The sequence below is a fragment of the Stenotrophomonas sp. YJH_SMC_40 genome, from assembly GCF_059368615.1.
In genome coordinates this window covers 169,928-225,915 of the sequence record NZ_JCAFRX010000005.1, presented here as the reverse complement: position 1 = coordinate 225,915, position 55,988 = coordinate 169,928, and the positions used below count along the sequence as shown (strand labels likewise).

Genomic DNA, 55,988 nt, shown 5'->3' with positions numbered 1-55,988 from the left:
TGAACAACCGCAGGACCTGGATCATTGCCGCAATCGTTGCGCTTCTTGCAGGCGGCACCGGCTGGTGGCTGTTCGCCGAAAGTGATGATGCCGCGCTGATCACGGCCCCGGCAAGGGTGGCGGACCTGGAAAAGACCGTGCAGGCCGTTGGCCGGGTCAACCCCAAGGAACTGGTGGCGGTGGGTGCGCAGGTATCGGGCCAGGTCAAGCGCCTGCATGTGGTGTTGGGCCAGCGTGTGCACGCTGGTGATCTGATTGCCGAAGTGGATTCGCAGCCGCAGCGCATCGCCCTGCGCAGCGCCGAAGCGGCTGCCAATGCGCTGCGTGCCCAGCATGCCGCCAGCCTGGCGCGCTACGCCCAGGCCATCCGCGTGCATGAGCGCCAGTCGCAGCTGGTGGCGTCTCGGCTGGTCTCGCAGGAAGGTTTCGAGTCCGCGCGGGTGGCGCGCGAAGCGGCGCGCTCTGACGTCGCAGCGCTGCAGGCCCAGATCGAGCAGGCGCTGACCCAGGTGGAAACGGCGCGGATCAACCTGGGCTACACCCGCATCGTCTCACCTTCCGATGGCTACATCGTGGCCATCGTCACCAAGGCCGGGCAGACGCTGAACTCGATGCAGACCACGCCGACCATCGTAATGCTGGCACAGATGGACACGATGACGGTTCGCACCGAGATCGCGGAGGCCGACGTGGAGCTGATCGCGCCTGGCCAACCCCTGTGGTTCTCTACGCTGGGGCCGGGCGGACGCCGCTACGAATCGCATCTGCAGCAGCTTGAACCTGCGCCATCGTCGATTGCCGATGTGGCCACTGGCAACACGGGTGGATCGGCGCAGACGCCGAAGGCGGTGTACTACGCCGGGCTGTTTGACGTACCCAATCCAGGCCTGAAACTGAAGCCGTCGATGACGGTGAAGGTGACGATCCAGCTGGCGCGCGCCGCCAATGCGCTGCAGGTGCCGTTGACGGCAGTTTCCGAGAGCGACGACAAGGCGGGCAACCGCGCGACCGTACAGGTGGTCGATGCCAAGGGCCGTGTCCACGAGCGCGCGGTGACGACCGGCCTGCGCACCGCTACTGCGGTGCAGATCCTGTCCGGCCTCAAGGCGGGCGAGAACGTGGTGGTCGGGCAGGCGCCCAGCGGCGCGGAAGCCGAGCCCACCAGCCTGCTGGGGATGTGAGCATGGCTGACGCGCTGCTGGAACTGCATGGCGTATCGCGCGCCTACCGCTCGGCCGCTGGCGAGGTGGTGGTGTTGAAGGACGTGTCGCTGCGCATCGCGGCGGGCGAGTTCATCGCCATCATCGGCCCGTCCGGTTCGGGAAAATCCACGCTGATGAACATCCTGGGCTGCCTCGACCGGCCAACCGAAGGCAGCTACCGCGTGCACGGCGCCGCAACCGAGCAGATGTCGCCCGATGAACTGGCGCACCTGCGTCGCGAGCATTTCGGCTTCATCTTCCAGCGCTACAACCTGATGGAGAACCTGAGCGCTACCGAGAACGTGGCCCTGCCCGCCGTCTATGCCGGGGTGGAGGCCGATGCGCGCACCACGCGTGCCCGCCTGCTGCTGGAAACGCTTGGCCTGGGCGAGCGGACCGCGAACCGGCCCAGCCAGCTGTCCGGCGGCCAGCAGCAGCGCGTTTCCATTGCGCGTTCGCTGATGAACGGCGGCGCCATCGTGCTGGCCGACGAGCCGACCGGTGCGCTGGATCATGCCAGCGGCAGGCAGGTGATGGTCGAACTCAAGCGCCTGCATGCGCAAGGCCATACCGTGATCCTGGTGACCCATGATGCGGCGATTGCCGCGCACGCTTCACGCGTGATCGAGATCGCAGACGGCCGGGTCGTATCCGACCGTGGTACGGGTGATCCTGCGGTCGCACGCAAGGCCGTCGCGCCCGAGCGCAGCACGGAACCGGGCGCCGAGCGCCGCGCGCGCCTGGATGCGACCAGGGAAGCGGCACGGATGGCGGTACGTTCGATGCTGGCCCATCGCCTGCGCACCTTGCTGACCATGCTGGGCATCATCATCGGCGTGGCTGCGGTGGTGACCGTGGTTGCGTTGGGCAAGGGCGCACAGGCGCAGGTCGAGTCACAGATCAACGAACTGGGTGCCAGTACGCTGGAGATCTTCCCGGGTGCGGATTTCGGCGACCCGCGCTCGGCCGAGATCGAATCGCTGGTCGTGGACGATGCCGATCACCTGGCCGCATTGAGTTACGTAGACAGCGTAAGCCCCAACCTGAGCAGCTCGGTGGCCGCTCTGCAGGGCAACCGGCGCGCCAATACACAGGTCCTTGGCGTGGGCGCTGATCTACCCCGAGTGCGCGGGCTGCGCCTGAAGGCGGGCCGGTTCTTCACCGATGCCGAGGTGGAGGCGCATCGCGCAGTGGGCGTGGTCGACCAGAAGGCGGCCAAGGCATTGTTCAACGGCAATCCGATCGGCGGCACGCTGCTGCTGGGCGGCATGCCGGTGGACGTGATCGGGGTGGTGGGTGCCAGTGCATTCGCAGGCGGCGCGACGCCCACGGTCTACGTGCCTTACACCTCGGCGGCCTCGCGCCTGCTTGGCAGCCAGCGGCTGGAGAGCATCACCGTACGCGTGCGCGATGACGTACCAACCCGTGCAGCTGAGTCCTCGCTGGGTGCGGAACTGCAGCGGCTGCATGGGCGCCGCGATTTCTTCATCTACAACTCGGACCAGATCCGCAAGGCGGTGATGAAGTCCAGCCAGACGATGGCGGCACTGGTTTCGGCGATTGCGGCGGTGGCGCTGGTGGTCGGCGGCGTGGGCGTGATGAACATCATGCTGGTGTCGGTGAAGGAGCGCGTGCGCGAGATCGGTGTGCGGTTGGCGGTGGGGGCTCGGCAGGGCGACATCCTGCGCCAGTTCCTGATCGAGGCCGTATTGATCTGCCTGTTCGGTGGGGTGCTGGGCGTGTTGTCCGCGTTGGGCGTAGGGGCCTTGTCCAGTCTGCTGTCACTGGGCGTGCCGTTCCTGTTCACGCCTGGGCCGGTGCTCGCCGCGCTGGCATGTTCGTCTGCAATCGGGCTGGGTTTCGGCTACTTCCCGGCCCGCAATGCCGCACAGCTGGACCCGATCCAGGCATTGGCGGCGGAGTAGGCTCGCCTGCTATGGCACGTGTAAAGCCGAGCCCACGCTCGGCTACTCTCCGTTCAGACCGCGCTGCGCCCTGCGCCGCGCGCAGCGAGCCGAGCATGGGTTCGGCGCTACAGCGACTCAGCGCGCCTTGCCTTTGATCGCCACGCTTCCTGGCAGCTGCGAATAGCCGCTGTCGCCCCAGTGTCGGGTGATGCGCTGGAAGAACAACGAGTTGGGCACGCGCAGCAGGCAACCGCGCGCACCTTCGCCACGATCACTCAGCGTGGTGTAGATCAGGTTGATGTCCACCACCTGACCACACAGGCCCGGCTTGTCCACGCTTTCCAGCACTTCGATGGTGTCATTGATGCGGAACGGGCGCGTGGCGACGATCAGGAACGAACAGAACAGATTGGACAACACGCTCCATGCGGCGAAGAACGCCACCGCACCGACCGCCATGAACCCGGTCAGCGCGGTCCACAGCACCGAGCGCGAAACGCCCAACCGCTCCAGTATCAGCAGCGCGGCCGCCAGATACAGCAGCAAGGCACCGCCGCGGCGCAGGCCCACATGAAGCTCTGGAGCCAGCCTGCCGCGCTGCCGGGCCTGCACCAGCAGCCACGCCAGCGCACGCACCATCACCCATGCGACGCCGAGAATGGCCAGCACCTCCGCCACCGGCACAACCACGGTCAGCCAGTCCTCGATCCAGGCAGGCAATCCGGTCATGGAGGCTACAGCGTCGCCGCGCCGCCAGAAATGGTCAGCAGTGCACCAGAGGTATAACTGGCACTGTCCGAAGCCAGCATCACATAGGCCGATGCCAGTTCGGCTGGCTGCCCGGGGCGGCCGAACGGCGTCTGCGAGCCGAACTGCTCGACCTCCTCGGCGGCCATGCCTGCCGGAATGAACGGCGTCCAGATCGGGCCGGGCAGCACCGCATTGACGCGGATCTGATGCTCGGCCAGCAGGCCCGCCAGCCCCAGCGTCAGGTTGGCCACCGCGCCCTTGGTCGCCGAGTACGGAAGGATGTTCGGGGTCGGCCGCTTGGAATTGACCGATGCGGTGTTGATGATCGCGCCGCCACCGCGCAGGTGCGGGACGCACAACCGGGTCAGATTGAACACGGCATGGACATTGGTATCGAACGTCCGCTTCCAGTCATCCAGGGTGATGTCATCGAAGTGCTCGTAGTAGCGCTGGTAGGCCGCGTTGTTGACCAGGATGTCGAGGCCGTCCAGTTCGCTGGCCACGCGGTCCACGAGCGAGCGCGCCTGTGCCGGGTCGCTGATGTCACAAGGCACCAGCACGGCCTTGCGCCCGGCCTGTTCGATCTGCTGCTGCACATGGCGGGCATCGTCCTGCTCACCATCGAGGAACGCGATGGCAACGTCGGCGCCTTCGCGCGCAAAGGCGATGGCCACGGCTGCGCCGATGCCGCTGTCACCGCCGGTGATCAGTGCCTTCTTGCCCTGCAGCAAGCCATGGCCGCGATAGCTGTTCTCGCCGTGGTCCGGCCGCGGCTGCATCTGCGCGGTCTTGCCGGGGAAGGATTGCTGTTGGGCGGGGAAGGGCGGGCGTGGGTAGTCGGGCAGGGCCATCGTCACTCTCCGTAAGGAAACCGGCGCCAGTCTCCCCCTATACGGGTAAACGGCCGGAGGGCGCGGTGTCGTTGCAGCGTGGACGCCTGCGCGGAGGACTTCACAACGGATGGGCGATCGTGGTCATGATGCTGTTGGCCGGTTGCCGTGAATCCAGCCGCGTGTGCTGCACGATGATCGGCTGGTCGGATTCAACGAGGGTGGCAAAGCCGGTGCCGCGCGGCACCGGCGCCGGATCCTGCAGGTCGTTGAAGCGCAGGTGACAGGTGCGTCGCGCCGGCACGGTGACCCGGTAGGGGCCCACCGGATCACGGTCTTCGAAGTACAGGGTGAGCGTGACATGCGCGGGCTCGTCGCCGGCATTGAGTACGCAGCAGGTTTCGTGACTCTGCATCTCCGGTGACGGGCCGTTGCTCCAGGCTGGAATGTAGCCCTCGGCGATAGCCCAGCGTCGATGCCCGATGCAGGAAGCGTTCGTTTCCATGACGCCGTTTTAGCTGGAGGGGTGTTGCCATCGTGTCCAGTCCCCGCACGGAATCCGTGATGACCATCGGCTACCACGCATCGCATGAGCAGTTCCCGCCCGCCACCTTGCTGGGCCTGGCGCTGCGCGCCGAACAGGCGGGATTCGAGGCCGTGATGTGCTCGGACCATTTCCACCCATGGACGACTGCGCAAGGGCAGTCCGGCCACAGCTGGGTGTGGGCCGGCGCGCTGGCGGTGCATAGCGCATTGACCCTGGGCATGGTGACCTGCCCGATGCTGCGCCAGCACCCGGCATTGGTGGCACAGGCAGCGGCGACGCTGGAGCAGCTGGCGCCGGGACGGATCTGGCTGGCGCTGGGTACCGGCGAGGCCCTGAACGAGCGCATCACCGGCCAGCCGTGGCCAGCCAAGCGGGAGCGGCAGAAGGCACTGCGCGATGCGGCCGAGGTGATGCGGCGGCTGTGGGGTGGCGAGCAGGTCGACCACGACGGTGGCTTCCAGGTGCGCAAGGCACGCCTGTACAGCCGACCGGCGCTTCCCCTGCCGCTGCTGGGGGCGGCCGTCACCGAGGAAACCGCACGCTGGATGGGGGGCTGGGCCGATGGCCTGATCACCATCAGCCAACCGCTGGCGCAGTTGCGGCGTGTGGTTGCGGCGTTCGAGGAAGGCGGTGGCAGGGGCAAGCCGATGTACCTGCAGGCCAAGCTCTCCTACGCGCGCGCCGAACAGGCGGCGCTGGAAGGTGCGATGGAGCAGTGGAGTGCCAATGTGCTGTCGCCGGAACTGGCCGAAGGCCTGGACCAGCCCGAACAGTTCGAAGCACAGGCCCGATCGGTCAGCGCCGAGATGGTGCGCCAGCACGTGCATGTCTCGGCAGACCTGGGCCAGCTTCGGGCCTGGCTGCAGGAGCTGCAGGGAATGGGGTTCGATCGCATCTACCTGCACAACGTGAACCGCGAGCAGGAACGCTTCATCGATGACTTCGCCGAACACGTGCTGCCCGCGCTGCGCACTCAGGCACCTTCGGCAGCCAGCCACGTATAGCCGTGGCCCTCCAGGTAACAGCGGCGACCCTGCAACTTGGCGCCGTGGCCCACCAGCGTGTTCAGCGGACCGCGCAGGGGTACGTCCACCTCGACCGGCTCGTCGCCGAAGTTGATCAGTGCCAGTGCCTGATGGGGTGCCTCACCGTAGCGGAGCATCAGCAGCGCAGGTGAGGGCGGGTCGAGCGTGTGAGGACCCTGCTGCAGCACGGGATGTGCATTGCGCTGCTGCAGCAGCTCGCGCACCCGCAGCAGCAGTGAACCTGGCGTCGCGCGTTGCGCCTCGACGTTCACCGTGCGGTAACCGTAGGGGCCGTCTGCCGGTGGCGCGCGCCAGGCATGCCGCGGTTCGTCGGTGAACCCAGCCCCTGGGCCATTATGCCAGTGCATCGGCATGCGCACGGCATTGCGTTCGGGCAGTTCCAGGCAATCACCGAGGCCGATCTCTTCGCCATAGCGGATCACCGGCACCTGGCCCAGCGACAGCAGCGCCGCCCAGGCCATGGCCTGCCATGCGATGTCGCCCTCCAGCATCGGTGCCAGCCGGCGGCGGATGCCACGGCCATAGATGCGCATGCCACGCTCAGGGGCGAAGCGTTCCATCACCGCTTCGCGCTCATCCGGCTCCAACTGCTCAAGGTCCAGTTCATCATTGTTGCGCAGCCAGGCAATGCGTGTGTCCGGCGGCGCGTGCGGGCCGTACTCGGCCATGACCCGCGCCACTTCGCTGGCATCGCCACGTGCCAGTGCCAGGAAGAAATGATTGTTGAGGTGGAAATCCAGCAGGTGCGAAAGCCGCCGCCCGTGGCACAGGAAGTCACCGTAGTGGGACGCGCGGACATCCGCTTCGCCGATCAGTGGCAGCCCTGGTTGCTGCGCGTCTGCCGTGGCGCGCATCGCCTCCAGCAGCCACAGCCCACCGTCGCGCGGGTCGGCGTGGCGGGCGCGCTCGACCATGTACGGAACGGCGTCCACGCGGAAGCCGGCCACGCCGCGCTGCAGCCAGAACGTCATTACCCGCAGCAGTTCCACGCGTACCGGCGCATGGGCCAGGTCGAGGTCTGGCTCGTGCCGGTAGAACATGTGCCGGTTGAACGCGCCGGCCGTGGCATCCCATGTCCAGACAGAGGCCTCGATCGGCGGGAACATCGGCTGCAGGCCGTCGTCAGGCATGTGGTCGCTCCACAGGTACCAGCGGCGCCAGGCCGGGTCGCCCTGCTGTGCGGCGACGAACCACGGGTGCGCGCTGGCGGTGTGCTGCATCACCAGTTCGACGATGATGCCGATGCCGCGCGCGTCGGCCGCATCGACCAGGCGCTGGAAGGCGGTCTCGTCGCCCAGGCGTGGATCGATGCGGTAGTGATCGGTGACATCGTAGCCGCCATCACGGCCGGCGTTGCAGTAGAACGGCAGCAGCCACACATGGCTGATGCCGAGCCACTGCAGGTAGTCCAGCTTTTCGGTGATGCCATCCAGGGTGCCCCAGCCGCGGCCTTGGCTGTCGCGGAACAGATACGGGTCGACCTGGTAGATCGCGCGCAGCGGACGCACCGCCATGGGGCTTCTCCGGCACTGTTCACGGGTGACCAGCCTGCTGTGCGCCGTGGCAGCGGTTCGTGAACCGAATGGCACCGCATCATGACGTGGCATCCACGGCCCATGCATGCCCGGGCGCGCAGAGTGAATGCTCGTCCCGCTGCGCCGAGGAGCCTTTATCCATGCCCCGCCGCAAAACGCTTCGTATTGCGACGTTCAACGTCAACGGCATCGGCACGCGCCTGCCGCAGTTGCTGGACTGGCTGCACAGGGAATCGCCGGACGTGGTTGCCCTGCAGGAACTGAAGGCCACCGACGCCGCGTTTCCCGCTGCGGCATTGGAAGAGGCCGGCTACGGTGCGCTCTGGCAGGGTGAGGCGCGCTGGAACGGCGTGGCGCTGCTGGCTCGGGGAACCATGCCGGTCGAGAGCCGCCGCCGATTGCCGGGCGAACCCAAGGATACGCAGAGTCGCTACCTGGAGGCGGCGGTGCACGGCGTCATCGTGGGTGCCCTCTACCTGCCCAACGGCAACCCGCAGCCCGGGCCCAAGTTCGACTACAAGCTGCGCTGGATGGAACGCCTGATCCGGCATGCACACAGCCTGGTCGAGCTGCCGCACCCGGCGCTGCTGCTGGGTGATTTCAACGTGATTCCCACAGACGCCGATGTCTATGATCCCAAGGCCTGGCGGCGCGATGCATTGTTCCAGCCAGAGGTGCGCGAAGCCTTTGAACGACTGCTGGCGCAGGGCTGGACCGATGCGCTGCGGAAGGTGCACGGCGATGCCACGATCTATACCTTCTGGGACTATTTCCGCCAGCACGCCGAGCGCGACCGTGGGCTGCGCATCGATCATCTGCTGTTGAATCCCGTACTGGCGCAGCGACTGAAGGATGCTGGCGTCGACCGTTGGGTGCGGCTGCAGGAAAAGGCCAGCGACCACGCGCCGGCTTGGGTGGCGGTACGGGCGTGATCAACGCGCGGCAGGGTCTTCGCGTCGCTCCCGACGCACGCGCGCGCGGGTTCGGTACAGGCGGCTGTCCGCCTTCTGGATGGTGTCGGCCACGGGCTCACCGGCCGTGTTGATGGCCGCACCCATCGAGAACGCGCTGGGCGAAAGCGCGGCGTGGTCCTGGTACCAGTGCTCGAGTTCGCTCAGGCGGCCATTCGCTGGCGCGACCAGCACTACCATGAACTCGTCGCCACCCAGCCGTACCACGGTCTCGTCCTTGCCCAGCGGCGAGCGCAGGAAGGTGGCGAACTCGACCAGCACGGCATCGCCACGGCGGTGGCCCTGGGTGTCGTTGATGTGCTTGAAATGGTCCAGATCGAACATCACGCAGGCCCAGCGCTCGTCAATCAGTTCATCCAGCCGGTGCAGGTAACGCCGGTTGTAGCACTGCGTGAGCGGATCCTTGAAGGACATGTCGCGCAGCTGCTGCTCCTGCATCCTCAGCGCGGTGACGTCCTGTGCATGCCCCAGCACGTAGGGCGGGCTGGCTTCGTTGTCGAGCACGTTGTGGTACGCCCAGTAGTGGCGCGTACCATCGGCGGCAATCAGCTCGATCACGCCAGCGTCGGTGTGGTTTGCCTGGATCCGGGCGAGGTAGGCCCTGAAACCTTCGCGTTTTTCCGGCGGCATCAAGTCACACAGGCTGCGCCCGATCATCTGGCTTTCCTCGAAGCCCAGCGACTGCACCGCCGCCGGATTCACCGAGGTCAATGTGCCGTCCAGCGTGTGGGTGCAGATCAGGCCCAGGCTGTAGTGGAACAGCCGACGGTAGCGGGTTTCGCTCGCTTCCAACGCGTCCAGCGCGGCTCGTTCGTCCGTAATGTCCTGGATTGCCCCGACCAGGCGCGGATGGCCGTCGACCTGTTGCCGGCTGCCGACCACCCGGGTCCAGATCGCGCGCCCGTCGGCCGTGGTCATCGGCAGCTGCACTTCCCACGATGTCCCCTCGTCGATGCAGCGCTGTACCGCCGCCTGGATGATATTGCGGCTGTCCTCGCGATAGAACGAGAGTGCGGTCTCCAACGTGGGCGTGAAGTTGCTGCGTACGCCATGCAACTGCTTGGTTTCCCGTGTCCAGCGCACCTCGTTGGTCAGCAGGTCCATCTCCCAGCCGCCTACCCGTGCGGCACGGTTGGTACGCTCCAGGAAGTCCTCACTGCGTTTCAGCTCGCGATGCAGCGCCTTGGCCTGGCCAACCTGCGCCATGAGGGTGCTGCGCTGTTCCAGCACCTGGGTAGTGACCCGAGCCAGATGCACCATCAGTTCACGCTGGGAGGGTGACAGCACACCGGGCATCGGGTCGAGCAGGCACAGCGTGCCGATGCGTGCGCCGTGCGTCGACCCCAGGGGAATGCCGGCGTAGTGGCGGATGCGCGGCCCACCGGTGACCAGCGGATTGGTGGAAAAGCGTGGGTCCTGGCGCGCATCGGGAATCTCGAACAGCTCGTCCTGGCGTATGGCATGGGTGCAGAAGGAAATCTCGCGGGCGGTCTCGCTGACGCCCTCCAGGCCGATGTTGGCCTTGAACCATTGGCGGTCTTCGGCCACCACGGTGATCAGGCCCATGGTCAGTCCGGTCGCGGCGCGGGCCGCGGCGACGATGGCATCGAACACCGGCTCCGGTGGCGTATCCAACAGGTGCAGTCGTTCGATTTCGAGCAGTCGTTCGGCTTCGTCCATGGCGCGTTTCAGGGCTGGGTGGCGAGGGCGGTTGCGGCGGCTGGCTGGCGCTACGCTAGTGTGGGCGCCGTTATGTATCGCCACGGCGGGGTGATGCCGATGTGAGGTGGGCGCGCCGGCTCAGTGCTGTTGGAGCGATGCCTGCAAGGCGGTGGCCAGTGCAGCGTCTCCGGATACCAGGTCCTGCCAGCGCAGTGTGATGCCCTTGCGTCGCCCCTTCTCAACCAGCTTGAGGCCCTCAGGCGCCACGGTGAGAGTGTAGGGTTGGCCGTCGATGTGCAGTTCGCGGCGCAGTGGCTTGTCGAGCGGGGTCATCATCGTTTCCTCGCTGGGGCGGAAGCGCGACGTGGCTGGATCGATACGTGACGATGATCACGGATGTGCCAACGCCAGGGGAAATCAACAGCGCGGGTGATGCCGATGCGGGGCCCGACCACTGGATCCTCCGGCGGCGGCACGCCGTCGCTGGCGATGACAATGCCGTGGTTGCCGGTCACCAGATCAGCGCCGTCGAAGCTGCGGTCCAGCCCGAAGGCCTGCGAGAGCTTGCCGGGCCCGCTGGCCAGATCGTGGTCGCGGCGCGCGGCGGGACGCAGTTCGCGCATGCGCTCCAGGCCCACCAGCGGCTCGATGGCCCGCAGCAGCACCGCCACGCCTTCACCCACTTCGCCGCAGACAACGTTGCTGCCCCAGTGCATGCCGTAAGTGAAGTAGACATAGAGGTGGCCGGCCTCGCCGAACATGCTGGCCGTGCGCGGCGTCTGCCCGCGATAGGAGTGCGCCGCCGGATCGACGCTGCCCGCGTACGCTTCGACTTCAACGATGCGACCCGTTCGGCCATCGTCACGGACCAGGAGTTTGTTGAGCAGCTCGGGCGCAACCTCGACGGGCGGGCGCCGGTAGAAGCTGCGGGGGAGGATCTGAAGAGAGGCGGGCAACCAATCCGGCACGGTAGAGGCAGGCTCGGGAAAACGGTGATGGCACTGTGGCACCAGACAGGTGAAACGGGCGCAGACGCAGTGTCATTCCTGCGCAGGCGGAACGGCCAGTGCCGCGCGGCGGGAGGCATAGACCTCGGGTGTCTGCGGCTTGATGAACAGTGCCACCAGTTCCGGATACTCGCGCTTCACGGCTGATTCGATGCGGGTGATGCACGCCTCGATCTGCGGTGTCTTCCGGTCATCCTCGAACTCGGCGCTGAGCATGGCCACGACCTGTTCGGGGCCCATCTGCATGGTGGTCACGCCATTTGCGCGGCGCAGGTCGGGATCGGTTTCCGCCACGGCCATGATCCGCTCGGCCACGGCCGGGTGGGCCGGCTCACCCACCAGCAGTCCCTTGGTTTCGCGTGCGAGAAGAAAGGCGGTGGCGGCAAGCACGCCGGCGATGCACAGCGACGCCACACCATCAAGCACCGGCATGTCCAGGGCCTGGGCGGCCACGAGCCCGATCAGTGCGAAACCCAGGCCGAGCAGGGCCGCGCTATCCTCCAGCAGCACGGTGAAGGTGGACGGATCCTTGCTGCGACGGAAGGCTTCGAAGTAGCCCAGTTTGCCCTTGGTACGCCGGAACTCCCGTAGCGCGACCCACCATGAAGCCCCCTCGAACAGGATGGAGATGCCCAGCACGCTGTAGCTCAACGCGTGGTTGGTGGCCGGCTCCGGCCGGCGGATGTGCTGGATGCCCTCGTAGGCCGACACACCGGCGCCGGCGGCGAACACCAGCAGGGCGACGATGAAGCTCCAGAAGTACAGCTCGCGGCCGTAGCCGAACGGATGCACGGGGTCTGGCGCCTTGCCGGCGCGGCGCAGGCCGTACAAGAGCAGGAGTTCATTCAATGTGTCGACCAGCGAATGCACGCCCTCACTGAGCATGGCCGAGCTGCCGGAGATGCCGGCAGCAATGAACTTGGCGATGGCGATGGCCAGGTTGCCCGCGAGGGCGGCGTAGATGACCAGACGGGAACCGGTGGGAGCGGACATTTCGGCGGCGGGGTGAGGCGGATTCCTGATCTTCCTGATCAGCGCGTGCCTACTGTGTGCACGGTGCGATCAGCGCCCCTTGGGATTGAGGTACAAACGCGCCCCATCCGATTCACGGTAGCCCGTCCAGCGCCCACCGCCTGACGCGCGGAAGCGCCCGAACACGGTGTTGCTGGTGTCGGTGAGCAGCAGCTGATTGCCCGACAGTACCCAACGGTTGGCCGAGAAGAAGCCATCCGGGCAGCCGGCGGGCACGTAGGCACTGTAGCCGCCGAACCACTCGATGTTCTTCAGCTCGATGGAGCAGGTGTTGCCGTTCTCCTGGCCCAGCGTCCAGCTGCCGAACAGATCGCTGTCGCGCACATCGCGGCCGCCACGGTGGCGGTCGTGGCCCCAGTCGTCGTTGTCGTCGTGGAAACCGAAGCCCACGTCGATCTCTTTGCTTTCGCTGCGTGACTCGGACTGCGAGCTGCCGCTGGTGATGGTCTGGGTGGTCACCGCGCCACTGCTCTGGGTCTGGGTGCTGCTGGATTGCGTGGTCTGGTCGGTGTGGGTGGTCTGTTCGCCGAAGCCGAACGAGGCGTCCTGGGCCAGGGCGGGCAGGGCCAGGCAGCACAACGCGGACAGGAAGGTACGGGCGAGCACGGCAGCCATCGCAGGATCCTCGGAAGGGGGGATCGCGCGAGTATCGAACCGGTGGGGTGGGAGACGGTGTGAGGGTGTGCGCTGGGGCAGCCCAGCGAAGGGTAGTACCGGCCGCTGGCCGGCTCCCACTTGGCGCCCAGAAACCGAAGGAATGCCGGCCAGCGGCCGGGCACTTCCAGCAGCCAGGCATGGCCTGGCGCTACGGGTCGGGTTTCACCCTCACCACCCGTTTCCGGTACTCGTACACGTTGTCACCGCGGATGCGCTTTTCCTCGGTGCCGGTGACCCGGCCCACCTGCTGGTCCGAACCGGTCACGGGCTGCGCCTCGATTTCGGTCTCGTGCTCGAAGGAATGTGATTTGTCGGTGTTGCGGTAATAGCGGTACAGCGCCCAGTACAGCGCGGTTGCGCCGGCTGGACCTGCCGCCAACAGCCAGAGGCCACTGTCGTCGCTCATGTCGATGCCACTAGGAAGGCAATTGCGAGGGCTTCAATGACGGTGCCGGTGGCCAGTGCCGCCAGCAGCATCTTCCATTGCTGCACGGGCACGCTGCCCATGGTTTCGCCGGTACGGCCGTTCACCGCGATGTAGTGCAGCATGCCGCCGTTCTTTCCGGGCTGGTGGTACGAGTACAACCACACCGGCAGGTACATCGACACCCAGCGGGTGCCATGCACCTCCAGCTGTTCCTGCTCCCAGCGCACGCCACGGTTGTAGCGCTTCACCGAACCTTCCACCTGCGCGCGGGCAATCGACAGCAGCTGGTCTTCCAGCCGCGGCCGCAGCTTTTCCACATCCAGGTTGCGCTTCTCCGAAGTAAAGCCGGCCAGATAGGACGCGTTCCACTTCACCGCGTTCTTGGTATCGAACGGCAGGATGGTGTTGATGATGTTGTTGGTGTTGGCGCGGGTGTCCAGATTGCCGCGCTCGGCCGAGGATTCCAGCGGCAGGTCATCAACGGTGAAATCCACCTGGCGCTCCACCTGGTAGACATCGGCATCGTACAGGGTGCGCTTGTTCTTCTCGCTGCCCACCGTGTACTCGCGCGTCTTGATCTCGCCCTTGCCGGCCACGGCCGCGCTGACATTGCTGTCGACGATCATGTAGGGCAGGAACACGCCCACCACGTTTTCCGGGGTGAACTGGTCCTTGAAGGCCTTCAGCGCGAACATGCGGCGTTTGTCGACGAACTGGCGGATGCGCGCGACCGCGTCGTCCTTCTTGATATGGAAGGGCAGCACTGCATCAGGCACCGCGCCATTGCTGATCTGTTCGTTGACGCCGAATACGTGGCGGCACCAGTGGCAGCGCGCCGTCATCGTGCTTTCGGTATTGACCGTGACTTCGGCGCCGCAGCCGGTGCACTTGAACGTCATCAACGCCGAGGTGTCGGCATCGATGTCGCGTGCGCCGGACGCGATGACGGTGCCGCGCAGCTGGTCGATGGCTTCGCCCAGCCCGAATTCCTCCTCGACCCGCGCGCCATGCCATTCGTGACGGCAGTACAGGCAGACGAGGATGTCGGTGCCGGCCTTGGGCCGGATGTCGGTGGCGCCGCACTTCGGGCAGCGGTTGAGGCCGTCCTTCAGCTCGTTGGCCGAGGTATCGATGGCCACGGGATCGGGCGCTTCCACTTCATCGCGGATGGCCTGCGGCAGCTTCGAGGTGTCCAGCGGGAAGCTGCCGGGCAGGGGAGGGACGTCCTGCGGCGAACCGGGCCCATCCAACGACGCCGCCGGCAAGGGCGGCGGCGTCGCGGGCGCGGATCCGGGCAGCGGCGGTGGGCCGTTTCGGGGATCGGACATGTCGGTTGTGCGTCCTGCTGTTACAGGCCCAGTGCCTTGGCCTTGAGCGCGTCGTAATCGCTCTGGGTGATCAAGCCCAGGTCCAGCATTTCCTTGGCCTTCTTCAGCTTGGCGACCGGATCGTCGGCAGCCGGGGTGGCCGGCTGCTGCATGCCGCCGACACCGAACATGCCCGAGGCCATGCCGACACCGACCAGGCCCGCCGCACCGCCGTTCTCGCCGGCCGACTGGATGCCCTGGGCGACGCTGGCCTGCAGGTTGGAATTGCCGCGCGAACCGGACAGCGCATCGGCGCGCTGCACGGTCTTCAGCAGTTCGCGGGTGTTGGCGTCGTACTCGATCGAGACGATGGCGGTCTTGACGATGGCCAGGCCGCGGTCGGACTTCCACTGGTAACCCTGCTCGACGGCGGCCGACAGGCTCTGCGCGAAGCCCAGCGAGTCCTGCTGCAGCTTAGTGATGCGGTTGCCCTTGCCCGGATCGTTAGTATACAGGCTGAAGGCCGGGGCCAGCGAACCGACCACTTCATTGAACAGCTGGCTGGCAGCGGCGTTGTCCAGATCGGTGAAGTCGAACACCTGGCCCGGCCGCAGGTAGCTGGCCGGTACGAAGTTCTTCACGAACAGGATCGGGTCGACGATCTTCAGCGTGTACGAGCCGCGGGTGATCGCACCGACCTGGGTATTGAGGAAACCGTCGTCCCAGTAGATTTCCGACTGGGTGCCGAAGCGGTTGTCCGGCAGTTCCTTCAGCGAGACGAAGTAGGCCGCCTGCTGCGCGCCCGGCTGGCCGCCGAACTTGAAGCGTTCCCAGCTCTGCTTGATGAAGGTGCTGACCAGGCCGTCGCCGGCGAAGATCGACTGCGAGTTCAGGTCGTCCGAACGCCATTCGTAGCCACCCGGTTCGGCGACGAATGCGGTGATCGCGCCGTCCTGGAACAGCAGCAGGCCGTAACCTTCGGGCACGATGATTTTCGAGCCGTTGGTGATGATGTTGGACGAGCCGCTGGTGTTGGAGCCGCGGCCGGCATTGGTGCCCTGCGGCACCGCCGCGAACAGGGCGGCCGTGGACGGCAGGCCCGCCGGCACGGTGTAGAAGTCCTTCCACTGGTCGGCCAGCACACCGCCAACCGCACCCTTCACCGCCTGTACCAGACCCATGTCCAACTCCCTGTGATTCGAGGGCAGGCACCATGCCTGCCGAGCTTGGCTGAATATAGCAGTGGCCGGGGGCGGCTGTGGTGCCGGCAGGTGAATGGGCGCCACGGGGCCCCGGTAATAGTCCGGACGTTGATTCCGCCGCCGACTCCGGGCCTAATCGGAGGAGGGGCAATGACGTCCCAGCCGACGCTGTGTCGGGCCTGGCCAAGGAGGGTGCAGAGCATGCCGCGCTACAAATCCGAGGAACGCAGTGCACAGTACTACGCACTCTTCGAGCCGACTGACATTCTGGAAAATGGGCGCTGGAACCTTGACGCTCCGGTTCTGATTGATGCGATTCCCGTCGCATCGGCCGAGTCATTTGCCACGATGGACGAGGCGCCGGATAACGTCGACTTTCTTCTGCTGAGCGTCGACGCGCGTGAGGTTGAAGACTACGAGCTGAGCGATGAAGAGTATGCGCGTGGCGAAGACGCTTGGTGCCTAATCACTCTTTCCAACCGCAACTTCGCCGGCGCCATCTCTGTGCGGACACTTCCAATTGGTGATGGCTCTGGTGAGGGAAGTAGGCCTGAAAGACTCTACATGTCCGTGCAGAAGGACGAGACAGGACGCGCGGCGACCTCGAGCAATAACCTGCGCTCCTTTCTGAGTGAGGCTGCCGAGACGTCGCAGGTCGAGGCAGCGCTTCGTAGCGTCGATGTGTCGCTGCATGGCGTTGCGGTCTACGACGTCGGGCAGGCCAACTTCAATGCCCTTGTGGATCAATACGAACATCCTCGTCTGTTCTTTGATTTTGGCCGGCCCATATACATAAAAGGCTTCAGCTCTCCAGCATTGGATAACTTCAATCCTCTGGTCTTCAGCAAGTCGTGGAAATCCAACGAGCCAGTGGTCCTGTCTCATTTGGATCAGGATCATTGGCACTTCGCATTCAAGTCTGGTGTGGCTCGCTGGGACAAGAGCAAGGGTGCCTGGATAGTGAATCCTGTATACCGTCGTACGGCTCGGGAAAGGCCATGGGTTGTCCGCTTGCCGCCATCGACGGTGGCCCTGGGTGCAAGTCACCTCCACCTTCTTTTGTCTCTCAAAAGCAGGAAACTGGCTGGAGGGGCGAGCGCGCTTCACATCTGGAACAGTAATTGGCCGGATATCAGTGTTGGCTCTGTGGTGATCCATCGATGCAATCCGGGCCCGAATACGCCCAACACGCCTGCATATCTGAAGAACAACACTTCCCTGGCGCTAAGAGTGGAATCCGATCATGCGCGCGTTCTGCTGACAGGTGACGCTGACTATCCATCCATTCCGTCATCTGCCAAGCAGGATCTCACCGGAATGGTAGCTCCTCACCACGGCGGTGAGGTTACTGCGAACAGCACGCCAGCAGGGGTCGGCCCAGGTCGAATGGTATTTTCAACATTCAATGGTGCGTATCCCGGCAATCCATCCTCCCAATCATCGTCAGAAGCTCAATTGGCTGGCTGGATCGTGACACAGACCAATTGGCGCTCCTATTGCAGCAGATGCCAGAAGCAGCACGGGCATAAGTACATACCTTTGCTCGCAGCTCCACCTCGATGCGGCTGTACCCACGTGGAACATGCGCAGATATGCCTGCCCACAGGTCCGTGACACTTCAAGTGCGCCCTTACAACATGTACGGAATCTTGAACGCCAACGTGAAGTCCGGCGCATCCGGGGTCAGCCCGATGCCCAGCAGCGTCACCAGCGTGGTGTGCTGGTTCAACGCATAAGTCACGCCCAGGTTCAGGGATGCCGCATTGGCATCACTGCCGATCACCTTCATCCACTTGCCGCCCTGGAAGCGGGTGGAGGCGCGGGCGCTGATGCAGTCACTGAAGGACAGGCTCAGGCTGGTCCGCTCGTTGAACGCAAAGGCCACGCCTGCGCCGAAGTACACCGAGCCACCCAGCTTCACGTCGCCCGGATTGACCGTGTCCGGATTGCTGTCGATGTCGTTGAATCCGCGCGGGATGGAGTGCACATAGCCGATGTTGGCGAACAGGATGGCCGGGTCGGCGGTCTTCACCATCGACAGGCCGAGGTTGGCCTGCCATACGCCGTTGCCGGTGGGCTGCTCGCGCGGCACGGCGAAGCGGATGTAGTCATCGTCATCGCGCTCGATCACCTTCCAGTCCAGGCCGTAGGGTGCGCGTCCGGTGGGGGCGGTGACGCCGGCCGTGAGCACGGTCTCCGGGCGCCAGCCGCGTTCGCCGAACAGCCGGTAGTTCGCGCTCAGGCCAATGTCGCCCAGGCCGTTGCCGTTGGTCTGCTCCTGCGCGATGGCGGCTGCTGCACCGCCGGCGCCGCCTTTCTGGTACACGGTGCGCCGCGCCAGGTAGGGCACATCCAGGTTGAGCGTCAGGTTCGGGCTGACGCCCCAGCGGGCCGCCACGTTGTAGGTCAGCGAGTCGGACTCCACGTTCTCGATGGCGATATTGCCGAGGAAGATGGCGTCCAACGCGAGGAAGCCGTTGAGGGTGAGCTGCTTGCGGTCGTAGCGTGCGTAGGTGAGGCTGTTCTCGATGGTGAAGCGGCGCGAGAACAGGGCCGATTGCTGCTGCTTCACATCGTCCACGCTGCGGCGCGACTCCTGCCTGGCCTGTTGTGCTTCTGCGGCGGTACTGGCGTAACCCTCGCTGCTCGGTGGAGCCGCGGCGGCCGCTGCCTGCGACAATGGCGCGGCCGGTGGGGTCGAGGCTGGGCCAACCCGCCCGCCCAGGCGCGCCTGCATGGCCTGCACCTGCATGTCCAGTTCGCGCAACCGCCGCACTTCCTGTGCGTAGTTGGCCTTCAGCTGTTCCAGCTGGTTGGCCAGGGCCTGCACGTCAGCGCCATCGTCCGGCGTCGTCGGTGCGGCAAGGGCGGTGCCCGCCAGCGCCGCCAGCGCCAACGGGGTGATCCTCATCAGGGTGTGCATGTCCGTGTCCTGCGTTGTGGAGCGTTTCCCCCAATGCCAGGCCCTGCTACTGGCCCGGCCCCATGCCGCGGTTCAACGCAATCGCCTGGGCCACGTTCTGGCTCAACGGCAGATTGCCGCCCACGGCGTTGCGCACCAGCTCCAGCCGCAACTGGTTGCTGGCGATCTGGCCGTCACCGGCGAGGGCGATGCCCTGGCCGACGCTGCCATTGCGGATCCACTGCTGTACCAATCCCTGGCCGTCCACCTGCAGCAGCAGGCGTGCCTGGTTGCCTTCCAGCGCCGCCGTCGCGCTGGCGCCGCCCTGCTGCGCGCTGACATTGCCTGCGCCATCAGAAAGAGCTGCCGGCACGCCACCCTCGCGAACCGTCAGCGTGGTGACGTTGCGCGCGAGATTGCCATCGCCGGCCACCTGCACGCTCTGCACCAGACCGCTGGCGTTGGCCAGGCCGCTGCTGTCGATGCTGCGTCCGTGGGTATCGGGCAGCGGCGCATCGGCTGCCGTGACATGCACGCTGGGCTGGAAGCTGAGTTTCGGCGCGCCACCGCCACGGAATTCCAAGCCCAGGGTCAGGCCGCCCTGCAGGGTCGTGCCGTTGCTGGCCTGCCACTGCGACACCATGGTGACCCCGAACCAGGCGACGTTGTTGCCGCCCACGGTGTAGCGCCCCCGCATCAGGCTCAGCTCCGGATCGGGAATCTCCGTGAGGCCACGCCCGGTCCTGCCGTCGGCGGCCTGCAGGGGCAGGGCAGGGGCCATCAGCAGCAGAGCCATCCATACGTGTTGGCGGAACATGGTCGTACCTCCTCAGAACAGGTCGGCGTGGCTGAAGCCGAAGTCGACCAGTTCGGCATCGGTGATCGGCCCTTGCCGCGCGAAGAGCGCGCGGGCACTGGGCCGTTCGCTGGGTTGCAGAAGAGCGGTGTTGCGATCGAAGTCGCTGCCGATCACCACGAAGACCGCGCGCGATGGCCAGGCGGCCAGGAACTCCGGCAGCGCCAGGCTGCGGTTGCCGAGGATCGGGTCAGCCACTTCCACGATGCCGTTGCGCACCTGCTTGAGCACCACGAAATGGCGGAAACCACGCACGTCCATCAGCACCAGTCCCGGTACGCGAAGGGTGCGCAGTCGTGTTTCGTCGATGCGGTAACCCCGGCCACGCATGCCCAGCGACTCCACGTAGCGCTTGATGTCGAGCAGGGAGAAGCCGCGTTCGGCCACCAGCGCTGGATCGGACACCCCCATCATCCCTTCAATCACCGTCGCCTCGTCGGTCTGCAGGTGGTAGGCGTGGCGCAGGATGGTCGCCAGCGCCGCAGCCCCGCAGCTGTAGTCGGTGTGCTGGCGTACCACGTTGCGGTAGCGCCGCTCCTGCATGCTCTCCACCTTCTGCTGCAGCAGCGCTCCATTGGGCAGTACGCCACTGAAGCGCACGTCGCCCGCCCACGCAGGAACAGTGGCCAGCAGCAACAGGCAGGCCAGCAGGCACATCGAAAGACGGCAACGGATCATCACAGTCTCCGGCAGCAGGGGGGAGCCCCTGCCCCAAGGGGGAGGAGGGACAGGGGCTCCCGGGAACCCGGCCATTGGCGGACGGCCGGGGTGGTGCGCTTACTCGCCGCTGCCACCACCGCCGCCGGTGCTGGGCTGGGCGACTGCCAGGGCCAGGCTGTTGGCCTGCAGGTTGCCGGTGCCTGCAGCCACGTTCACGCCGATGTTGCCGGAGGCGCCGGAGAAGGCGCTGCCGGACAATGCCGAGGTGTTGGTGGCGTTGACGTTCACCCAGCGCGTGGTGCTGACCGTGCCGCTGAGGCTGGCATACAGGTCGGCCACACCCAGTTCGACGAACTGGCTGGTGCCACTCTCACGCGTATCGAAGCCCAGGCCGCCCACCCCCGGCCGGTTGGGGTTCATCGTGGCGTTCTGGATCTGGTTGTCCAGGTCGATGTGGCCGGTGCTGTTGCCACCCGGGTGTGGCAGCTCGCCACTCCAGGTATCCAGGTAGTAGTTGGCCATCTGGTAGGCGTTGCCGCTACCGCGGTAGGTGCCCGCGCCATAGGCCAGGGTCAGGCCGCTGACGCCGCCATGCATGCCGACCTGCACGGTATCGGTGTAGGACTGCACGAAGCCGGCGTTGCTGACCGTGTTGCCGGTGGAGACCTGGTTGGAGCTGATGCTCGACTGGGCCACCGCGGTGGTCGCGACCGAGGCCGCGAGCGCGTTCTTCTGCTCGTTGTTGTTGCCCGAGGCGATGTTCACGCCGATGTTGCCGGACGCGCCGCCGAAAGCGTTGCCGCCAAGACCTGCGGCGTTGGTGACGCCGGAGTTCATGGTGGCGTTGCCGAAGCCGGCCTGGTTGACGAACACCTCGGCGTCAGCCATGCCGAAGCTGAAGGACGCATCGGCAGCGGACAACGACGCGGCATTGTCCTGGGCATTGTTGTCGCCGGAGACCACGTTGAAGCCGAGATTGCCCGATGCGCCGGCACCCACGCTGTCACCGATGGACGCACTGTTGGTGACGAGGCTGTTGCTGGTGGCGTTGTTGCTGATCGACTGGCGGTTGTCGATCACGGCAATGGCCGCCGAGTCGAGGTCGATGTCGCCGGTGATGTTCGGATCGCCGGAGAAATTGATGTCGGTGCTCAGCCGCAGGTCCTTCTCCAGGTTCACGTCGACGCCGTGGTTGTTCTTCTCCTTGCGTTCGTCGGCCTGGATGTTGCTGTGCTTCTGCACATTGACGTTGACGGTGCGGTTGCGCACGTCGTTGTCGGTGTGGTTGTGCGTATCGTTGCGGGTTTCGCTGACGGTGTGGTTGTGGTTGATGTTCGCGTTGGCGTTCTGGTTGTCCCAGCCATTGGCCGCAGCGGCGGTCGAGGCAGTGGCAATCGCCATGGCGAGCATGGTCTGTTTGACGGTCGCTTTCATGGTGCCCTCTCTCTCATCAGGTGGTGCATCGGTTGGGTGGTTGTCACGGGCGGTCCTGCACGACCAGGCCCAGCACGTTGGCCGTATCGTTGCCGTTGCCCGCGATCTGATTGAGTTGCAGGACCCCGTCGAATCCCCGCAGCGCGGTGCTGGCTACACCGGCGCTGCGGGTGCCCGTCGCGATGCCGCGACCGGTGTCGTCCCGCCCCCCTGCCAACGCGGAACCCTCGGCGGCCAAGGCCGTATCGTCGGTTTCGCGTATGCCCTGTCGGGCCAGCGTCGCGCTGACGACGTTGAGCGTCGTGTTGGCGATGCCGCTGGCCTGGTTGATGGATGCGATGCCACTGGCACCGGCCAGTGCGTCACCGCCAATGAATGCAGTGGCTTGCAGCGGCCCGGACAGCACGCGGTTGCCCTGCTGCAGTTGCCGCGCATTGGTCGCCACGTCGGCGCGATCGCCCTTGGCGATACCCCGCAGGTTGGCCTGCACGTTGAGGTCGCCGGCGGCCTGGTTCACGGCGATGGCGCCATTCGCCCCGGCCAGCGCGCGGCCGTCGATCCGGGCCACGTCGAGATAGGCGAGCATGCCGCTGTAGTCATCGGCCCGGGTCGCCGAGGGCGCGGCAGCGAGCAGCAGAAGTACGCCGTGCAGGGGCTTCATTTTCCACCTGCCGGGGCCGTGCCCTGCAGCGGGAACTGGGCCAGTGCGCCGCGCACGGTATCGGCGATACCGCGGGTGCTGCTGCCGACCGCACCGAGCGGCCCACTCATGGCGCCCCCCAGGCTGCTGCCGACCATGCCGTCGCCACTGCGGCCCAGCGTGCCGCCAAAGGCCTGCTGGGTGACCCGTTCAACGGTGGTTCCGCCCGGCGCCGCGATGGACGCGGCCTGGCCGGCGCCCATGCCGGCATAGTCCTCATCGCTCAACTCGTCCATGCCGGTCGTCGTGCCGCCGACCCCCAATGCGGCGGCGATCTCGCGCTGCGGCTTCGGGTCGGCAATCAGCGCCATGCCCGGTGGTGCCATGCGATAGGCCGGCCGCGCGGAGACGTCCCGCAACAGGACGATTTCGCCCGGTTGTGCCTTCGCGCCCTGGCGGGCGCCCGACGCGGACGCGACGGCGCCAACCGACAGCAGAGCTATTGCCAGCGCTGCGGCCAAGCCGCGAATCAGGGTGGTGCCGTCCATGCCGATCTCCCGCGATGGGGTGCGGCGGAACCACGCATCAACCGTGCCAACTTCAAAGTGCCCACCCGCCAACGTCGTGACCGTGCAGCACCTGACCGGGCTGCTGCCATGCTGTTACAGGCACGTCGCGGAATTGTTGGGATTTCGAAGCCCCAGGCACCGCAGGGCAAGGGCGGCGGGCGACTGTCGCATCGGTGTTACAGGTGGCGTCGCCGTCTGCAACGATGCAGCTTCAGCCTCGAATTTCTTGACGCACTGCTCATTGCGCCGCCGTTTAGGGAAGCGCTAGGATCCGCCCAACAAAGGCCACCCCGGTGGCCGTAGAGGTCCCGGCGGGGGGCGGCACGCCGGTGATTGCCTGACAGTCCGCCGACGGTGTCCGGATGCTGGGGGAAGCATGGCAGCGGTCCCGGAGGCTTCTACGTCACGTTGCGTGCTCTGGTTTGGCGAGCCGCTGGCAAACGAGCGCAGTGCGCTGGCGGCAGCGGGCTGGTATGTGCGCAGCATCCATCCCGATCCCGCCATGGCGATTGGCCTGCGCGGGCGCGATCGTTTGCTCGCCGTTCTCGATCTGCGCCATCTCGATGCGGTCGCGCTGCAGCTGCTTGCGCCGTGGATCGAGCAGCATCAGCATCTACCCTGGCTGGCGGTACTGCCACCGGGTGCCGGACCCACATCACCGGCTTGGCTGCCGTTGCTGCAGCGATGCTGCGCGCGCTTCACGCTGCCGTTCGGCCTGCAGGACCTGGTGTGCGCAATGCGCCAGCAGTTCGACGCGGATGATCCGCCTGTCGACGCAACCTGCGGTGGGCACGGACCGCACGCGCTGATTGGCGAAAGCGCCGCGTTGCATGCGGTGCGCACGGTGCTGCACAAGTTTGCGCCGGTGGAGCTGCCGGTGTTGGTCACCGGTGAAACCGGTACCGGCAAGGAACTGGCCGCACACGCGCTGCATGCGCTGTCGGGGCGTGCCGGCAAGCCGTTCATTGCAGTGAACTGCGGTGCGATTCCGGCCAACCTGGTGCAGTCGGAGCTGTTCGGCCACGAACGTGGCTCGTTCACCGGTGCCGACAAGCGGCAGATCGGCGTGTTCGAATCGGCCCATGGCGGAACGGTGTTTCTTGATGAGGTGGGCGATCTGCCGGCAGAGGCACAGACCAGTCTGCTGCGTGTGTTGCAGGAGGGAACCTTCGAGCGCGTGGGCAGCAGCCAGCCGCTGCGCGCAGACGTGCGTGTGCTTGCCGCGACCCACGTCGAACTGGAACACGCGGTGGCGCAGGGGCGGTTCCGCAGCGATCTGTACTACCGCCTGAATGTGCTGCGCCTGCTGATGCCGCCGCTGCGCGAGCGCGGTGCCGACGTGCAGCTGCTGGCCGAGCACTTCCTGCGCTGCTTCCGGTTGCGCCACGGCGTGCGTGCACGCGGCTTTGCACCGGCCGCAGTACAGGCCATGCGGCGCTTCGACTGGCCCGGCAACGTACGCGAACTACTGAACCGTGTGCAGCGCGCAGCGATCATGGCCGAAGGCGAGCTGATCAGTGAGCGTGACCTGGAGCTGGGCGCATCGGCGGCGGTGCTGCCAGCGGCGATGCTGCACGATGCACGGGGGCAGGCCGAGCGCGATGTGCTGCTGCAGACCCGCGCCAGACCGGCTACAACGTCTCCGAGTGTGCGCGGCAGATGCAGATATCGCGCGTGACGGTGTATCGCCTGTGCCGCAAGCACCGGCTGGAGCTGCCTGCGCAGCGCTGATCAGCCGGCCGCGAGGTGCTTGAACAGGCGCAACGGCTTGCCCGCGACGCGCTCGATCACGCCCTTGGCTTCCAGGTCCAGCTGCACGGCCTTCAACCACCAGCCAGCGGTGGCACCTGCCGGGAACAGGGTGGCGGGCAGATGTGGCAGCAGTGCCTGTTTTGCCTGCGCAACGGTCAGGCCGGGCGGTTGCGCAGGCAGGACCCACAGCAAGGCGTGGCGCATGGCGAGATACTTGGCACGATCCACGCGCTGGATGTGCCCGGGCGTGCTGATGCTCTCGATTTCGATCCGCTCGGGCTCAGACATGGGTATCTCCCGCGACTTCGATGCGTGGGCTGCGGAAGCCCATGGCGATCCACGCCTTCATCAACCGGGCATAGAACCGCAGCGACCGGGTCTCCAGGTTCGGCACATCGTCGGGAAGGACAGACGCATCAGGAAGATCACTGACCATGGTCCGCATCTCCACGGCGGGTCTTGCCGATGCCGGCCACAACAGGCCATAGAGGCTCAGCCAGTGGCCGCCGCTGAACTCCAGGAAGAGCGGTGTATTGCAGCATCCCGCCACGACGCGGCGGCTGCCGCCGCTGCTGGACAACCGCAACACGCGCAGCATGGAATGTCCGGCATCGATGCTGACGCGATCCTTGCGGTGCATTACGAAGAGCGTCTGGCCGTGTGGGCCCAGTACGTCCGGTGCTCGGGGCATCGACTGCAGCATGGCGCCGGCCTTGCGGCAGCTGTCGCAGCAGCATTCGACGGTGGCGATGGGTTGGCCCGTGGCGGTCAGGCGCACCTGGCCGCAGGCGCAGGCAAGGGACTGGTGTGAGGCCATCTGCGTTTTCTCCTGGGGTAGTCATCCTCTCGACGAACCGGGGCGCCGAAAATCGACAACATCTGCCTTCAAGGGCGCATCATCCGATAGCGGATGCGGTACAGATCCAACCCTGCGCCGTCCGCGCGCCGCGCCGAATAGGTCAAGGTGTCGGGTTGCGAGCCATCCAGCATCGCGCCGTAGCTGTCGCCGGAGGCATCGTTCAAGGGGGAGGGCAATGCAAGGCCCGCGTCATAACGGTCTCCACGCGCGTAGGCAATGAACTGGCGTACCGGTGCACTGCCGAAGTCCAGGGCGCGGGCAAACACCAGCGTCCGGCCGTCGCCCAGGAAGGTGGCATCGAACTCCTGCGCTGCGGTATTGAGGTCTCCCGGCAGCGGCCGTGCCGGCTGCGCCATGCCACGGACCATCGCTGCGACGTAGAGGTCATGGCCACCCGCACCGCCTGCGCGATCGCTGGAGAACAGCAGCGTGGCTGCGTCGGGCGAGAGCATCGGCGCGAATTCATCGGCCGCGCTGTTCACTGCCGGGCCAAGATTGACCGGCTCCCCGAATCGACCGTCGCTCCCCATGCTGACCCGGTACAGATCGTCGCCGCCCTGGCCGCCTTCGCGATCCGAACAGAAATACACCACGCGGCCATCGGCGGAAAAGGCGGGATCGAAGTCGCGCCCCGGCGAGTTGAACGGCACCGGCATCGCCGGCCGCCAGCGCTGACCATCGTTGCGGGAGACCCAGATGTCATACCCGCCTGGACCGCCGGGCCGGTTGCGGCTGAACCACAGTGCGGTTTTTCCGTCCGGGCTCAAGGTCAGTCGAATCTCGTCGTATTGCGTGGATGCAACGCCCGGGGCGAAGCGCTCGGCGGGGCCGACGATCCGCAGCACCCTGGATGGAGACGCGGGAGGCGACGCAGCAACCAGCAGCATCATGGCCAGCAGCGCCTTCATGCCTGTCGCTCGAAGTCGCTGACCCAGTTGGTTTCCCAACTGCGTCCACCATCGGTCGAGGCCGCCTGTTCCCAGCGCGCCGAACGCGGCGTGATGCGTGACCAGATCACCCGTGTCTGGATTGTTCGACCGTCGTGCTGGTCTTCGCCGAAGAAGCGGCCGACACCGGCCTGGAAACCACCGCGCAGTGGCGCGCCGATCCGGGTTGGCTCCCGGCCATCCAGCCACCAGCTCAGCCAGTGCCGCTCCGCCGCATTCCAGGCGCGGATGCCCATGCCTCGCAGCGGCGCTCCAGGCATGTGCATCAGGTTGTCACCCACGTTGCCGAATCCTCCCAGGACCGGCCAGTTGTGCAGGGTGCCGTTGAACGCGTCCCATGCATCGCTGCCTGCCAGCCGAGCGCGCAGGCGGCGATGGCGCACGTTCCAATGGCCCACCAGGAAATCAAAATCGCCCGGTGCATCCGGCAGCTTCGGAAGCGGAGAGGGGACCGCAGCAGTGCGGCGGAACCAGTTGCGCCAGTTCACTTCCCAGTGCGCACCGGCATCGTCGGAGAACGCCTGTTCCCACCACGGCTCCTCGCCGTGGATGTCGTGCCAACGGAACCAGACCTCGATGGGGCGCCCGTCGATCCGGTCGGTGCCGCGGAAGCTGCCGGCATCGCCCTTGAAAGCGCCGCGCACAGGGGCTTCGATATGGGCAGGGTTGCGGCCATCGATCCACCAGATCGACCACGTGGAAGACACCGGATCGAATGCACGCACGCCCAGGCCCCTGTAGGGGCCCGAAGGCAGCGCCATGACGTTGTCATCGATGGTGCCGAGTCCGCCCAGGGTGAGCCAGACCGCGCTGGAACCGGTGAAGGACTCCCAACGGGTATCGCCGACCAGGCGCTCCTTCAGGCGTCGGTGCCGGACCTGCCAGTTGCCCTGCAACCATTTCCAGTCTTCGCTGTGGCTGGGCAGGGCCCACCCGGGGGGCAGCGCCGTAGATGCCGCCGCGGCGGCCAGAGTGGCCAGGAACTGCCGTCGATCCATGTGCGTGATCCCCTGTCGAAGGTGCCTCCATCGTTGCGCGTACCAGGGGGATTGACCACGCAGATATCGGGGCTCAGGCTAAGTCACACTTATGGTCACCCAACGCCAGCTGCCATCGCTTGCCGCCATCCGTGCCTTCGAGGCGGCGGCGCGGCTGGGCAGCTTCGCGCGCGCCGCCGAAGAGCTTGACACCAGTGCGGCGTCGGTGAGCTACCACGTGCGGCGGCTGGAGGCCCAGACCGGGATCTGCCTGTTCCTGCGCCACGCACAGCACGTGGAACTGACGGCGGCGGGTGCCAGCGTCGCCCAGGAGGCGACCCGGGCATTCGATGCACTGCGCGCCAGCTTCATGCGCGCCGCTGACAGGGATGCGGCGCGACTGCGCCTGTCCGTGCTGCCGACGCTGGGCACCAGTTGGCTGACGCCGCGGCTGGGCACGTTCCGCGCCCGCCACCGGCAGTTCGTGCTGGAACTGGACCTGTCGGCAGCGCCGCAGGATCTGGCCGCCGGTCACTTCGATGCCGCCATCCGCAATGGCCAGGGCGAATGGCCGGGTCTTCAGGCAACTCCCTTGTTTCCCAGCGTGTTCACACCGTTGTGTGCGCCGGCGCTGCTGCACGAGGCGCGTGGGCTGGGCAGCACCGCGCTGGAGATTCCCCTGCTCGGGCGGCCGGACTGGTGGGCCCTGTGGTTTGCCGCGCACGGGCACATTCCACCGCCGGCACCGGAGAGTGTCGTCGCGCCCTTTGCTGTCGAACATCTGGATATCGGCGCCGCGATCGCCGGGCAAGGCATCGCCATTGGTTCGCCGATCCTGTTCCAGGCCGAGCTGGACAGCGGGCGGCTGGTGCAGGCGCATCCGGGTGTCGCCAGCGACGGTCGCAGCTTCTGGTTCGTGGCACCCACGGCGCGAAATGGCAGTGCCAAGGTCATTGCATTGCGTGACTGGCTGGTCGAGCAGGCCGCTGAGGCGCGGCACGCGGCACGCCACTACCTGGCCCAGGCGGTGGTGCCATGAACCAGAGCCCCGAACTGCTGCGGCGCCTGCTGCGTGCCAAGGACCGGATGGACCGCGCCAGCCATGAGGAATGGCCGGTCGCGCGCCTGGCCGAGGTCAGTGCGGTGTCGCCGGCGCACTTCGCCCGCTCGTTCAAGCAGGCCTTCGGGCTGCCACCGCACCGCTATCTCCTCAGCCGGCGCATCGAACGGGCCGTGGCGATGCTGCGTGACACCGAGTTGCCGGTCACCGAAATCGCCGCGCAGACGGGCTGGAGCAGCCAGGGCACCTTTGGCCGCATCTTCCGTGACATCACCGGCGACAGCCCGGGCAATGTGCGCGAGCGCGAGCGTGCTGGCCAGGCGGCGCCGGCCAGCGTGCCGGAGTGCCACGCACGTGCCGCGCAGCGACCGGATCTGAACATCGCAGTTTTGGAGAAGCGGCGCCGTGAGGCGGTTGCTAACGTGGATCCCACCTGAGGGAGGTCCCATGACAAACACTGTGAACACGGTCGGCCTGTATGTGCGCGACCAGGATGAAGCACTCGCGTTCTACGTCGGCACGCTCGGCTTTGAAGTGCACACCGACGTGCGCAATGGCAGCTACCGCTGGCTGACGGTACGCAGCCCCGGGCAGGACGGTTTCCAGCTGGGCCTGTTCGTGCCAGGCCCGCCCACCCACGATGCGGCCACCGCGCTTTCGCTGCAGCAGCTGGTGGCCAAGGGCGCAATGCCGCCGCTGGTGCTGGCCGTGGATGACTGCCAGGCGCGCTACACGCAATGGCTGGCACAGGGCGTGGAATTCACCCAGGAGCCGATCGAGCGCTATGGCGCCGTCGACGCCGGATTCCGTGACCCGTCAGGCAATGGCTGGAAGATGATCGAAGCCCGTTCCGAAGCGAGGCGCCGGCAATGAGCCGCGGTGGCTGGGCACGGCCCGTGCATCGTTGGACCTCGATCGTGTTCACCCTGGCGGTGATCGCCAACTTCGCCGTTCGCGGGCTGGGGCAGGGCGAACCTGCAGCGTGGATCACCTATTCGCCGCTGCCGCCGCTGTTCCTGCAACTGTTCACCGGCCTGTACCTGTTCGCGCTGCACTACGCCGGAAAGCGCCGCAGCGCCGCACTGGGCACTACGGGCTGAGCAGAGTCAGGCGACGGCGTCCACCGCGTAGGCGGCAAGCAGGCCCGGCAGCTGGTCCATGCGCTGGAAAACCACCCTTGCACCCGCAGCACGCAGGGCTTCCGGCGTACTGTGGTGCGGGCCACCCTCACTGAAGCCGAACACGGTGGCGCCTGCGGCAACGCCCGCAGTGGCGCCGGTGACGGTGTCCTCGATCACTGCACAGCGCGTCGGGTCGACGCCCAGCGCTGCGGCTGCAGCCAGATACACGTCCGGGTGCGGCTTGGTGCGCGGCATGTCCTGGCCACTGAACACATGGGCACCGAAGGCATCAAGGATGCCGACCTTGCCCAGCTGCAGCTTCACCTTCTGCAGGTCGGCACCGGAAGCGCAGGCGATCCGCCCGCCGGTGGCCGCAGCGATCGCACGCACGGCCTCGGGAGCCCCCTGGATCGCTTCAAGGTCACGTTCCAGTGCCCGGTTGCGCTGATGGCGGAACTCCTCCAGCCATTCCTCGGTGAACGGCTTGCCGGTGCGCTCTGCGATCAGCCCTGCCAGATGGGCCACGGACTGGCCGAGGAACACTTCACCCGCCTGCGCCGGGGTCAGCGGCCAGCCGCGTGCGGTCAGCATTTCCGAGAGAACGCGGGCGACCAGCGGCTCGGAATCGACGAGTACGCCGTCGCAGTCGAACAGCACGGCATCGAAGGGGAAACGGGACATTTACAGCTCCAGGGGGCAATGCGGTGGTGCAATTGCCCGCCATTTTCCCACAGCCATCCCTGTGTGGCACCCGGACTGGGTGCCACCCATTCCCGGCCGGCCGGTCAGCCCAGGTCACAACCCGCCGGCTGCGGCCAGGTGCTGGCCGGCAGCATGTTCTTCAACGAGGCCGGTGCGTTGATCGCCACGTAGCTCGCACCCAGCAGCTCCTCCAGATCGGCGATGGTCACCAGATAGCTGTCGAGGCTGCCCAGATTGGCTTCGTTGGGAATGATCCAGCTGATCGCCTTGGCGGTGCCGGTGTTCGGGTCACGGGTGATGATGGTCTTCCAGAAGAACTCCGGCGTCGGGATGCCGTGGCTGGAAAGGAAGTAGTCGTTGGAGGCGTCGCCGTAGACCACGCCACCATAGACATCCACCGGCGCGATGTCGCGGTAGCACTCGGCCACGTTCTCGGCCTTCACCCAGATGCCCTGGTTGAAGCTGGACACCTGCGGAACGATGTTGGTCATGTAGTTGGCGCGGCGGATGTAGGTCGCGTTGTAGTCCATGTGGTTGGAGGTCACCAGATGACCGCGGTCATAGCCGGATCTGATGCTGGCATAGGAGGTGGTGCTGGTCTGGCCCAGGCAGCCGGCGGGCAGGTCCGGATCCTTGTAGAAGCTGGAGGGGCGCGCTTCCGAGCCGGTGTCTGCGGTGAGCGTGTATTCGTAGCGGGTGGCGCTGTGGATGCTGCAGTCGTAGGTGAGCACGAAGCCGCCCTTGTTGAGGGTGACGACCTGGGCCTGGGCAGCGCCGGCAAAGGCACTGAGGACGAACGCGAAGAAGAAGGTTGCAAGGCGCATTGCGGTTCTCCAGCAGAAGTTCAGGGCGCAGCCGTCCGCCACGACCAGGCCGGGGCGAAGTCATGGGAGGGCGTTGCGGGGACGGGTGCTACGGATTGCGGTGGGACGTGGCCGCGATGACAGGCCCGTGGAGGCCTTGCGGTGTCGTAAGCGTCACAACCTGTCGTCTTTCGGTCAATGACGAAAAGGCGAAGCTGTGACAGTGCGCAAGCACTGGTGATGTGTCAGATCAGGCGGCGCGTGGGTGACACGCGCGAGTGCTAGGGCGTGGCGGTGCCTGTCGCCGCCAGGCTCAGGGCTGTGCCCGCAACACGTAGTCGCCGCGGCGCGCTCCTGGTACCAGCGACCATCCGGGGGCCAGGCTCAGCGCCCATCCGTGACCCTGCAGGGGCAGTTTGCCCGAGGCAGGCGCCTGCACGAACACGGCCTTCCAGTCGTTCTGCAGCAACGCTCCATCGGTGACCGTCAATGTTCCCCATACGTCGCTCAGCTGCATCGTGGGATACACCGTGCCGATGCCAGGTAGCGGCTGCATGTTGCTGGGGTCGAACTGGATGCGCATGCTGCGAAGATCCAGCCGCAGTACCGGCCCGGTCACGAAGCGGGCCTGGTTGCGTTCAAGCTGTGCAAGGCGCTGCTGTTCGCGCTGCACTTCCGTTTCGCGCAGCGCAGGCCCGTCATAGCGTGCTGCCGTGGTCAACAGTGCAGCTTCGCCGGTGAGTGGAGTGCTGTGCATGCGCTCTGCCAGAAGTGAACCGAGATCGCGGGCGGGATGGCCAAGATTGCGATGCCAACCGGGCGCAACCTGGTCCAGCAGCAGGCCATAGGCCGGGCCGGTCGCGTAGGCGAACGAACGGACGAAGCTGCGATCATCCACATGGGCGCGAAGGTCATGAAGTGCGGCCTCGATGCGCACAGAGGGCGTTGCGTTGCCGACGAGAACGCCGGTGTACTCGGCCAGGCCTTCGTTTAACTCCAACGCGGCTTCTTCCTGGGCGGCAGCAGGGAAGCGACGGTAGCGCTCAGCACGGAATGCGAGCGCATCGTTCATCGCGTTGCGCTGTGCGCCGGGGTCGGGTGCGGACAGTGCGGCGGCAAGTGCGCGCCATTCCAGCTGCAGCCAATAGCGTCCTTCAAGCGTGTCGAGGTGCTCATTGCCGCCCTCTGCCGGCGCTTCGATCGACAACGCGGGTTGCAGGCGGTGGAACATCTCGTGGGCCAGCAACGTGCGTCGCCGGCCTTCGTCCTGCGGCAGCGGCCAGAGCAGCTGCGTCCAGCGGGTGCCGGACCATTCGACGGCGGTGTTGGCGATGATCGCGTCCGGCGGAAGCTGGCCGATGAAAACCTCTCCACGTGCCTGCAGGTTGCCCTGTGCATCTGCACGGGAAGCCGTGACCCGGCGACTGGTCCTGTCCACCAGCATCATTGGCCCACACAGCGACGCTCCCCAAAGTCGGCCGTTGTCGGCCTGACACAGCGTTTGCGCCTCTTCGAAGACTGCGCCAGCGGTCACGTCGGACAGCGCAGGATCCTCCGCGGACACGGGGCCAACGGCAACCAGCAACAGGGCGACAAGTAAAAGCGGCCGGGGTCTCATTATCCATCCGTCCTTGGGAAGGTCCCGTCATAGCATCGATTCAAAGGTTGCGACAGTGCAGCAACGGTCATGCTGCGTCGCAAGGTGCCACCCACCATTCGCACTGGTACGGTCCGATCCGTTGCACCACCACCGACGGGGAGAGACCACGATGCGCAAGGTAGTGCTGCTGTTGATCCTGCTGACCGGGCTGGCGCCCACCGCCTGGGCGGCCACGGTCAAGACCACCCATCGCACCATTCCCAGCTGGGATGGAACGCCTCTCGGGGCCTTCGTCATCGAACCGCAGGACGCGGGCAGCGGGCGCTATCCGCTGCTGGTGATGCCCAGCAGCTGGGCCGTGCCCAGCGTGGAATACGTGGGGGTGGCGCAGTCGCTGGCCCGGCGTGGCTACGTGGTGATCAGCTACAGCTCGCGTGGTTTCTGGGAATCCGGCGGCAGCATCGACATCGCCGGGCCGGCCACGGTCGAGGACGTCAGTGCGCTGATTGACTGGGCGCTGGACAACACCCGCGCCGACCCGTCACGAATCGGCGTATCGGGCATTTCCTATGGGGCTGGCACCAGCCTGCTGGCGGCCGCACGCGATCCGCGCATCAAGGCAGTGGCGGCACTGAGCGGCTGGGCCGACCTGCAGGCGTCGCTGTACAGCAACGACACCCCCAGCGCGCAGGGCATCGCGCTGCTGGTGGCAGCCGGTCTGGTAACCGGCCGCCCCGGACCGGAGCTGTCCACCATCAATCGCAATGTGCTGGTCGGCAACTACCAGGGCGCGGTGGACACGCTGTTGCCGGTGGCGGCGCAGCGCAGCCCCGGGTCCAGCATCGACGAGATCAACGCCAACCAGCCAGCGGTGTTCCTGGCCAACGCGTTCAACGACAGCCTGTTCCCGCCAGGCCAGCTGGTTGATTTCTTCAACCGCCTGAAAGGCCCCAAGCAGCTGCAGCTGCGCCATGGCGATCACGCGCTCAACGAAGCCTTTGGCGCATTGGGTATTCCCAACGAAGTCTACGATTCGGTGGGCGACTGGTTCGACCATTACCTCAAGGGCGAAGCCAATGGCATCGACCGGCAGCCTGCGGTGCAGCTGAAGTCGCAGAAGGGCAGCTGGAGCACCTACCCGAACTGGCAGGCGACCAATGCCGGCGCCGTCAGCTATGCGCTGACCGCCCCCAAAGGGCTGCTGCTGCCCACGGGCGGCCTGGCCGCGAGCGGTAGCAGCACCGGCTGGAGTTACCGCATCGGCAGTGGCCTGCTGACCGCTGCCAATTCCGGCGTGGCAATGGCCTCTGGTGCACTGCAGATGATCAACCTGCCGCCGGGTGCCTATGTGCCGTTCGTGGGCCGCACCGCCGCAGGCGTGTGGCAGGGGCCGATCCAATGGAGTGCGCAGCGCCTGGACGGCACGCCGGAAGTCCGCTTGACCGTCACGCCCAGCCGCGCCAACACCACGCTCTATGCCTATCTGTATGCCGAGGACGTGCTGGGCAACGGCCAGCTGATCAGCCACAAGCCCTATACGCTCCGGGGTGCCACGCCGGGGCAGGCGAAGACCATCGACCTGCGGTTGGAAGCCAGCAGCTGGAACGTTCCGGCCGGCAGCCGCCTGACCCTGGTGGTTGATACGGTGGATCTGCGCTATGCGGGCATCAGCCAGTTGGGTGGCACGGTGACCTTCAGTTCACCGGCGAACGCGCCGTCGGTACTGAAGCTGCCGCTGCATTGATGGAAGGCCGCGCCCGTTGCGGCGGGCGCGGCACACCCATCCTGAAAGCTGCGAGACTGCAGGTCGATCCAGTGGAGGGATGAATCCATGGCCATTGCATGGCTGCTGCTGGGTGCAGCGCTTGCTGCACCTGCCACGCAAGATGCGTCAACCGACGTGTCGAGTACGCTGTTGAAGGATCTGGAGGCTGCAGATGCGGCGATGCGCAGCAGCCATCCAGGGGCCGTTGATCGGCAGAATCCCGGATTTGGCGCGCAGCTGGCCGATGCACTGGCTCTGGCACGCTCACGCGCTGGAAGGGCTGACAGCTTCGCTGGGTACTGGTGGGCCATGAAGGGCTATGCGGCCTCCTTCAACGATGGTCATGTCAGCCTCAATGCGCTTGCCGGGGCCCCCGAGCTGCCAACGCGGTGGCCCGGCTTCCTGACCGGCTTCGACGGCGACACGCAGGTGGTCATGACCGTGGATGGTGGGCCTGGCCATCCGCCACTTGGGGCGCGATTGCTGTCCTGTGATGGCATCGATGCACAGACGCTGGCTGCGCGCCGGATCGGGGACTTCAGCGGGCGCTGGAACCTGCAGGCCAGCCGCATCCACGGCGGCGGTGAAGTATTGCTGGAGCAGGGCAATCCTTACGTGCCGGCACTGCGAACCTGCGTATTCCAGGTGGATGGACGCGAAAAATCCTATGCACTGCAGTGGCAGCCGCTGCAGGCGGCACAGCGCAAGGAGCGGCTGGCCGACACCCGGCGCAGCTTCCGCCCGGCCAATGGCTGGCACACCATGCCCGATGGCGGCTACTGGATCACCACCAGCAGCTTCAACGCCGACCCCACGGAGCAGAACTTCAAGGAACTGACCGCGCTGCTTGAGCAGCTCGCTCCGAAAGCCGAAGCACTGCAGCAGGCACCGTCGGTGGTGCTGGACGTGCGTGGCAACAGTGGCGGCGCTTCGCAATGGAGCATCGAACTGGCGCGATTGATCTGGGGCCATGCCGCCGTGGGCGCGCTGCCCGACCGCAGCTGGGTGGAGTGGCGGACCTCCGAGGCCAACATCGCCCAGTTACGCGCCTTCCTGCAGAAGCTGGAGCAGGCGCCCGACGCGTCGCCAGAGCTGCGTCGCATGCTGGAATCGGTGACGGCGGGCATGGCACAGGCGCGCGACCGGGGTGAGGCAGTGTGGCGCGAGCCATCCGAGGCCAGGGCAGATACAGCTGCAACCGCAGGCCCGGCCGCTCCGCTGCGCAGGGGCAGGGTGGTGATCGTGGCCGATGCCTCCTGCGGCTCGGCCTGCCTCGATGCGCTGGATCTGTGGAAACGGCTGGGCGCAATGCAGGTCGGCGTCGAGACTTCGGCCGACAGCCTCTACATGGATGTCAGGCCGGAGCGGCTGCCAAGCGGGCTGGCCAGGATTTCGGTGCCGATGAAGGTTTTCCGGGGGCGGATGCGTGGTTCGAATGAACCGCATGTGCCGGATCGTCGCTATGACGGCGACATGCGGGACACACGCGCACTGGAAGCGTGGCTGCTGGCGCTGTGAGGACGCACCTGCCCATGACGCGGGATTCCCACGTGCCGTTGCCGGACGCAACGCTGGGTCAGCGCAGGTCCGGTGGATTCATCGAAGCGTCGCGGACACAGGGATCACCGGCGTCCGGTGTCAGGCGCGCCTCGATGTCCGGTGGAAACTGCGGAATCCTGCTGGTCTGCATCACCACCCAGCGCATGATCGTGTGCAGGTAGTTGAGTGGCAGCATCGTGAGCCACATGAAACCCGGGAGCTGCGCGTCTTCGGCGAAGATGCGCTCCTTGCCGGACGCGAAGCTCTCGCGCTTGCCGTCCAGCGGCATGCAGCAGTGCACCGCGTCCACGACGGCTGCCGGTCCTTCTTCCATGTAGCGCCGCAGGAACTCCCAGTGGGCATGTGCGTTCTCGATGCGAGAGGTCGCGATGCAGAACGCGAACGTCTCCCGTACTGTGACGCCATCCGCGTCCAGGATCAGTCCGCGGACATCCCAGTTGTACCATCCGAAGGTTCCCGTTCCGCGGCCAAGCGTGAAATAGACCTGGTCCCAGGGCACGCTGAGGATGGTGCCATCCAGCCGGAACACGTGTATCTGCCGGTGCTTGCGATCGAGCGCGATCGGATAGTAGGTCCAGCGGAACAGCTCGAGGCAAGCCACCCAGATGCTCGCTGCAGTGAAGGCGGCCAGCATCGCCATGCCGATGAATATCGCCTCCCACAGGCCGTTTTCGTTGGGTAGCCTGTTCACGATCAGCAACCAGAGCAGCATCAGCACGCCGCCCAGCCCGAAGGCAATGCCGATCGCGCCCAGCAGGGCTGCAAAGCCACGCGCGGCGAACCAGCGATCCACCGAAACCAGGCCGTTCGAATTCATCTTCACCACGCACAGCTGTGCCAGCGGCACGACATCCAGCCGCTTCTTCTGCAGCAGGCGGTGCTCGCGATCAAACGCGTCCAGTGGGCGGTTGTTGGGAAACTTGTGCGTGTATCCGGTGTAATCCATGGGCGATCCCTGCGCGATTCCAGCGCCCGTTGGATTCTAGCGGGATTCTCCCGGGGGGAGATCAGCGACGAACGTCGAACGGGTGGCTCTCCATCAGCGCCCGGACTTCAGCGTCGCGGGCAGGGCTGAAGTCGCCGGGAATGGCGTGCTTCAACGCGCCCGCGGCCAGTCCGAAGCGGACGGTGCTTTCTGCGTCGAGCCCGGACAGCAATCCGTGCAGGATGCCGGCGGCAAAGGCATCGCCACCGCCGATGCGATCAACGATGCCGGGCAGCGGCCTGGGAGCAGCCTGCGCGCGGGTTCCATCGCGTCCCAGCAGCAGAGCGCCGAGCACGTGATGGTCGGCGCTGATCACCTCGCGCTGGGTGCAGGACAGCCACCGCAGGTGCGGGAACGCGGCAAAGGCAGCGGCCGCAGCGGCCTCGGTTCGGGCGACCGCATCGTCCTGCGCGAAGTGCAGCCCCAGCACCAGTTCGATGTCCCGATGATCGGCAAAGACAATGTCGGCCTCGGCGAACAGCTCACGCAGGATCGCCGCTGCGTCGCCATCCCAGCGTCGCCACAGTGAGGGACGGTAATTGCCGTCGAAAGACACCTGCACACCGGCCGCGCGAGCCGCACGCACGGCACCCAGCACCGACTCGGCCACGTTGGCGCCCAGCGCCGGGCTGACGCCCGAGACATGCAGCAGGTACGCGCCGGACAGCACGGCGGGCCACGCATGATCCTCGGCGCTGCTGTTTGCGAATGCAGAACCGGCCCGGTCATACACCACTTCACTGGCGCGCTGCACCGCACCGGTCGCCAGGAAGTACAGGCCCATGCGGTCACCCTCCACTTCACGCACGGCGGCCACGCCCACGCCATGCCGCCGCAGCTCGGCCACGGCATGCCGGCCCAGCGCGTTACCGGGTACCGTGCTGACCATCTGCACATCGTGGCCCAGGCTGGCCAGCGAGACCGCCACATTGGCCTCGGCACCTCCCACATGGACCTGCAGCTGCGGCGTCTGCAGCAGCAGTTCACGACCGGGCGCGCCCAGGCGCAGCAGCAACTCACCGAAACAAACGACGCGGCTCATCGGTTCTCTCTCACTCGGGGGTAGTGCAGCCCAGCATGCGCAGATCGATGGCATCGGCCATGCGCCGGTAGCCTTCGTCGTTGGGATGCAGATGGTCGCGGGTGATCTCGTTGGGCAGCGATTCGGCTGCCTTCGGGTCACGCAGCGCGGCATCGAAATCGATGATGCCGTCGAAGCCGCTGTTGCCGCCATGTGCCCACTGGTTGATCGTGGTGCGGGTGGCGGCGGACACGGGCTCGTAGCGCTCGGAACCGCCGAACGGGGTCAGCGTACCCAGCCAGGCGCGGATGCCGTGCGCATGCAGCCGCGCCGCAACCTGTTGATAGCCCAGCAGCATGTCCGCCGCATTGCGTCCAGGCAGCGGCTGCGCGCCACCGCCGTGGCGGATGTCATTGATGCCTTCGAACAGGATCACCTGATCGGCGTCGGCCACTGCGATCACGTCGCGATCCAATCGTGACAGCGCACTGTGGCTGCGGCCATGATCAAGCAGCTTGTTGCCGCTGATGCCCTGGTTGAGTACCACGAACCGGTTCGGGCAGGCCTGCTGCAGGCGCTGCGCCAACCGCTCCGGCCACTGGTTGAAGGTGCCGCGGCGTGCGGTGGCGCCTTCCGTGATGGAATCGCCCAGCGCCACGATTACCTGGGGACGATCATCACGCTGCACCATCACTGCCGAGAACACGTTCTGCTGGTAGCTCAGCCGCACGCTGTCGGCGACGGCTGTCTGCCTGCCATCTGCGACCCGCAGCTCGGTGCGGCGCACGGCGGGGCGGGTGGGCTGCGGGAAATAGGCACTCACGCTGATCTCCTGCAGCGCCGCCACCGGCATCCGCACCGGGTCGCTCAGCAGCGCGGCTCCGACCGGCACCTCGATGACCGCGCGGCCATCCACCGTTACCCGCAGCGGTGCGGCCTTGCCGTTCTTCACTCCCACACGCAGGTCCTCGACCCGCAAGGGCGCCGTGCCGAGCTCGTTGCTGATGCGCAGCCGCAGCGCATCGCCACGGCTGCCGATACGCATGTCCTGGCGCACGGTCTGTGCGGCGAACTGTACCGGCGCATCGGACGTTCCGTCCTTGCGGTCGGGCGCGGGCGCGGCCGTCCAGGCAGTGACCCACACGGGTGCGGCCCACACGGCGGGCGCCGTCATAGCGGAGCAGAGCGTCAATGAAAACAGAAGTGTCCAGCGCTGCATGGGCAGGAGTCCGGTCAGGTGTCAGGAGAAGTAGGTGCCGCCGTTGACGTCCAGATTCGCCCCGGTGATGAACGCCGCCGCATCCGAGGCCAGGAACACCGCAGCGTCGGCGGCTTCGTCCGGCGCGCCCTGGCGGCGCAACGGGGTGGCGCCGGCAACGGCTGTGCGTACTTCCGGCTTGGTGAATTCGTCGTGGAAGCGGGTGGCGATCATGCCGCAGCACAGCGCGTTCACGCGGATTCCCTTCGGTCCCAGCTCCTTGGCCATGGCACGGGTGAAGGTCATCACTGCCGCCTTGGCGGTGGCGTAGATCGATGCGCCCGGGCCGCCGCCATCACGGCCTGCCTGCGAGGCGAAGTTGACGATGGCCGCGCCTTCGCGCATGTGCGGCACCACCGCGTGGGTGGTGAGGTAGGTCGAGGTCAGGTTCAGGTCCATCACGGTGTGGAAGAACACCGGGTCGATGTCGGCCAGCGGCCGGCGCTGCACCATGCCACCGGCCACGTTCACCAGCAGGTCGATGCGCTCGCCGAACGCGGCCTGTGCCGCAGCGACCAGGCCGGCGACGGCCGTGGCATCGGTGACGTCGGCGCGATGCACGATGGCCTGGCCACCGGCCGCCTGGATCCGTGCCAGCGTTTCCTGGGCACTGGCCTCATCATTGGCGTAGTTGATGCAGACGCGTGCACCGGCGGCAGCCAGCTTGATCGAAACGGCGCGGCCGATATCGCGGCCACCGCCGGTGACAATGGCCACCTTGTCCTGGAACGACATGCGGAAAACTCCTTGATTTGCGGGGGAATGAAAAGCGTGGGCTCAACCGCCGCGGCGGTCGAGCTTGTGGATAGGTCCGGTCCACCACCACAGCGCGGCCAGCGACAGCGGCACCAGGGCGGCAACGAGGATGAAGATCGGGGCATAGGAGTGGCGGGTCAGCACCGGCACCAGCCAGGTGGTGATCAAGGTGCCGGCCACGGCGGCCAGGCCACCCAGGCCCGCCAGCGTGCCCACCGAGCGGCCGTCGAACAGATCGCCGGGAAGGGTCTGGATGTTGCCGATGGCCACCTGGAAGCCGAACAGCACCGCAGCGATCGCCAGCACCGCCAGCAGCGGATGGTTGGCCAGCACGGCACCCAGCAGGGCAGGAGCCATGACCACGCAGCCCAGCGTTATGGACAGCTTGCGGGCGCGGTCCACGCTGTGCCCGGCGCGGATCAGGCGCCCGGAGAGCCAGCCGCCGCTGAGGCTGCCCAGCATCGCGCCGACAAACGGCACCCAGGCGAACAGGCCGATCTGCTTGATGTCGAAGCCGAAGGTTTCAGCCAGGTAGATCGGCAGCCAGGACACGAACAGCCACCAGATCGGGTCCAGCAGGAAGCGGCAGGCGAGCATGCCCCAGCTCTGCCGGTGGGCCAGCAGCTCACGAACGCTGGCCTTCGGCGCCACCACCGCCTGTTGCCCGGCCTGGTCTTCCTGAATCAGCCGGCGCTCGGCATCGCTCACCCACGGATGCTTGTCCGGCCCGGCGCGGTAGACAAACAGCCACGGCAGCAGCCACAGGAAACCTATGGCACCGACCAGCACGAAGGTACCGCGCCAGCCCAGCCACAGGTACAGGCCGGCGATGGCCGGCGCGGAAACGATCGCGCCGATCGACGCGCCGGCGTTGAACACGCCTTGCGCCAGTGCGCGCTCGCGCGCCGGGAACCACTCGGCATTGGCCTTCACCGCGCCCGGCCACGCGCCTGCTTCGCTGATGCCCAGCATCGCCCGCACCAGGCTGAAGGACAGCATCGAATGGGTGATCGAGTGCAGGGCGATGGAGATCGACCACACGCTGATCGACAGGGCGAAACCCAAGCGCGTGCCGATCATGTCGAACAGGCGGCCGAACAGGAACTGGCCGGCGGCGTAGAACAGCATGAACACCGTCACCAGCAGGGCGTAGTCATCCTTGGTCGCGCCCACTTCCCTGGCGATTTCCGGCCACATCACCGCCAGTGCGTTGCGGTCGATGTAGTTGATGACCGTGGCCACGGCAATCAGGCCCACGATCAGCCAGCGCACGGCTGAACGCACCGGCACCTTGCGCAGCTTGGCCACCACCGCAGGGCCGTTCATTTGCCGTCACCCTTGCTGCGGTCCAGGCGCGCATGGCTGCCGTTCCAGCGGTAGACGTGGCCGTCGACGGTCACGCTGTGCTCGCCCTTGGCGCTGCTGTCGTCGGCCACGCCCAGGGCGATGCGTGCACCGCTGGCCAGGCGCAGCTCGATCACCTCGGCATCGCTGCCGCGGGTACGCACGATCTCCCTGATGCGGCTGTCGGCGCCGTGCACGTACTCGGCGGTGCCGTTGTACTCGCCATGCGGCTCCAGCACGCTGAAGAAGGTGACGTCCTTGTGGCCGTCCACGCGCTGCAGCAGGGCAGGCTCACGGCGCAGGTTGAATTCCGGATCGTTCGCGCCGCTTTCCACCAGCAGCGCCTGCGCCGGCGCACTGCTGCCGAAGCGGTAGGTGTAGAAGCGCCCGTCCAGCAGCCACGCCAGCGACCGCGGCTCGCTGCCGGGTTTGCTGCGTGCATCCAGCCACAGGTGCTGGTAGCCGTTGTCCTTGCCCAGCACCGGGCGCTGGCTGGGGAAGTGCTCGGCCTCGAAGCCGGTGGTGACGATGTGGCCGTTGAAGTGCAGCGGCAGGTCGTAGCGCGCGGCCTTGTCGCCGTGCACCTGCAGCAGGTCCAGCACCACCGGCAGGCCCAGGTCGGGGTGGCGCAGCAGCGCCTGGGTGCGGGTGAACGCCACGCCGGGATAGGCATCGCGCATCGTTGCCGAGGCAATCTGGGTATCGGCATCGGCCTGGAAGAAGCGCACCTGCGGGGCATGCGCCTCGCCACGCTTCCAGTCGCCGTTGAAGTGGCTCTGCTCGTCCACCACCAGGGTGTTGTGGGCCACGGTCTGCTTGGCCCAACTGCGGTTCTCGGCCAGGTAGATGCCACCGCGCTTGGCTTCCACGTTGAGGAAGCGGGCGGCGCCGTAATCGGTCACCACCGGGTTGCCGTTGTCGTAGAACAGCCAGTTGAGCTTGTCGAAGTGGCCGTGGCCCATGCCCTGCATCGTGTCCTTCTGCACCAGTGCCTGGCCGCGTTCGCCGTTCATGCGCAGAATCGCCAGGCCGCCGCGGTCGCCGTCGGGGCCATCGCGCAGCAGCATCGGGCGGTAGTCGAAGGGCTTGGCCTTGTTGGCGGCCAGTGCCTGCGCCACCTGCAGGCCTTCGGGTGACAACAGCAGGCGCTTCTGCTGCTGGGCCACCGACAACAGGCGGTCATCACCGGTGCGCGCATAGGCGATGCCGATGCCGGCCACCAGCTCTTCGGTGTCGATGCCCTTGTCCAGAATCGCATCGTTGATCGGGAAGAACAGGCCGCCATAGCTGGACTGCACCAGCACATCCACCGCCTTCAGCAGCACGCCATCGCGACGCGCGAAGATCTTCCGCTGCGGCTCATTGCGTTCGATGGCGCTGGCGAACAGCAGGAACGGCGCCAGTGCATAGCGCTGGTAGTAGGGGCCTTCCTCGTAGTAGCCATCGGGCGAGAACAGCAGGTCGATCTGCCGCAGGAAGCCGAACTTGTCGTCCTTCTGGCTGCCGCGCAGGGACTTCTCCACCAGTTCCTGGTCGCGCAGCACGTAGCCGGTCATGCCGGTGGCGGCCACCGCCCACGTGGCGTGGTTATGGATCTGGTCGTAGTTCTTCGGTTCGCTGACGAGGAACTCGGCCATCGGCCGGAACACCTTCGATTCGATGGTGTCGCGGTCCTCGGCGGACAGCGCGTCACGGATCGCGTCATAGCCCTGAATGGCGTTGACCAGCCATACCGAATCGTTGAGCACCTGCCAGAACACGCGGCCGGGAATCTGGCCCCTGCCTTCCGGGTGCGGGCCGAGCGTCGGGTACAGCTCGGCATACTGCAGCAGCATGTCGCGCGCGTAATCCACGTAGGTCCTGTCGCCGGTCAACCGGTACAGCGTGCCCGCCGCCAACAGTGCCTGGTAGTTGCGCTTGTGCTGTTCATGGGTGCGCCCGCCGCCCTTGTCCCTGGGCACCGGCACGTCGATGCCGGCCTTCATCATCTTCTTCAGTGTTGCCTCGGTGCGCGCCTGCTCCTTGGCGAACCACGGGTAGCGGCGGCCTTCGCTGGCCATCTGCTGCCAGTGCGCAGCGGTGACCAGCACCGGCGCGGTGTCGGCCTGCCGCGCAGCGGCAGCGGGCGCTGCGAGCAGCGACGCGGTCGGCAGCAGGGCGAAGGGGGCGGCCAGGGCCAGGGAAACGAACAGCGGCTGCAACCTCATCGATCAACTCCATTGCGGGTGCGTGACAGGGCAACTTCGCCCACCTTGGGATACCAGGCGACGCCGGTCGCCTCGCGCGCGGTCATCGCTAGGGCAGGATCGGCGCCCACGGCGGGCAGGGCAGGCGTGGCCACCCACAATCCGCTGGCAGCCTGCTGCAGGCTGACGCCACGGCCTTCTACGCCACCCGGGAACACGGTGCTGGCTGCCGGCGACTGCACGTTGCCGCTGAAGTCGATGCCGGTCAGCGAACTGGCGGCAGTTGGCGGGTTGCTGCTGTTGCGGTTGACGATCAGGTTGCCGGTGAAGCGGCTGCTGCTGGCGGCGACCACGATGCCTTTGGCTTCATCGTGGCCGACGCCGAAACTGATCTTCGCCACGTCCACGAAGGTGTTGCGATTGATCGTGGCATTCACCACCGGCGCATAGCCGGACAGCGGAGGACTGGCCTGCGCATCCATCACCGCCAACGCCGAACGGTTGCTGGACCCGGCCAGCCGCTCGAAGTAGTTGTTGCTGACGGTCTGGTCGGCGTTGATGATGCGTACGCCGCCGGTGCCGGCCTTGTCATCGCCGAGGAAGACGTTGTCGATCACCCGGTTGCCGTTGCCATGGCGCAGGGTCAACGCGCCGGCCGAACGGTAGAACACGTTGCCGCGGTAGGTGTTGCCGCCGGACTTGTTGCTGATGATCTCGGTCTCGCCGTCGCAGCCTTCGAACCAGTTGTTCTCCACCGTGCTGTTGGAATCGCTCAGTGAGCTGTCGCTGGTGCCGACGCGGATCGTTTCGCCCCCGTTGACGCCCAGCGCCGGGCGCGGCCCGAACCAGTTGTGGTCGATACGGTGCTGGTTGTCCAGGCCCTGGGTGGCATCGCGCACCACCACCACGGTCGGCCCGGCGTTGGTCTTGCCGCGCAGCTGGCTGTGATCCAACCGGTTGTTGCTGCCATACAGCGATACCCAGTAGTCCTGGTCGCTGGCATCCGGGTTGGCGTAGTCATCGATCACCAGGCCGGTGACGCGGCTGTTGCTGGCGACGGCCTTGCTCGACTCGCGGAACGCCACCACCGCATCACCCGGCGCATAGCCGTTGCGGAACACCAGGTTGGACACCTGCAGGTAGCTCCCGGCCAGGCGCAGGTCCGAGCGCCCGCTGAGGACGACCTTGCCGGCGGTCTGCGCGCGCAGCACGATCGGTGCGGCTGCCGTGCCCTGACCCTTAAGCAGCAGCCGGGCATCGGTCCAGGTGCCGTCAGCCAGCACGATCTCATCGCCAGGCTGCAGCGCCGAGGCGGCGGTAGTGAACTCCGCGACATCGTGGACGAGCCAGCTGGCTGCACTCGCTGCTGAAGTGGTCAGGCACATTGCCAGGCCAGTGGTCAGGCAAAACAGCCATGAATCATTGGATCGGTGACGCGCCAGCGAGTGAATGCGCATGAAATCCTTCCAGGGACGGCCGGGCCGTCGTTTCAGGGTGGGCCTGCATACCACTTTCGGGTCTGTTGTAAGCCAGCTTTCGCGCAAAGTCATGCTGCATGAGCACATTAAATTGCGATCAAGTGGTATGGATCAAAGGCATTTGAACAATCGCATACCAATTGGTTGACATTTTCATGTCGCCGTGCCGAAGCTGCGTCCCACGCCTGGCATGCAGGCGATCCTTTGGGAGGAGGAAACCATGCGGCGACCCGCCGGAGCAGTGCACAGCATCTCGTTGTCCCCCACACCCCTGATCGTGGCGCTGCTCGCCGTGCTGGCGGGGCTGCCCACGGCCCAGGCGCAATCCGGCAAGGACGCGGCAGGGCAGGATCCCACCACGCTAGACCAGGTGCAGGTCACCGGCATCCGCGAATCGATGCAGAGTTCGATCAACAGGAAGCGCGATGACACGGTCATTGCCGACGTGCTCTCGGCCGATGACATCGGCGACCTGCCGGCGCCCTCGCTGGCCGATGCGATCGAGACCCTGACCGGCGCCGCTTCGACCCGCGACAAGACCGGCGCCTCGGAAATCTCCATCCGTGGCCTGGGCGCCTTCCTCAGCAGCACCAACTTCAATGGCCGCGAGATCACCAACGGCAGCGGCGACCGCTCGGTGAACTTCAACATGTTCCCCGCCGAGCTGATCAATACGGTGGCCATCTACAAGACCCAGCGCGCCGACATCATCGAAGGCGGCGTGGCTGGCACTATCGGCCTGGAAACAGTGCGCCCACTGGAGTACGGCAAGCGTGCGGCGCAGCTGGACCTGCGCGGCAGCTGGGCCGAGTATGACAAGAAGTACCGCGACGACGACGGCATCGGCCATCGCGGCACCGCCAGCTACATCGACCAGTTCGAGTTCGGCAACGGGCAGAAGCTGGGCATCTCGCTGGGCTTCCAGCGCCTGGACGGCACCGACCCGGAAGAGAGCATCACCAGCGGTTCCACCTGGTATGCCTGCGATGGCACGCAGAACGTGGGCAATGCCAACTGCAATGAAGTGTCCGCGAAGGCCATCGCCAACGGCGCGCCGTACTACCTTGTGCCAAGCAGCCGCATCTACCGGCTCAAGCAGGAGCGTAACGACCGGCAGAGCGAGTTCGCCGCATTGCAGTGGCGGCCCAATGACGTGGTTGAAGTGAACCTCGACTTCGAACACACCGAGCGCAACTGGTACGAGAACCGCAGCGACCTGAGCCTGTCCAACGCCCGCCGTGGCATCACCCGGCGCGAGGTGGACGAGGACGGCATCGTGCGCCACCTGCATGGCAGCACCTCGATTGATTCCACCTCAAACCGCTACTGGCGTGGCGAGGAGTACACCGGGGGTGGCCTGAACCTGATCCTGCGACCGACCCCGGCCTGGGAACTGTCCACCGATCTTTCGTACTCGCACACCAATCGCCTCGACAGCGAGCGCATGACCCGCCTTCGTGCCAACCAGCGCGACGTCAACAATGCCATCGTGCCGGGCATCAGCAGTGGTGCCACCGGCTACGTGGACTATGACTGGGACTGGCACGGCGAAGTGCCCAGTGTCGCGCTGGCGCCGAACTTCGACCCCAACAACTGGGACGCCTACACCGGCGCGGCGCGCGTCACCTCCAGCGCAACGGAGAACGACCACAGGATCAAGGCCGGCCGCTTCGACGCCAGCTTCATGCCCGAGTCCGGTTTCTTCACCCGTATCAAGGGTGGCGTGCGTGCCAGCCAGGCGGACTACCGCCTGCGCGACAACACCCTGGTAAGCGATTACGACCAGCGCGTGGCGGCCGACAAGGCGAAGATCATCGCCGCCAACCAGGCCTGCCGCGCGCCGTTCCCACAGGATGACTTCATGGATGCCGCCAGCGGCAACACGATCTCCTCGTGGGCGTACTTCGATCCGAACTGCCTGTACCAGTCGTTCCGTGGCAGCCTCGACAGTGGGTTGGATCCGGGTTTCCAGGATCCGAACAATGTCGATATCACCGAGAAGACACGCGCGCTCTATCTGATGGGGGAGTTCAGCAGCAGCCTGTTCGGCTTGCCGGTGACCGGCAACCTCGGCCTGCGCTGGGTCAAGACCGATGTTCGCTCCGAAGGCGTGCGTACCGGGCTGCGTATCGAGGACAATGGTGACGGCACGATCCGCCTGCAACCCACCGGTGCGTACAGCACGCAGGTGTTCAAGGCGGGCAACGACAAGCTGCTGCCTAGCCTCAACGCGGTCTTCGCACTGCGCCCGGACGTGTTGCTGCGGGTCGGTGCATACCGCGCGATGTCGCGACCGGACATCGCCGCGCTGGGTGCCGGGCGCACCATCAACGTGAGCAGTGATGCCACCTACGGCAATCTGGCCGACGCGCTGGATGACATCAGCGCCAGCGGCAACCCCGCCGCGCAGCCGCTGATGTCCTGGAACGGCGACCTGTCACTGGAGTGGTACCCGAACCCGGACACGATGCTGGCCGGCGCGGTGTACTGGAAGCAGTTCAACGGCGGCACCGCCACTGCGCTGGTGCCGGAGACCTACACCATCGACGGCCAGAGCGTGACCGTGCCGGTACGCCAGCAGGTAACCACCGACGAGGACAGCACGCTGACCGGCTTCGAGCTGACCGCCACCCATCGACTGTCGTACCTGCCCAAGCCGTTCGACGGACTGGGCTTCAAGGTCAGTTACAACTACGCCGATGCCGACTACCGGACCCAGGACTCGCGACTGGGCGAGCAGCTGGCCAGTGACGGCACGATCCTTCCGGCGATCGTGCCGCCGGCGGGTCTCAGTGGCTTCTCGCGGCACGTCCTGTCAGGTTCGATCTACTGGGACGTCGGACGTTTCAACATCCAGGCCATCGGCAAGTTCCGCTCGCACTACTACCAGGACTTCACCGGCAATACCGCGCAGCAGAACCGCTACTACGATGACAACACCAGCGTGGACCTGCGCCTGCGCTACCGGGTGAACAAGCAGTTGTCGCTGTCGCTGGAGATGATGAACCTGACCAACGAGCCGCGCGTGGCCTACCAGCCGCTTTATGGGAACTTCCGCGAAGTGGTGACCTACGGGCGGCGTGCGTATTTCGGTGTACGATACAAGTTCTGAACAGGGCGGCGTGGCCAGCGGTCGCGCCGTCGCTCCAACCGGACCCTTGCCGGCCGCGGTGGCAGGGCAGGGACCGGGAAGGAATCGCCAAGGGTCAGCCGCATGTCCGCCAACCGCCTTTACCAGACCATCGCTGCCAAGCTCCGCAAGCTGATCGAGGACGGCGAATTTCCGCCAGGCTCGCGGCTGCCGGGCGAGCGTGAACTGGCCGAACGGTTCGGTGTCAGCCGGGTCACCATCCGCGAAGCCGAGATTGCACTGGAAGCACAGGGCTGGATTGCGATCCGCATCGGATCGGGCGTGCATGTGAAGCCGCGCCCGACGCAGGCGTCCGGCGGGCTGCCGGATGTCAGCGCCTTCGACCTCACCGCTGCCCGCGCGGTATTCGAGGCCGAGGCCGCCGCTCTGGCGGCAAGCAATCTGGACGATGCCGGCATCGCCGAACTGCGGGTGCTGGCCGAAGCGCTGTGCCGTCGCGACCTGAGCGACGCGGAAGCCGGCGAGTACGATCGCCGTTTCCATCTGACCATTGCCCGCCTCTCAGGCAATCCGGTGGTGGAGTACTTCGTGCAGCAGATCTGGCGCATGCGCAGCGAACTGCCGCGGGTGACCGAGGTCTATTCGCGGGTCTGCCATGATGATGGCGCCAGCCGTGCCGACGAACACATGGCCATCTTCGAAGCACTGCGCGCACGCGATCCGGTGGCCGCGCGCAATGCCATGCGCCATCATTTCCAGCGTCTGTTCGAAGCCATGCTGCAGGCGACCGAAAGCCAGGCGCTGGAGGAGATCCGCCGCCGCACGCAGCAGGACCGCGAACGGTTCATGGCCACGACGCGTATCTGAGTAACGGCGTTTCCAGGGCCGCCGGGGCGGGTCAGGACGCTGTGACGTGCGGGGAATCATCCTTGCCGGTGCCGACGAGCGCGAAGTAAGCTCTGCTTCGTCGACGAGGGGGACACCATGTACGCAAGGATCGCGGCAGCTGCGCTGCTGTGTATGACGGCCCTGCCTGCGTCGAGCGCCAACCGCGGCTCGACGGTGATGGAGGATTACGCGGCGGCGCTGAATGCCCGCGGGCAGATTCTGCAGTTGGATACCGGTGACATGTTCGGGGAAAGGATCGGGCTGTTTACCGGCTCGGTGGAATTCCTGCAGACCGACGTCGACCTGCCGGGCAACAGTGCGCTGGAGGTGGGCATCAAGCGGCGCTTGGTGGCAGGTGCGCAGGGCCGGCAGGGATTGGGCATGTTCGGGGTGTGGGACCTGGCCCTGCCCAGGGTGCATGGGACGTTCAGCACCCAGGGTGGATGGAAGAATTACGTGGTGGCCGAGCCGCTCAACCGCTGTTCGAAGTTCACCCCGCCTCCAACCGAGATCGTCACGGTGAAGGCACAGACGCCGACCGGGCCAGGGACATTCACCGAGTACTTCAACTCCGACGAGTTCTGGCATGGAACGCAGCTCTACCTGCCAGAGACCGGTGACGAGGATCTGCTCGCGCAAAGCAACGAATGGCCGGTGCCGAGTACAGGGCATGCGTACCCGATGCGAACCAAGAGCGGCAATGTCATCCGCTGCGTCGCCATGGACGACGGGGCAGGTGAGGGCTTCGAAGTCACGACGCCTGCCGGCATCACCTATACGCTCAATCATATGGCCAGCCTTGGCAGCGGACCGCCATTGATCAAGAAGGGATACTCGCGGGGAAACTTCGGCTCGGTTACGGAGTTCGAGTTCGTTCTTTTCCGGCAGGAGTTCCATATTCTTCCGACCAGTGCCCGAGACCGGTTTGGCAATTCGGTGACCTACACGTGGGATCCGGCAAATCCACGGCAGTTGCTGCGCATCGCAGCCAACGATGGCCGCACCGTCGATCTCGAATGGACGGCTGGATCGCCCAGCACGCTGCCAAGCGAAGTGAGCGCGGTCCGTGCGGGCGGGAGGACGTGGACCTACGGTACCGTGGTGGGTGGCTACAAGGTCACCTTCCCGGACCAGTCCTACTGGCAGACTACGGGGTTCAACGTAGGCACCATGGGTGCCGGTGCCGTTCCCGCAGAGCGGGGTTTCTGCCGGAATCCGGGTGTGGTGACCTACGGCCATTCCGGTTCGATCCGCCATCCCAGTGGTGCAGTGGCGAAGTATCGCTTCGAGCCGACGCTGCATGGCCGCTCGTGGGCGCGTTATGGCTGCAATATGGCCGACAGCACCGGTAGCGGGTTCCTCGACTCGATCGAATACACGCCCGCGAGGTACTACACGTGGTCGCTGGTTTCCAGGACAGTCACCGGGCCGGGCATCGACCAGCCTTATACGTGGGCCTACAGTTACGGCCCGGCCAACGGGTGCTATGCCGACGGCAGCAAGGAACTGTGCCAGGCCAATTCGCCGGCCACGAAGTGGGTGGACGTCAAGGATGCAGAGGGCGTCACCACCCGGCACACCTTTGGCAATCGATTCAATGTGGACGAAGGCTATCTGCTTTCCTCGGTCCAGCCGGGCCGCGCCACCACCCTCAGCTATCAGCTTGACGCTTCCGGCAGCTATCCGGCATTGGCCGGGCGACCGGCATATCAGCGTGCCAGCGGAATCATCGCAGCCAAGCAGATACCGTTGCTGCAGAAGGTCATCGAGCAGGATGGCGTACGCTACATCTGGAAGGTCAATACGTTCGACAGCATGGCACGACCTGTGTCCATCACTGAAGCCAGCCAGCCCGTGCAGTAGGCGTACGATGTGGCAGGACAGGGGCCGCAACGCGGGCAGTGGCACGTGCTGGATTGCCCTGCCGCGCCCTGTTCGCCCTGGAAAAGGGAGCAGCAAGGACGAAGGCACTACACCGCCGGAACCGTGATCCTCTGCAGATCCAGTCTGGCCCTGGCCCACCCGTGCTGTCGGTGTCTGTCCCGTGACCCCGCACCGACGCATCCGAGGAATCCCGCATGTCCGACACCCCTCCACCGCTGAACATCCTGGCGTTTGCCGGCAGCCTGCGCAGCAACAGTTACAACCGGCGCCTGGTCAGGGCAGCAGCAGGCGCCGCGCCTGCGGGCCTGCTGCTGACCGTGCATGACACCATCGCCGATATTCCGCTGTTCGACGAAGACCTGGAAGCCGCCGACCCGGCCGGCCCTGCCGGGGTCAAGCGCCTGCGCGCGGCGATTGCGGCCGCTGACGGCGTGCTGATCGCCACGCCGGAGTACAGCCAGTCACTGCCCGGCGTACTCAAGAACACGCTCGATTGGCTGTCCCGCGACGATGCCGAGTACCGCGCGGTACTTTCGGCCAAGCCGGTGGCGATCATCGGCGCTACGCCGGGCCGCTGGGGCACCAAACTGGCACAGTCGCAGCTGCGCCATACACTGACCGCCATGGGCGCATTGACCATGGCCTCGCCACAGCTCTATGTGGCCGAAGCAGCGGCCGCCTACGACGATGACGCGGAAGATTTCGACGCGGCGACGCGCAAGCGCCTGCAGCGCTTCCTGGAGGGATTCCAGAGCTGGGTCCAGCTGCTGCAGGGTGGGTCGTCGCGCGGTTGAGCGGTGCCGGCAGAGGCCGTCATCGCCCGCCGGTGCCAAGGACCGGATCATGCAGCCCGCGCAGCTTCTTCTTGTTGATCTTGCCCACGCTGGTCCGCTCGATTGCATCCACGAAGCTCACGCGCTCCGGGATCGCATAGCGTGAGATGTCTCCGGAACGGCTGCGCGCCGCGACCAGTTCGATGATCTCCGCTTCGGCCACATGGCTTCCCGGCTTCCTGACCACCAGTGGCAATGGCCGCTCGCCCCATTTCGTGTCGGCGATACCGATCACCGCGACCTCGCTGACCGCCGGGTGCAGTGCGATGATGTCTTCCAGCGCGAGCGAGGAGATCCATTCGCCCCCGGTCTTGATCACGTCCTTGATGCGGTCGGTGACACGCAGGTAGCCAGCTTCGTCGATGTTGCCGATGTCGCCGGTGTGCAGGTAGCCGCCCGCCCACAGCGTTGCCGAAGCCTCGGGATCGTGCAGGTAGCCCTGGGTCAGCCAGGGGGCGCGCGCCACCACCTCACCGGTGGCGACGCCATCGTGGACGACATCGCCCATGTCCGGGTCGACGATGCGCAGGTCCACCAGCGGCACCGGAATGCCGGCCTTGGTGCGCAGTGACAGCACCTCGTCGGCATGGGTCACGCTGTCCACGTCGATCTGGGCGATGGTGAGCAGAGGGCAGGTCTCGGACATGCCATAGCCGCCGAAGATGTCGATGCCCCGCGCCAGTGCGCGCTGCGCCAGGGCACGGGGCAGCGCGGCACCGCCGATGATCACCTTCCAGCCCTCCAGGTCGGTCTGCGCGGCGTCCGGGTGCTCCAGCAGCATGTGCAGGATGGTTGGCACGCAGTGCGAGAAGGTCACCTTTTCGCGGGCGATCAACGCCAGCAGTTTCGCAGGCAGGTAGCGCCCCGGATAGACCTGCCTGATGCCCATCGCGGTAGCCACGTAGGGCAGGCCCCACGCGTGCACATGGAACATCGGGGTGATGGGCATGTAGACATCGTCACGATGCAGGCGGCCCTGGCGAGGTGCGCCGCCGAGCGCGGCCATCGCCGCCAGCGAATGCAGCACCAGCTGCCGGTGGCTGAAATAGACCCCCTTGGGCAATCCGGTGGTTCCGGTGGTGTAGAACACCGTGGCACGGGCATTCTCGTCGAAGTCCGGGAAGCGGCCGACCGGCGTGGCACCGCGCAACCCCGCTTCGTACTCGGTGGCGAAGCCTGGCGGCAGCGGGCCACCGGCATCGTCCAGCAGGATGCGCGTGCGCAGGTCCGGCAGCTGCTCGTCGATGGCGTCCAGCAGCGGCAGGAACTCGCGGTTGGCCAGGATCACCCGCGCGCCGCTGTGGTTCAGCGTGTACGCGATCTGCTCGGGGGCCAGGCGCACATTCACCATCATCAGCACCGCACCGATCATCGGAACCGCGAAGTAGGCCTCCAGGTAGCGGTTGCTGTCCCAGTCCATCACCGCCACCGTGTCGCCGTGGCCGACGCCCAACGAGGTCAACAGGCCGGCCAGCTGGCCGATGCGCGCCTGCAGGGTGCGGTAATCGAATCGGACCCTATCGCCATAGACGACTTCCTGTTCAGGACTCACCGCCAGCGGCATCAGCAGCAGCTGCTTGATCAGCAGTGGATAGGCATGGGCATCGGGAGTGGGGGCGGATGACATGGCATTTCCTCGTGGGCGGCGTTGCGGTCGCCGGCCTTCTCCGCACCACACTATCAAGCCCTTCCTGCTGTACCAGCGTACCTAGGTACCTGTTCCCGCGCGCAGCCGATTTGATAATCTCGCCAGGACATGCCAACCCTGCTCATCGCCGACGATCACCCCTTGTTCCGTGCGGCACTGCATCGCGCGGCGGAAGAGGCGGTCGCCGATCTGCAGATCAGCGAGGCGGATTCACTGGACAGCGTGCTGGAGGCGATCGAGAACCAGTCGATCGACCTGATGCTGCTGGACCTGCACATGCCGGGCAACCATGGGCTGGCCGGGCTGGCGACCATTCGTGCGCTGCAGCCGGGCCTGGCGATCATCATCGTCTCCGCCAACGAGGAGCCGCAGGTGATCCGGCGCGCCATCGACCTCGGCGCCGCGGGCTACCTGCCCAAGAGCTCGGGTTTGAACGAGCTGCAGTCCGCGCTGCAGTCCGTGCTGGAGGGCGAACGCTGGATCCCGGCGCTGCTGCGCGAGCCGGTGGCGCGGGTAGCGCCGTTCAGCAGGGATGCCGACCTGGCCGCACGCCTGGCCAGCCTGTCCGCACATCAATACAAAGTGCTGGGGCTGGTGGCCGAGGGCCTGCTCAACAAGCAGATTGCCGACCGGCTGGGCGTACAGCTGCGCACGGTCAAGGCGCACATGACACGCATCATGGAGCGGCTGGGCGTGCGCAACCGTGCGCAGGCCATCCGCGTGCTGCACGAAATGGGGTTGGCCGATCCGTCGCGGCAGATCGAAGAGCTGCCCGAGCCCTGAACGGTCAGCGCGTGGCAGTGGCCGCCAGCAGGTGGTTGATCGCCCAGCGCAGCGCCAACGGCTTGAACGGCTTGTTGAGCAGGGACAGCCCAGCGCCGCGCACCGCCTCGCGTGTATCGCTGCCGGTATCCGCACTGAGGATCACCGTCGGTCGCGGTCCATGCATGTCCGCCAGCCGCTGCCACAGCGCAACACCGGTATCGCCGTCATCCAGGTGATAGTCGAACAGCCACAGCGCCGCCTCGTGCGCTGAGGGCCCGATGGCATCGGCGCTGCCTGCCGCGATGACGTCGCAGCCCCAGGAACGCAGCAGTTGCCGCATCGCCTCCAGCGCGTCCGGGTCATTGTCCACTGCCAGTACGCGGAAACCCTTGAGGGCGTTGCTGCCACCCGTCGGTGCCGAACTGCGCGGGGCCACAGGCGGTGCTGCGCGTTGCACGCTGATCGAGAAGGCCGAGCCGTGCCCGGGCACGCTGCGCAGGTGCAAGGGTGCATGCAGCAGATCGGCGATGCGGTGGGCGATGGTCAAGCCCAGTCCCAGCCCCTGGCCGTTGCTGCGATCGACCCGGTGGAACTCCTCGAACACCACCGCGTGCTGCTCCGGAGCAATGCCGGGGCCGGTGTCATGCACGCCGATCATCAGTGCCTGCCCCTGGCGGCGCACACCCAGCAACACACCGCCATGGCGGGTGTAGCGGATGGCATTGGCCAGGAAGTTCTGCAGCACCCGGCGCATCAGCAGGGGATCGCTATGGACCCAGGCCTGGCTCCGCACATGGCGGAACTGCAGGCCGCGCGCCGCCGCCAGCACCGCGAACTCCTGCGCGAGCGGATCCAGCACCGTCGACAGCGCGAACGGGCGCGGATCGGCCACCAACCCACCGGCTTCCAGTCGCGAGATATCGAGCAGGCCGGACAGCAGGTCATCGGTGGAATCCAGTGCGCCGCGGATCTGCTGCAGGAAACTGTCGAGGAACTCGGATTCGATGTGCTGCGACATCGCCTCGGTCAGCAGCTGGGCCGCATGCAGGGGCTGGATGAGGTCATGGCCGACCGCCGTCAGGAAGCGGGTTTTCGCCGCGTTCGCGCGCTCGGCCTCCTGGACCGCCTGCTGCAGCCTCGCGGTGCGGTCCTGTACGCGGCGTTCCAGCGTTTCATTGCTGCTCTTGAGCGCATCCTCCGCGCGGCGGAACGCCGTGACATCGGTGAAGGTGGCCACGTAGCCACCGCCCGGCATCGGGTTGCCGCGGATCTCGACGATGGTGTCATCGGGAAATATCCGTTCCGACAGGTGCGGCGTGCCACGGCGCATGTGCGCGACGCGGCGCTGCAACGCCCTGGTGGGCGTGTCGCCGGGGCCATCGCCGATCTTCAGCTGCCCCAGTGCCCACGCCGTGAGGTTGACCACCGGCTGCCCGACCTGCAGCAGCTCCGGCGGGAACTTGAACAGCGCGGCGTAGCGGCTGTTCCAGGCCACCAGCTGCAGCTGCGCATCGACCACGCTGATGCCCTGGCTCATGTTCTCCAGCGCGGCTTCGAGCAGT

50 protein-coding genes and 1 pseudogene (2 of these 51 running past the window's edge) are annotated in these 55,988 nt (G+C 66.3%); 17 read left to right on the top strand and 34 right to left on the bottom strand.

All coding sequences use genetic code 11. From position 1 onward, the window contains the following. Both AC5P6X_RS11615 and AC5P6X_RS11610 read left to right on the top strand, forming a co-directional pair. Window positions 1-1,181: the 3' portion of an efflux RND transporter periplasmic adaptor subunit gene (locus AC5P6X_RS11615; protein ID WP_088436543.1), read on the top strand. 1 nt of this gene lie to the left of the window's left edge; 1,181 of the gene's 1,182 nt are visible here — the last part of the coding sequence; only part of the start codon is in view: it crosses the left edge, with 2 bases visible at window positions 1-2; the stop codon is at window positions 1,179-1,181. A 2-nt stretch (window positions 1,182-1,183) separates the two neighbouring features. Then, window positions 1,184-3,127, top strand: a complete 1,944-nt coding sequence (locus AC5P6X_RS11610; RefSeq protein WP_108269816.1) for a MacB family efflux pump subunit — start codon at window positions 1,184-1,186, stop codon at window positions 3,125-3,127. Window positions 3,128-3,244: 117 nt separating this feature from the next. Here AC5P6X_RS11610 and AC5P6X_RS11605 read toward each other — a convergent pair whose 3' ends face one another. From AC5P6X_RS11605 to AC5P6X_RS11595, 3 genes are all read right to left on the bottom strand, one after another. Continuing rightward, window positions 3,245-3,838, bottom strand: coding sequence for a mechanosensitive ion channel domain-containing protein (locus AC5P6X_RS11605; RefSeq protein WP_012480370.1), 594 nt, complete (start codon window positions 3,836-3,838; stop codon window positions 3,245-3,247). A 5-nt stretch (window positions 3,839-3,843) separates the two neighbouring features. Further along, complete coding sequence (locus AC5P6X_RS11600; RefSeq protein WP_108269817.1) at window positions 3,844-4,710, bottom strand: glucose 1-dehydrogenase; 867 nt, start codon at window positions 4,708-4,710, stop codon at window positions 3,844-3,846. Window positions 4,711-4,810: 100 nt separating this feature from the next. Beyond that, on the bottom strand, window positions 4,811-5,194 hold the full coding sequence (locus tag AC5P6X_RS11595) for a sensory rhodopsin transducer (protein ID WP_005409793.1): 384 nt from the start codon (window positions 5,192-5,194) through the stop codon (window positions 4,811-4,813). 59 nt (window positions 5,195-5,253) lie between these two features. On the opposite strand from AC5P6X_RS11595, the gene AC5P6X_RS11590 reads away from it, so the two are divergent. After that, window positions 5,254-6,240 carry a TIGR03885 family FMN-dependent LLM class oxidoreductase gene (locus AC5P6X_RS11590; RefSeq protein ID WP_108269818.1) on the top strand — a complete coding sequence of 329 codons (987 nt, stop codon included), beginning with the start codon at window positions 5,254-5,256 and terminating at the stop codon, window positions 6,238-6,240. On the opposite strand, the gene AC5P6X_RS11585 is transcribed toward AC5P6X_RS11590, so the two are convergent. After that, on the bottom strand, window positions 6,210-7,796 hold the full coding sequence (locus tag AC5P6X_RS11585; protein ID WP_108269819.1) for an alpha-amylase family glycosyl hydrolase: 1,587 nt from the start codon (window positions 7,794-7,796) through the stop codon (window positions 6,210-6,212). The two genes, AC5P6X_RS11590 and AC5P6X_RS11585, sit on opposite strands and share 31 nt — an antisense overlap. A 161-nt stretch (window positions 7,797-7,957) precedes the next feature. Here AC5P6X_RS11585 and xth point away from each other — a divergent pair, with 161 nt between their 5' ends. Further along, entirely contained in the window at window positions 7,958-8,749 is a 792-nt protein-coding gene (gene xth / locus AC5P6X_RS11580) for an exodeoxyribonuclease III (RefSeq protein WP_108269820.1), read from the top strand. On the opposite strand, the gene AC5P6X_RS11575 is transcribed toward xth, so the two are convergent. The 8 genes from AC5P6X_RS11575 to AC5P6X_RS11540 all read right to left on the bottom strand — a co-directional run bounded on the left by AC5P6X_RS11575 (window position 8,750) and on the right by AC5P6X_RS11540 (window position 16,061). Continuing rightward, window positions 8,750-10,468 (bottom strand): sensor domain-containing diguanylate cyclase, encoded by a 1,719-nt coding sequence (locus AC5P6X_RS11575; RefSeq protein ID WP_005413551.1) that lies wholly within the window; start codon window positions 10,466-10,468, stop codon window positions 8,750-8,752. Window positions 10,469-10,588: 120 nt separating this feature from the next. Further along, window positions 10,589-10,783, bottom strand: a complete 195-nt coding sequence (locus AC5P6X_RS11570) for a hypothetical protein (protein WP_005413550.1) — start codon at window positions 10,781-10,783, stop codon at window positions 10,589-10,591. After that, complete coding sequence (locus AC5P6X_RS11565; RefSeq protein WP_108269821.1) at window positions 10,783-11,418, bottom strand: DNA-3-methyladenine glycosylase; 636 nt, start codon at window positions 11,416-11,418, stop codon at window positions 10,783-10,785. The genes AC5P6X_RS11570 and AC5P6X_RS11565 overlap by 1 nt, the downstream gene beginning before the upstream one ends. Window positions 11,419-11,490: 72 nt before the next feature. Next, window positions 11,491-12,450: a cation diffusion facilitator family transporter gene (locus tag AC5P6X_RS11560; protein WP_088436535.1), complete on the bottom strand. Its 960-nt coding sequence runs from the start codon at window positions 12,448-12,450 to the stop codon at window positions 11,491-11,493. Window positions 12,451-12,519: 69 nt separating this feature from the next. After that, entirely contained in the window at window positions 12,520-13,104 is a 585-nt protein-coding gene (locus AC5P6X_RS11555) for an AprI/Inh family metalloprotease inhibitor (RefSeq protein WP_108269822.1), read from the bottom strand. 190 nt (window positions 13,105-13,294) lie between these two features. Beyond that, window positions 13,295-13,552, bottom strand: a complete 258-nt coding sequence (locus AC5P6X_RS11550) for a hypothetical protein (RefSeq protein WP_005409784.1) — start codon at window positions 13,550-13,552, stop codon at window positions 13,295-13,297. Continuing rightward, window positions 13,549-14,901, bottom strand: a complete 1,353-nt coding sequence (locus AC5P6X_RS11545; protein WP_108269823.1) for a hypothetical protein — start codon at window positions 14,899-14,901, stop codon at window positions 13,549-13,551. The genes AC5P6X_RS11550 and AC5P6X_RS11545 overlap by 4 nt, the downstream gene beginning before the upstream one ends. Before the next feature lie 20 nt (window positions 14,902-14,921). Then, window positions 14,922-16,061, bottom strand: a complete 1,140-nt coding sequence (locus tag AC5P6X_RS11540; RefSeq protein ID WP_005409782.1) for an SPFH domain-containing protein — start codon at window positions 16,059-16,061, stop codon at window positions 14,922-14,924. A gap of 222 nt (window positions 16,062-16,283) precedes the next feature. On the opposite strand from AC5P6X_RS11540, the gene AC5P6X_RS11535 reads away from it, so the two are divergent. Further along, complete coding sequence (locus AC5P6X_RS11535; protein ID WP_123958614.1) at window positions 16,284-17,696, top strand: ComEC/Rec2 family competence protein; 1,413 nt, start codon at window positions 16,284-16,286, stop codon at window positions 17,694-17,696. A gap of 16 nt (window positions 17,697-17,712) precedes the next feature. Here AC5P6X_RS11535 and AC5P6X_RS11530 read toward each other — a convergent pair whose 3' ends face one another. The 6 genes from AC5P6X_RS11530 to AC5P6X_RS11505 form a co-directional block, all read right to left on the bottom strand. Next, a complete protein-coding gene (locus AC5P6X_RS11530) occupies window positions 17,713-19,005 on the bottom strand; it encodes a transporter (RefSeq protein ID WP_495215454.1) in 1,293 nt (430 codons plus the stop codon). Between the two features lie 46 nt (window positions 19,006-19,051). Beyond that, window positions 19,052-19,801, bottom strand: a complete 750-nt coding sequence (locus AC5P6X_RS11525) for a hypothetical protein (RefSeq protein WP_108269825.1) — start codon at window positions 19,799-19,801, stop codon at window positions 19,052-19,054. Window positions 19,802-19,813: 12 nt separating this feature from the next. Continuing rightward, window positions 19,814-20,518, bottom strand: a complete 705-nt coding sequence (locus AC5P6X_RS11520; protein ID WP_012480358.1) for a C39 family peptidase — start codon at window positions 20,516-20,518, stop codon at window positions 19,814-19,816. A 99-nt stretch (window positions 20,519-20,617) separates the two neighbouring features. After that, the gene (locus AC5P6X_RS11515) at window positions 20,618-21,934 is read right to left on the bottom strand and encodes a FapB/FapC family functional amyloid domain-containing protein (protein WP_329755738.1); all 1,317 of its coding nucleotides are present in this window, start codon (window positions 21,932-21,934) and stop codon (window positions 20,618-20,620) included. A gap of 43 nt (window positions 21,935-21,977) precedes the next feature. Next, window positions 21,978-22,595 carry a FapB/FapC family functional amyloid domain-containing protein gene (locus AC5P6X_RS11510; RefSeq protein ID WP_329755737.1) on the bottom strand — a complete coding sequence of 206 codons (618 nt, stop codon included), beginning with the start codon at window positions 22,593-22,595 and terminating at the stop codon, window positions 21,978-21,980. Next, window positions 22,592-23,122: a FapA family amyloid fibril periplasmic chaperone gene (locus tag AC5P6X_RS11505; protein ID WP_329755736.1), complete on the bottom strand. Its 531-nt coding sequence runs from the start codon at window positions 23,120-23,122 to the stop codon at window positions 22,592-22,594. The genes AC5P6X_RS11510 and AC5P6X_RS11505 overlap by 4 nt, the downstream gene beginning before the upstream one ends. Before the next feature lie 397 nt (window positions 23,123-23,519). Here AC5P6X_RS11505 and AC5P6X_RS11500 point away from each other — a divergent pair. Further along, window positions 23,520-24,874, top strand: a pseudogene (locus tag AC5P6X_RS11500) (sigma-54 dependent transcriptional regulator). On the opposite strand, the gene AC5P6X_RS11495 reads toward AC5P6X_RS11500, so the two are convergent. From AC5P6X_RS11495 to AC5P6X_RS11480, 4 genes are all read right to left on the bottom strand, one after another. Continuing rightward, complete coding sequence (locus tag AC5P6X_RS11495; protein ID WP_329755735.1) at window positions 24,875-25,183, bottom strand: DUF6958 family protein; 309 nt, start codon at window positions 25,181-25,183, stop codon at window positions 24,875-24,877. After that, the gene (locus AC5P6X_RS11490) at window positions 25,176-25,712 is read right to left on the bottom strand and encodes a GFA family protein (protein ID WP_329755734.1); all 537 of its coding nucleotides are present in this window, start codon (window positions 25,710-25,712) and stop codon (window positions 25,176-25,178) included. The genes AC5P6X_RS11495 and AC5P6X_RS11490 overlap by 8 nt, the downstream gene beginning before the upstream one ends. A 68-nt stretch (window positions 25,713-25,780) precedes the next feature. Beyond that, on the bottom strand, window positions 25,781-26,662 hold the full coding sequence (locus tag AC5P6X_RS11485; protein ID WP_329755733.1) for a TolB family protein: 882 nt from the start codon (window positions 26,660-26,662) through the stop codon (window positions 25,781-25,783). Further along, window positions 26,659-27,699, bottom strand: a complete 1,041-nt coding sequence (locus AC5P6X_RS11480; protein WP_322533911.1) for a twin-arginine translocation signal domain-containing protein — start codon at window positions 27,697-27,699, stop codon at window positions 26,659-26,661. The genes AC5P6X_RS11485 and AC5P6X_RS11480 overlap by 4 nt, the downstream gene beginning before the upstream one ends. 91 nt (window positions 27,700-27,790) lie before the next feature. Between AC5P6X_RS11480 and AC5P6X_RS11475 the strand changes: the two genes are divergently transcribed. The 4 genes from AC5P6X_RS11475 to AC5P6X_RS11460 are packed head-to-tail and all read left to right on the top strand — an operon-like array spanning window position 27,791 to window position 29,838. Beyond that, a complete protein-coding gene (locus AC5P6X_RS11475; protein WP_329755732.1) occupies window positions 27,791-28,717 on the top strand; it encodes a LysR substrate-binding domain-containing protein in 927 nt (308 codons plus the stop codon). Beyond that, window positions 28,714-29,175 (top strand): AraC family transcriptional regulator, encoded by a 462-nt coding sequence (locus tag AC5P6X_RS11470; protein ID WP_329755731.1) that lies wholly within the window; start codon window positions 28,714-28,716, stop codon window positions 29,173-29,175. The genes AC5P6X_RS11475 and AC5P6X_RS11470 overlap by 4 nt, the downstream gene beginning before the upstream one ends. A gap of 10 nt (window positions 29,176-29,185) precedes the next feature. After that, window positions 29,186-29,611, top strand: a complete 426-nt coding sequence (locus AC5P6X_RS11465) for a VOC family protein (protein ID WP_111151040.1) — start codon at window positions 29,186-29,188, stop codon at window positions 29,609-29,611. Beyond that, on the top strand, window positions 29,608-29,838 hold the full coding sequence (locus AC5P6X_RS11460) for a hypothetical protein (protein ID WP_329755730.1): 231 nt from the start codon (window positions 29,608-29,610) through the stop codon (window positions 29,836-29,838). Before AC5P6X_RS11465 ends, AC5P6X_RS11460 begins: the two co-directional genes overlap by 4 nt. A 6-nt stretch (window positions 29,839-29,844) precedes the next feature. Here AC5P6X_RS11460 and AC5P6X_RS11455 read toward each other — a convergent pair whose 3' ends face one another. From AC5P6X_RS11455 to AC5P6X_RS11445, 3 genes are all read right to left on the bottom strand, one after another. Then, a complete protein-coding gene (locus tag AC5P6X_RS11455) occupies window positions 29,845-30,540 on the bottom strand; it encodes an HAD family hydrolase (RefSeq protein ID WP_329755729.1) in 696 nt (231 codons plus the stop codon). Between the two features lie 104 nt (window positions 30,541-30,644). Beyond that, window positions 30,645-31,385, bottom strand: coding sequence for a DNA/RNA non-specific endonuclease (locus tag AC5P6X_RS11450; RefSeq protein ID WP_088436514.1), 741 nt, complete (start codon window positions 31,383-31,385; stop codon window positions 30,645-30,647). Between the two features lie 292 nt (window positions 31,386-31,677). Further along, the gene (locus tag AC5P6X_RS11445; protein WP_329755728.1) at window positions 31,678-32,808 is read right to left on the bottom strand and encodes a hypothetical protein; all 1,131 of its coding nucleotides are present in this window, start codon (window positions 32,806-32,808) and stop codon (window positions 31,678-31,680) included. A 325-nt stretch (window positions 32,809-33,133) separates the two neighbouring features. Here AC5P6X_RS11445 and AC5P6X_RS11440 point away from each other — a divergent pair, with 325 nt between their 5' ends. Both AC5P6X_RS11440 and AC5P6X_RS11435 read left to right on the top strand, forming a co-directional pair. After that, on the top strand, window positions 33,134-34,708 hold the full coding sequence (locus AC5P6X_RS11440) for a S15 peptidase family protein (protein WP_329755727.1): 1,575 nt from the start codon (window positions 33,134-33,136) through the stop codon (window positions 34,706-34,708). An 87-nt stretch (window positions 34,709-34,795) separates the two neighbouring features. After that, window positions 34,796-36,247 (top strand): S41 family peptidase, encoded by a 1,452-nt coding sequence (locus AC5P6X_RS11435; protein WP_329755726.1) that lies wholly within the window; start codon window positions 34,796-34,798, stop codon window positions 36,245-36,247. Between the two features lie 58 nt (window positions 36,248-36,305). On the opposite strand, the gene AC5P6X_RS11430 is transcribed toward AC5P6X_RS11435, so the two are convergent. The 7 genes from AC5P6X_RS11430 to AC5P6X_RS11400 form a co-directional block, all read right to left on the bottom strand. Continuing rightward, window positions 36,306-37,136, bottom strand: coding sequence for a DUF6708 domain-containing protein (locus tag AC5P6X_RS11430; protein WP_239667434.1), 831 nt, complete (start codon window positions 37,134-37,136; stop codon window positions 36,306-36,308). A gap of 160 nt (window positions 37,137-37,296) precedes the next feature. Next, window positions 37,297-38,316: a sugar kinase gene (locus AC5P6X_RS11425; protein WP_108269830.1), complete on the bottom strand. Its 1,020-nt coding sequence runs from the start codon at window positions 38,314-38,316 to the stop codon at window positions 37,297-37,299. Between the two features lie 10 nt (window positions 38,317-38,326). Then, window positions 38,327-39,514, bottom strand: coding sequence for a GDSL-type esterase/lipase family protein (locus tag AC5P6X_RS11420; protein ID WP_329755724.1), 1,188 nt, complete (start codon window positions 39,512-39,514; stop codon window positions 38,327-38,329). A 21-nt stretch (window positions 39,515-39,535) separates the two neighbouring features. After that, on the bottom strand, window positions 39,536-40,288 hold the full coding sequence (locus AC5P6X_RS11415) for an SDR family NAD(P)-dependent oxidoreductase (RefSeq protein ID WP_005409758.1): 753 nt from the start codon (window positions 40,286-40,288) through the stop codon (window positions 39,536-39,538). A 42-nt stretch (window positions 40,289-40,330) separates the two neighbouring features. After that, a complete protein-coding gene (locus AC5P6X_RS11410; RefSeq protein ID WP_108269832.1) occupies window positions 40,331-41,635 on the bottom strand; it encodes an MFS transporter in 1,305 nt (434 codons plus the stop codon). Next, window positions 41,632-43,860, bottom strand: a complete 2,229-nt coding sequence (locus AC5P6X_RS11405; protein WP_088436511.1) for an oligoalginate lyase — start codon at window positions 43,858-43,860, stop codon at window positions 41,632-41,634. Before AC5P6X_RS11405 ends, AC5P6X_RS11410 begins: the two co-directional genes overlap by 4 nt. Beyond that, window positions 43,857-45,296, bottom strand: coding sequence for a polysaccharide lyase 6 family protein (locus AC5P6X_RS11400; protein WP_099605209.1), 1,440 nt, complete (start codon window positions 45,294-45,296; stop codon window positions 43,857-43,859). The genes AC5P6X_RS11405 and AC5P6X_RS11400 overlap by 4 nt, the downstream gene beginning before the upstream one ends. Before the next feature lie 241 nt (window positions 45,297-45,537). Here AC5P6X_RS11400 and AC5P6X_RS11395 point away from each other — a divergent pair, with 241 nt between their 5' ends. The 4 genes from AC5P6X_RS11395 to AC5P6X_RS11380 all read left to right on the top strand — a co-directional run bounded on the left by AC5P6X_RS11395 (window position 45,538) and on the right by AC5P6X_RS11380 (window position 51,974). Beyond that, complete coding sequence (locus AC5P6X_RS11395; protein WP_108269834.1) at window positions 45,538-48,429, top strand: TonB-dependent receptor; 2,892 nt, start codon at window positions 45,538-45,540, stop codon at window positions 48,427-48,429. Window positions 48,430-48,531: 102 nt separating this feature from the next. Then, a complete protein-coding gene (locus tag AC5P6X_RS11390) occupies window positions 48,532-49,275 on the top strand; it encodes a FadR/GntR family transcriptional regulator (protein ID WP_057501701.1) in 744 nt (247 codons plus the stop codon). A 117-nt stretch (window positions 49,276-49,392) separates the two neighbouring features. Then, complete coding sequence (locus AC5P6X_RS11385) at window positions 49,393-51,159, top strand: wall associated protein (RefSeq protein WP_108269835.1); 1,767 nt, start codon at window positions 49,393-49,395, stop codon at window positions 51,157-51,159. Window positions 51,160-51,374: 215 nt separating this feature from the next. Continuing rightward, window positions 51,375-51,974 carry an NADPH-dependent FMN reductase gene (locus tag AC5P6X_RS11380; protein WP_108269836.1) on the top strand — a complete coding sequence of 200 codons (600 nt, stop codon included), beginning with the start codon at window positions 51,375-51,377 and terminating at the stop codon, window positions 51,972-51,974. 19 nt (window positions 51,975-51,993) lie between these two features. On the opposite strand, the gene AC5P6X_RS11375 is transcribed toward AC5P6X_RS11380, so the two are convergent. Beyond that, the gene (locus tag AC5P6X_RS11375) at window positions 51,994-53,640 is read right to left on the bottom strand and encodes a fatty acid--CoA ligase (protein WP_108269837.1); all 1,647 of its coding nucleotides are present in this window, start codon (window positions 53,638-53,640) and stop codon (window positions 51,994-51,996) included. Between the two features lie 129 nt (window positions 53,641-53,769). Between AC5P6X_RS11375 and AC5P6X_RS11370 the strand changes: the two genes are divergently transcribed. Further along, entirely contained in the window at window positions 53,770-54,444 is a 675-nt protein-coding gene (locus tag AC5P6X_RS11370) for a response regulator transcription factor (protein ID WP_049452421.1), read from the top strand. A 4-nt stretch (window positions 54,445-54,448) separates the two neighbouring features. Here AC5P6X_RS11370 and AC5P6X_RS11365 read toward each other — a convergent pair whose 3' ends face one another. After that, on the bottom strand, window positions 54,449-55,988 hold the 3' portion of the coding sequence (locus AC5P6X_RS11365; protein ID WP_108269839.1) for a hybrid sensor histidine kinase/response regulator. Its footprint extends 1,790 nt past the window's final position; the window shows 1,540 of its 3,330 coding nt (coding positions 1,791-3,330); its start codon lies off the right edge, out of view; it ends in the stop codon at window positions 54,449-54,451.

Excerpts from the sequence above, each read along its gene's own strand:
- AC5P6X_RS11410 (WP_108269832.1), bottom strand. The coding sequence starts at position 41,635 with ATGAACGGCCCTGCGGTGGTGGCCAAGCTGCGCAAGGTGCCGGTGCGT.
- AC5P6X_RS11575 (WP_005413551.1), bottom strand. The coding sequence starts at position 10,468 with ATGGACGAAGCCGAACGACTGCTCGAAATCGAACGACTGCACCTGTTG.
- AC5P6X_RS11400 (WP_099605209.1), bottom strand. The coding sequence starts at position 45,296 with ATGCGCATTCACTCGCTGGCGCGTCACCGATCCAATGATTCATGGCTG.
- AC5P6X_RS11585 (WP_108269819.1), bottom strand. The coding sequence starts at position 7,796 with ATGGCGGTGCGTCCGCTGCGCGCGATCTACCAGGTCGACCCGTATCTG.
- AC5P6X_RS11485 (WP_329755733.1), bottom strand. The coding sequence starts at position 26,662 with ATGAAGGCGCTGCTGGCCATGATGCTGCTGGTTGCTGCGTCGCCTCCC.
- AC5P6X_RS11515 (WP_329755738.1), bottom strand. The coding sequence starts at position 21,934 with ATGAAAGCGACCGTCAAACAGACCATGCTCGCCATGGCGATTGCCACT.
- AC5P6X_RS11460 (WP_329755730.1), top strand. The coding sequence starts at position 29,608 with ATGAGCCGCGGTGGCTGGGCACGGCCCGTGCATCGTTGGACCTCGATC.
- AC5P6X_RS11475 (WP_329755732.1), top strand. The coding sequence starts at position 27,791 with ATGGTCACCCAACGCCAGCTGCCATCGCTTGCCGCCATCCGTGCCTTC.
- AC5P6X_RS11470 (WP_329755731.1), top strand. The coding sequence starts at position 28,714 with ATGAACCAGAGCCCCGAACTGCTGCGGCGCCTGCTGCGTGCCAAGGAC.
- AC5P6X_RS11605 (WP_012480370.1), bottom strand. The coding sequence starts at position 3,838 with ATGACCGGATTGCCTGCCTGGATCGAGGACTGGCTGACCGTGGTTGTG.
- AC5P6X_RS11435 (WP_329755726.1), top strand. The coding sequence starts at position 34,796 with ATGGCCATTGCATGGCTGCTGCTGGGTGCAGCGCTTGCTGCACCTGCC.
- AC5P6X_RS11600 (WP_108269817.1), bottom strand. The coding sequence starts at position 4,710 with ATGGCCCTGCCCGACTACCCACGCCCGCCCTTCCCCGCCCAACAGCAA.
- AC5P6X_RS11380 (WP_108269836.1), top strand. The coding sequence starts at position 51,375 with ATGTCCGACACCCCTCCACCGCTGAACATCCTGGCGTTTGCCGGCAGC.
- AC5P6X_RS11370 (WP_049452421.1), top strand. The coding sequence starts at position 53,770 with ATGCCAACCCTGCTCATCGCCGACGATCACCCCTTGTTCCGTGCGGCA.
- AC5P6X_RS11385 (WP_108269835.1), top strand. The coding sequence starts at position 49,393 with ATGTACGCAAGGATCGCGGCAGCTGCGCTGCTGTGTATGACGGCCCTG.
- AC5P6X_RS11570 (WP_005413550.1), bottom strand. The coding sequence starts at position 10,783 with ATGACCCCGCTCGACAAGCCACTGCGCCGCGAACTGCACATCGACGGC.
- AC5P6X_RS11555 (WP_108269822.1), bottom strand. The coding sequence starts at position 13,104 with ATGGCTGCCGTGCTCGCCCGTACCTTCCTGTCCGCGTTGTGCTGCCTG.
- AC5P6X_RS11590 (WP_108269818.1), top strand. The coding sequence starts at position 5,254 with ATGACCATCGGCTACCACGCATCGCATGAGCAGTTCCCGCCCGCCACC.
- AC5P6X_RS11415 (WP_005409758.1), bottom strand. The coding sequence starts at position 40,288 with ATGTCGTTCCAGGACAAGGTGGCCATTGTCACCGGCGGTGGCCGCGAT.
- AC5P6X_RS11535 (WP_123958614.1), top strand. The coding sequence starts at position 16,284 with ATGCCGCGCTACAAATCCGAGGAACGCAGTGCACAGTACTACGCACTC.
- AC5P6X_RS11450 (WP_088436514.1), bottom strand. The coding sequence starts at position 31,385 with ATGCGCCTTGCAACCTTCTTCTTCGCGTTCGTCCTCAGTGCCTTTGCC.
- AC5P6X_RS11525 (WP_108269825.1), bottom strand. The coding sequence starts at position 19,801 with ATGTTCCGCCAACACGTATGGATGGCTCTGCTGCTGATGGCCCCTGCC.
- AC5P6X_RS11560 (WP_088436535.1), bottom strand. The coding sequence starts at position 12,450 with ATGTCCGCTCCCACCGGTTCCCGTCTGGTCATCTACGCCGCCCTCGCG.
- AC5P6X_RS11545 (WP_108269823.1), bottom strand. The coding sequence starts at position 14,901 with ATGTCCGATCCCCGAAACGGCCCACCGCCGCTGCCCGGATCCGCGCCC.
- AC5P6X_RS11375 (WP_108269837.1), bottom strand. The coding sequence starts at position 53,640 with ATGTCATCCGCCCCCACTCCCGATGCCCATGCCTATCCACTGCTGATC.
- AC5P6X_RS11405 (WP_088436511.1), bottom strand. The coding sequence starts at position 43,860 with ATGAGGTTGCAGCCGCTGTTCGTTTCCCTGGCCCTGGCCGCCCCCTTC.
- AC5P6X_RS11610 (WP_108269816.1), top strand. The coding sequence starts at position 1,184 with ATGGCTGACGCGCTGCTGGAACTGCATGGCGTATCGCGCGCCTACCGC.
- AC5P6X_RS11455 (WP_329755729.1), bottom strand. The coding sequence starts at position 30,540 with ATGTCCCGTTTCCCCTTCGATGCCGTGCTGTTCGACTGCGACGGCGTA.
- AC5P6X_RS11540 (WP_005409782.1), bottom strand. The coding sequence starts at position 16,061 with ATGGGTCTGGTACAGGCGGTGAAGGGTGCGGTTGGCGGTGTGCTGGCC.
- AC5P6X_RS11530 (WP_495215454.1), bottom strand. The coding sequence starts at position 19,005 with ATGCACACCCTGATGAGGATCACCCCGTTGGCGCTGGCGGCGCTGGCG.
- AC5P6X_RS11445 (WP_329755728.1), bottom strand. The coding sequence starts at position 32,808 with ATGCTGGTGGACAGGACCAGTCGCCGGGTCACGGCTTCCCGTGCAGAT.
- AC5P6X_RS11465 (WP_111151040.1), top strand. The coding sequence starts at position 29,186 with ATGACAAACACTGTGAACACGGTCGGCCTGTATGTGCGCGACCAGGAT.
- AC5P6X_RS11440 (WP_329755727.1), top strand. The coding sequence starts at position 33,134 with ATGCGCAAGGTAGTGCTGCTGTTGATCCTGCTGACCGGGCTGGCGCCC.
- AC5P6X_RS11420 (WP_329755724.1), bottom strand. The coding sequence starts at position 39,514 with ATGCAGCGCTGGACACTTCTGTTTTCATTGACGCTCTGCTCCGCTATG.
- AC5P6X_RS11490 (WP_329755734.1), bottom strand. The coding sequence starts at position 25,712 with ATGGCCTCACACCAGTCCCTTGCCTGCGCCTGCGGCCAGGTGCGCCTG.
- AC5P6X_RS11595 (WP_005409793.1), bottom strand. The coding sequence starts at position 5,194 with ATGGAAACGAACGCTTCCTGCATCGGGCATCGACGCTGGGCTATCGCC.
- AC5P6X_RS11550 (WP_005409784.1), bottom strand. The coding sequence starts at position 13,552 with ATGAGCGACGACAGTGGCCTCTGGCTGTTGGCGGCAGGTCCAGCCGGC.
- AC5P6X_RS11510 (WP_329755737.1), bottom strand. The coding sequence starts at position 22,595 with ATGAAGCCCCTGCACGGCGTACTTCTGCTGCTCGCTGCCGCGCCCTCG.
- xth (WP_108269820.1), top strand. The coding sequence starts at position 7,958 with ATGCCCCGCCGCAAAACGCTTCGTATTGCGACGTTCAACGTCAACGGC.
- AC5P6X_RS11390 (WP_057501701.1), top strand. The coding sequence starts at position 48,532 with ATGTCCGCCAACCGCCTTTACCAGACCATCGCTGCCAAGCTCCGCAAG.
- AC5P6X_RS11425 (WP_108269830.1), bottom strand. The coding sequence starts at position 38,316 with ATGAGCCGCGTCGTTTGTTTCGGTGAGTTGCTGCTGCGCCTGGGCGCG.
- AC5P6X_RS11495 (WP_329755735.1), bottom strand. The coding sequence starts at position 25,183 with ATGTCTGAGCCCGAGCGGATCGAAATCGAGAGCATCAGCACGCCCGGG.
- AC5P6X_RS11505 (WP_329755736.1), bottom strand. The coding sequence starts at position 23,122 with ATGGACGGCACCACCCTGATTCGCGGCTTGGCCGCAGCGCTGGCAATA.
- AC5P6X_RS11395 (WP_108269834.1), top strand. The coding sequence starts at position 45,538 with ATGCGGCGACCCGCCGGAGCAGTGCACAGCATCTCGTTGTCCCCCACA.
- AC5P6X_RS11520 (WP_012480358.1), bottom strand. The coding sequence starts at position 20,518 with ATGATCCGTTGCCGTCTTTCGATGTGCCTGCTGGCCTGCCTGTTGCTG.
- AC5P6X_RS11480 (WP_322533911.1), bottom strand. The coding sequence starts at position 27,699 with ATGGATCGACGGCAGTTCCTGGCCACTCTGGCCGCCGCGGCGGCATCT.